The sequence below is a fragment of the Pseudomonas sp. NPDC086112 genome (genome assembly GCF_044746425.1).
Taxonomy (GTDB): domain Bacteria; phylum Pseudomonadota; class Gammaproteobacteria; order Pseudomonadales; family Pseudomonadaceae; genus Aquipseudomonas.
Genome location: NZ_JBIVCD010000037.1, coordinates 1 through 57,671 on the forward strand (window position 1 = coordinate 1; position 57,671 = coordinate 57,671).

Genomic DNA, 57,671 nt, shown 5'->3' on the forward strand with positions numbered 1-57,671 from the left:
GTGAAGTCAGCGGTAAAGGCGGCGCGACCCTGCGTGCGATCTGTGAAGAAACCAAGGCTTCGATCGATATCGAAGACGACGGTTCGATCAAGATCTTCGGCGAAACCAAGGAAGCTGCAGAAGCTGCGCGTCAGCGCGTTCTGGGCATCACCGCTGAAGCCGAGATCGGCAAGATCTATGTCGGTAAGGTTGAGCGCATCGTCGACTTCGGCGCATTCGTCAACATCCTGCCGGGCAAGGACGGTCTGGTTCACATCTCGATGCTGAGCGATGCTCGCGTTGAGAAAGTGACCGACATCCTGAAAGAAGGCCAGGAAGTGGAAGTACTGGTACTGGACGTGGACAACCGCGGCCGTATCAAGCTGTCCATCAAAGACGTAGCAGCAGCCAAGGCTTCGGGTGTTTAATCACTCCCACGCCTGACCGCTTCAACGTTATAAAAAATGCCCCGCCGTGAAAACGGTGGGGCATTTTTTTGCGTGCAGAAAGATCAAAAGATCGCAGCCTGCGGCAGCTCCTACCCGAGATTGTGTTCAGCCACGATATGGCGGCGTACATCGAAGCTGTGAGCTGCCGCAGGCTGCGATCTTTTGATTTTGCGGTGCGCTAAGTTGCCGGACCCCGAAGCCAGTGCTAGGTTTAGCCCACAGCCCGTGTAGCTCAGCCGGTAGAGCAGCGCACTCGTAACGCGAAGGTCGCAGGTTCGATTCCTGTCTCGGGCACCACTTCTCGCTTATTTCACCTTTCTGCTCAAATCCTCAACAGTGCGCTTGAGCTGATCCATCGCGCGCTCCTGATCGCTGATCTCCCGTTTGAGACTGGAGATTTCGCTGTTGTTCGAGCTTGAGCTGGAGCCGTTGTTGCGTTTGAGTTCTTCGATCTGACGGGCCTGCTCGCTGAGGGTGCGCTTCTGGCTTTCCAGTTCGGTGGCATTGGCCTTCACGGTTTTTTGCAGGCTCTCCAGATCATCGATGCTGACGCTGGTTCTGACGAGTGTGTCCTTGCCGAACGAATTGTGGAGGGCGCAGATTTTGTCGGAGTACAACGCAGGGTCAGAGGTGACTTCGACAGCCGCTTGAGCGGCACTGGCCAATGTCAGGCTGCCAAGCAGCAGGGTAGCGGTGGCAAGCTGGGCAGACAAAAGCTTCGAAAAACTGCGCATCACTGGGGTTCCTTGTGAAGTGCCGATATGGCACATCGCTATGACTTTGGATTTCAACTTATGTTCCTAAAGCCTCCTGCTCCTTATGCACGTGGCTTTTTATGGGATAGATGTAAAGACCCGTGTAATTCATCGACAAAACGTCCTATATTCGTTGTCTGCATGAGCATCGCCCAGCAGTTTTCAGATGATCCCGAATGGTTCTGAAGGCCAGACAAACCGGGCTTCAAACGGTTTTTCTGCGTCAGAGAGATCCTTGATGATCCAGATCCATCTTCCATTCCCCAGATCAGCGAGAACGCCATGACCGTTAAAGAATTGACCCAAGAAGCCAGAAACGAAGAAGCACTTAAAAAGTACCTGCTTGAGTCGCCTCAGTTGGCCGAAGAGATCAAGGACTTGCCAGCCGACGATCAGAAAGACCAGATCCAGTGGGCGTTCGAGGATGAGGCGGAAGCTCAGGGCTTGCAGCCGTGGGAGCTGACGCTCAAGTACACCTCAAGCCCGGAAGAGTACGAGGCTGCGCGCCTGGCGCTGCACAAGGAGGCGGCCGAGGTTTTGGGCGTCGAGTGGGAAGAGTACTGCGAGATGAACAATCTGGTGGTCTGACCTGTGGGAGCGGGCTTGCTCGCGAAAGCGGTGAGTCAGGCGACAATTGCGTCGACTGACACGCCCTCTTCGCGTTCAAGCCCGCTCCCACATTTGAAATGTACGTTTTCTCAATCAGAGGCTTAAACGCATCGACAGGTCCACAGCCTTCACATCCTTGGTCATCGCACCAATCGAAATATAATCCACCCCGGTTTCGGCGATTGGCAGCAACGTGCTTTCGTTGATACCACCGCTGGCTTCCAGTTTTGCCTTGCCGGCGTTCAAGCGTACAGCTTCGCGCATGTCATCCAGGCTCAGCTCATCGAGCATGATGATGTCGGCACCGGCCGCCAGTGCTTCCTTCAGTTCCTCCAGGCTTTCCACTTCGATCTCCACCGGTTTGCCCGGGGCGATCTTGTGTGCGGCGTAGATAGCTTCAGGAATGCCACCGCAGGCGGCGATATGGTTTTCCTTGATCAGGAAGGCGTCATACAGGCCGATGCGATGATTGTGGCAACCGCCGCAGGTTACGGCGTATTTCTGGGCCAGGCGCAGCCCCGGCAGGGTTTTGCGGGTGTCGAGCAACTTCACCTGGGTCTCGGCGACGAAATCGGCCAGGTACTGCGCGCGAGTGGCCACGCCAGACAGCAATTGCAGGAAATTAAGAGCACTGCGTTCACCCGTCAGCAGCGAGCGCGCCGGGCCTTCGAGATGGAACAACACCTGATTGGGTTTCACCCGCTCGCCGTCGCGCACCTGCCAGTGAACGGCAACCCGAGGGTCCAGTTGCCGGAAAACCGCATCCACCCACGCGGTGCCAGCAATGACAGCCTCATCGCGGGTGATGATGGTGGCTTTGGCCAGGCGTTCGGCCGGGATCAGTTGCGCGGTGATGTCGCCGCTGCCGATGTCCTCGAGCAACGCACGGCGCACGTTGGCTTCGATTTCGGCGGTCAAATCGGCGAGACGTAGATTCGGCATAACGGGCTCCACAAACAAAGTGGCCCGATTATAGGGCCATGCTGCGAGGCAACCCAAGGCATCAACGACCATTCCATCGTTAGCAAACCTGCATTTGGTCGATTGGCGCGAGCGATCAGTGCTAAGCAAAGGTCTCTCTCATAACGTCTATTTCTTGGGGAAGGGCAGAGTCTGCTGGCACAAAGAAGGTCTTTTGCAGATAATCCGCCTTGCATTTGACGTCATAGCTTTGACGTAGCTTTGGATTCCTTACTATTGAATGACAACGGGTGGTGACTGTCCCCGTTGAGTGTCGGCTGTATGGCCGGCGTACTCGATCTTTCTTACGAACCGAACCGAAGAATCACCGTTTCAGGAGGCTTGGATGCACAACGACGGGAATGTAGTGCCTTTGCACAAGGCCGCTACCGACCAGGCGACTCACTCGCCGCTCGCCCGCCTGCCCGTGATTCTGCTTCAGGTTCGCGACAAGGCTGCTCAACAGCTCAAGCAAGGTTTGCAGGAGCTGTTCGATAACGCCGATGACACCCTGTTCGAAATGGCCGACCGCGCCCGCAACGACGTCGAGCAAAACATCTTCTTCGAAGCCATGCGCGATTTGCGCCTCAAGCGCAAAAGCATCGAACGCGGTTTTCTTGAGCAATTCTCCGAGGCTTTCGTCGGCCTCATTCATCACGACACCTCTCAGGCTGCCTTTCCCCCGGCACTGGTTTTCGATGCCGCGGTGCCGTTACCCCATGACGACATGGAACGTAATGTGGCGGTGGAGGGCATGGTCGGCAAAGTGCTGAACCGCGACGGTTTCGCCCTCGACCAGCTTACCGCCCGACTCAGCACACTGTTGAGCAAGACGCTGGTCGAACAGCACAACCCCCTGGGGCCGACGCTGCTCTGCGAGTATTTCTTGCAGGCCGGGCGCAACCTGGGGATGGAGATCAAGGTCAAGCTGATCATTCTCAAGCTGTTCGAACGCTATGTGCTCAGCAATGCTGATCAGCTCTACGCCGAAGCCAATCAACTGCTGATCGCCACCGGTGTGCTGCCGGACCTCAAGCCCGCCCCGACGCGGCGTGCCACCGATCGGGCGGCTGCGAGTGTTCGTGCTGACCCCGCCGAGACAGGCGTGCGAACTGGCAATACGCAGATTGACGAAGGCGTGCAGGAAGTCTTCGCCGCCTTGCAGGAATTGTTGTTCCACGTGCGTGGCAGCGTTGCGCCGACCCTGGAGGTCAGCGCCCAGACCCAGCCCATCTCAACCCGCGACCTGCTGCGCCTGCTCTCGCATTTGCAGCAATACGTACCGGCGCTGGCGGCTCCAGACGACTTCGATCTGCGTAACCAGCTCGAACAACTGCTGACCCGGGGCAGCGTCAAAAGCGGCAAATCGCGCGTGGTGGGGGTGGCCGACGAAGACGTGATCAACCTGATCGCCATGCTCTTCGAATGCATCCTCGATGACCGCAACCTGCCGGACTCGCTCAAGGCGCTGATCGGCCGTTTGCAGATCCCGATGCTGAAAGTCGCGGTGCTCGACAAGAGCTTCTTCAGCCGCAGCAGCCATCCGGCCCGGCGTTTACTCAACGAAATCGCCGCTGCAGCCATGGGCTGGGGCGAGTGCGATGACCATGAGCGCGACAGCCTGTACCTGCGCATCGAGCAAGTGGTGCAGCGCTTGTTGAACGACTTTGTCGATGACCCGGCAATCTTTTCCGAATTGCTGGCGGATTTTCTCGCCTTCACCAGTGACGAGCGCCGTCGCAGCGAATTACTCGAACAACGGACCCGTGACGCCGAAGAAGGCCGCGCCAGGACCGAACTGGCGCGTCAACGCGTTGAGCAAGCACTGAACCAGGCGTTGGTGGGCAAGGTGCTGCCGCACAGTGTGGTGGCGTTTGTCCAGGAGGCCTGGAGCAAGGTGCTGTTGCTGACCTGCCTCAAGCACGGTGATCAGTCCGCCGAATGGCGCGCCGATGTGCAGACCATGGCGCAACTGATCTGGAGCGTGCAGCGCCATGACGAGCCCGACGCGAGTCTGCGCTTGTTGTCGCTGGTACCGGGGTTGCTCAAGTCGTTGCGCGATGGTTTGAACAGCTCGGCATTCGATCCGTTCGCCACCGGCGAGTTTTTCAGCAAACTGGAAGCTTTGCATGTGCAGCTGTTCGAACGTCCGGGCCAGAAAAGCATGGCTGTTGACGCACCGATGATGGTCCAGGTGCAGCAGCAAATCGTGCTTCGCACCGCTGACGAAGGCCCGGTCGAGACCGCATCGATGCGTTTGCCCCAGGACGATGTCGCTTTGCTTCAAGTCGATCAGTTGCGCCTGGGCTGCTGGGTCGAGTTTCAGGAAGATGAGGAAAACACCCTGCGCTGCAAGCTGGCGGCGATCATTGAAGCCACCGACAAGTACATCTTCGTCAACCGTACCGGGATGAAGGTGCTGGAGCACAGTCGCACCGGTCTGGCCCTGGAGTTTCGGCGTGGCGCGGTGCGAACGCTGGACGACACCTTGCTGTTCGACCGGGCGCTGGAATCGGTGTTGGGCAACCTGCGGCGTCTCAATCGCGGCAAGTGATCGCGCGCCGAGGGTCTATCGCGGCATACTGGGCACCAACACAGTCGTCGTTGAAGGAACCTGTATGCAGTTGGACCCCGCGAGCGGTTGGTGTCAGGGCGTGCGCATATGCCCCTCGCCCAACTTCAATGCGCGCCCCGAGGGCGAAATTTCCCTGCTGGTGATCCACAACATCAGTCTGCCGCCAGCGCAGTTTCTGACCGGCAAGGTGCAGGAATTTTTCCAGAATCGTCTGGATGTCACGGAACATCCCTACTTTGCAGGAATTGCCGACCTGCGGGTGTCTGCGCACTTTCTGATTGAACGTGACGGCACCGTCACTCAGTTTGTCTCTTGTCTTGAGCGTGCTTGGCACGCTGGCGTCTCGTGTTTCGAAGGACGGGAAACCTGTAACGATTTTTCCGTGGGCGTCGAACTCGAAGGCACGGATGATCTGCCGTTCACCGACGCCCAATATCAAGCGTTGACGGCCCTGACGCGACAGCTGCAAAGCACCTTTACGGGGATCACCGCACAACGCATCTGCGGGCATAGCGACATCGCACCCGGGCGCAAGACTGATCCGGGACCGGCGTTTGACTGGGCACGCTATCGCGTGTCTCTGGCAAAAGCTGCTCTGGAAAAAAAGGAGTAACAATGAGTTTTCTGGTGCTGCTGTTGGCGGTGTGGATCGAGAAGTTCTCGGCCCTGCGCCATCAGGTTCAACGTGATGGCGGTTGGGTGCGCGAGCTGAACAAGCTTGAAACCAACCCACGCATGACAAACCGTCCGTGGCTGATACTGGTGGTGCTGGTGTTGTTGCCGGTGGCGCTGCTGGGTTTGCTGTTGGTGGTGCTGGAGCCGGTAGCCTACGGTTTGCTGGCGTTACCGGTGCACCTGCTGGTGGTGATTTACAGTCTGGGCCGAGGTGATCTGCTGGCCGGCCTCGGGCCGTTTCGCGATGCCTGGCGCCGGGAAGACCTGCAAGCCGCCGCCCATGTGGCCAAACGCGACCTGAATATTTGCGCCGACAGCGGCGAGCAACTGCTGGAGCGAGTTGAAGGGCATCTGCTGTGGCAGGCCTATCAGAGCTTTTTCGCGGTGATCTTCTGGTACTTCCTGCTGGGCCCGGTTGCCGCGTTGAGCTATCGACTGCTGGCGCTGGCCGAGGAGCACGGGCAGAACCCGGCCGTGGTCGAGCGAGCGGCACAGCTGCGTCATGCATTCGATTGGGTACCGGTGCGACTGCTAGCAGCGAGTTTTGCGCTGGTCGGCAACTTTGTCGCGGTCGGCCGGGTGATGTTGAACGAGCTGCTGAATTGGAACATCAGCGCAGTTCAACTGATCGAGAAGGTCGGGTTGGTGGCCGGTGAAATTCCGGCGCCGGTGGTCGGGCCGGACGGTATCAACAGCCTCGACCGGATCTGGGAACTGCTGCTGCGCGCGGCGGTGCTTTGGTATGCCGGGTTTGCGTTGTGGACCGTTTTGTCCTGATTTCTGCTTTGAATCGAAAAGATCGCAGCCCTGTAGCAGCTGGCGAAGCCTGCGTTCGGCTGCGCAGCAGTCGTCATTCCAATCACCTTGGTTTACCTGAAACACCGCATTGGATGACTTTACGACTGCTTCGCAGCCGAACGCAGCCTCGCTGGGGCTCGACAGCTGCTACAGCCGAACGCAGGCTTCGCCAGCTGCTACAAGGCTGCGTGTCTGTCGTTAACCTTAAGTTACAAAACCCTCCGCCGATTTAGGCTATACAGAGATAGCGCCAATAGTGGCTATCTGCTGTCTCTGCGCGCCTGCCATAAAAATAAGAATTCAAAGGGAGACTTCACAGTGAAGAGCTTGCTCTATCCCGCCGTCGCGCTGATGAACCGCTTGAGCTTCGGCATGAAGTTCAGCCTGATCAGCGTGCTGTTCCTCGTGCCGATGCTGGTGACCAACTTCTATCTGGTGCGCGATTCCTATCGCGAATTCCAGGGCACTCGGGTCGAGCTGCAGAGCCTCGACCTGCTGGGCAGCGGCCTGAGCCTGCGCCGGGATCTGGAAACCCTGAACAACCTGGTGCAGATCAACGTTACCCTTGGCCAGTCCGGCAAGGCCGGTCATGTCGAGTCGAACATCAGCGCCCTGGAGCAAAGCGTGCTGACCCGTTTGCAAGGGCTGGCGGCGATGACCACTGACCCGGAACAAATCACCTTTTTCGATGGCAAGCGCGATGAAATGATCGCCGCGTTCAAGGCCCAGCAAACGGAAACCTCCCTGCAAAGCAAAAGTGCGCTGATCGGCAAGTTGCTCGCAAACGCGCAGATTTTCAGCCAGATCATTGCCAGTCAGGCCGGCCTGAGTCGCGACAGCCAGAGCGACATGCGTCAGCTGAGCGAACTCATTACCAACGTCACGCCGGCCGTGACCCAGACGCTCGGCGATGGCCGGGCGATGGGTTCTTACTCGTTGGGGCAGGGCTTTCTCAATTCGGCGTCGAGCACCCGTTTCGATGAGTTACTGGCGCAGATCGAAAAGCTTCAGGCCGAATACGGTCTGAAATTGCAGGACGCTCTGGGCTCCAGTAAAGCGGCGCACGAAACCCTGGCCGCCCAGGCCGAAAGCAGCAAGGCTTCCCTGAAAAAGGCCAGTGAACTGTTCGAAGAACAGGTGGTGATGGCTGATACCCTCGATGCACCGTGGCAGGCCTTTTACGATCAGGTCACAGGCCTGATCGACCAGACCTACCAACTCAACGAAGCCACCCTGAAGTTTCTCGGTACCCAGTTGCAGCAGCGGCTGGAGCAGCACCGCACTCACATGATCCTGCAGGCAGTGGCGCTGACGGTGGTGTTTGTGTTGATTTTTTACCTCTATGGCGGTTTCTACGCCTCGACCCGCACCACCCTCAAGCGTCTTGGCGCGGTGATGGACAAGGTGGCGGCCGGGGACATGACCGTGACCTTCAGCGCCAACAGCCGCGATGAACTGGGCGAGTTGGGTGAGGTATTCACCGGCACCGTGAAGAAAATCCATGACCTGATCGAGCGAGTGGGTCAGACCGTTGGTGAGGTCGAACGCCAGGCCGGCCAGGTCGAAAACGTGTCCGCCCAAAGCAATCAGGCGGTGGCGGGGCAACGCACGCAGATCGAGCAGGTCGCCACCGCGATGAACCAGATGTCAGCCACGTCTCTGGAGGTGGCGCGCAGTGCCGCGGCGGCCGTCAGCAGCGCCCATAGCGTCAACGACGAGACCATCAGCGGGCGCGGGCTGGTGGAGTCCCAGCAGGGCAGCATCGCTGCACTGGCCAGTGAGATCGATCAGTCGGTGCGGGTGATCAATCAACTGGCCAGCGACAGTCAATCCATCAGCCGTGTACTGGAAGTGATCAAAAGCATCGCCGAGCAGACCAACCTGCTGGCCCTCAACGCGGCCATCGAAGCCGCGCGCGCAGGCGAGCAGGGCCGTGGTTTCGCGGTGGTGGCGGACGAGGTCCGGACCCTGGCCAAACGCACCCAGCAATCGACCGAAGAAATCGAGCAGATGATTGCCAAACTGCACAGCGGTGTCGGTGCGGCGGTCAAGGCGATGGGCACCAGCCATCAGATGGCCAACGGCACAGTCGGGCAGTCGGAAAAGGTTCAGCAGGCGCTGGAAAACATCCTCGGCGCCGTCGGCATGATCGTCGACCAGAACCAGCAGATTGCCGCCGCGGTTGAGCAGCAGACTGCGGTGGCTCACGACATCGACCAGAACATCGTCGAGATCAACCGTGCCGGCGAGCGCACCGCCGACGGCGCGCACCAGACCGAGAATGCCAGCCGAGCGTTGTCGGCGCAGGTGGTGGAACTCAAACAATTGATCAGCGCGTTCCGGGTTTGATGCCGCGCAGAGGATCCAATGTGGGAGCGGGCTTGCTCGCGAAAGCGGTCTATCAGTCACATAAAATTTGAATGTGACGGCCTCTTCGCGAGCAAGCCCGCTCCCACAGGGGATGTGTGCGGTGACTAACGCCAGTTGAACAGCTCACAGGCATTTGCAGTGCTGGCGGCAGCCAGTCGTTCGGGGCTGACTGCCATGATGGCGGCCAGTGCCGCGCAGATCGCCGGCAAATGAGCCGGGCTATTACGTTGGCCGGGGAACATGGCGGGGGCCATGTCCGGTGAGTCGGTTTCCAGTACCACCGACTCAACGGGTAAACCGGCGAGCACGCGGTGCATGCGCAGGGCCTGCGGCCAGGTCGCGGCGCCGCCGAGGCCGAGTTTGAAACCCAGCTTGATGTATTCGCGAGCCTCTTCCTGGCTACCGGCGAAGGCGTGAATGATTCCCGCGCGCTTCAAGCGAAACCGTTTGAGCGTGGCAATCACCGCCGCATGGCTGCGTCGTACATGAATCAGCGCCGGCAGATTGAAGTCTGCCGCCAGTTGCAGTTGGGCGTCGAACAGCGCTTGCTGGCGTTCACGATCCAGGGTTTCGATGAAGTAATCCAGACCGATCTCACCCACTGCGCATAGCTGTCGATGGCCCGCCAGACGCGTCAGCCAATCACCGAGTTCGGTCAAATCCTCAGGGCGATGGTCATCCAGATACACCGGGTGCAAACCGAACGCCGCATGCAGATCGGGATCGCTTTGCACCAGATCCCAGACCCGCTGCCAATTGGCCTGATAAACCCCCAGCACCACCATCCGCCGCACGCCGAGGGCGCGGCTCTCGGCCAGCAGCGCCTGACGATCCACGTCGAAATCCGGGAAATCCAGATGAGTGTGGGTGTCGATCAGTTCCACGGCTCAGTCCTGATGAATACGCTGCTTGAAGGTCCGCGCGATGGCCTGCACGCCGGGTTGGTAATCGGCCTGTTCAATGGCCGCCAACGCCAGTTGCAAAGCTTTGTCGGCGATCAGCTGATGCTGCTGGGACATGGCGTTGACCGGCAGTGGCAGGAAGTCCAGCAACTGCGTATCACCGAAGGTGCCCAGGCGTAGCGGACGGGTTTTCAGCGGGAAGTCGTGCAAGGCATCGAACACGCCCTGAAGCAGCACGTAGGAGGTGGTCACCAACGCATCCGGCAAATGGCCCAGGCGCTGAAGCAACTCTTCCATCAATTGTTTGCCGCACTCACGGCTGAACGACTCGCCGTGCTCGATCAGCGCCTCGCCTTTGAAGCCGTTCAGCGCTTCCTTGAAACCTGCAGCCCGTTCCTGGCTGATACTCAATTCAGGACGGGCACCGATCAGCGCGATCTGCTTGGGCAACGGGTCCAACAGGCTGCGGGTAAGCTGCAGACTGGCTTCGCGGTCGTCACTGATCACCGAGCAAAAGTGCTCAGGCTCCATCACCCGGTCGATGGCGATGATCGGAATGCCTTTGGCCTGCAACTGGCGGTAACTGTCATCGCCGGCCGGCAGGCAACTGGCGACGATCAGTGCATCGCAGCGGCGGGCGCGGAACAGTTGCAGCAATTGCCGTTCGCTGTCTGGCGCATCGTCGGAGCTGGCGATCAGCAGCTGATAGCCGCGAGCCCGGGCGCCTTGTTCCAGCAGTTTGGCGATTCGCGCGTAACTGGGGTTTTCCAGGTCCGGCAGAATGAAGCCCAGGGTGCGGGTGTGCCGACTGCGCAGTCCGGCGGCCTGAGGGTTGGGTGTGAAGCCATGTTGTTCGACAACTGCTCGCACGCGCTCGACGGTGGCGCTGCTGATACGTTGCTGTTCGGCCTTGCCGTTGATGACATAACTGGCGGTGGTCACGGAGACGCCGGCCAACTGTGCAATATCACTGAGTTTCAACCCGGTATTTCCTTGTTTATTCGAGCGTGCCCGGCATTTTCGCCAATCCTACCCGATTCGGCAGGCGATCATTGTGGCAGCACATCCGACAATTGGACTTCAAGGATGAGACATTATCGAGTAACGTGCCTAACATTCTAGATTAAACGTTTCAGCAGGCGTATTTTCTACGTTATAGGTCGCTTTGGTCGGTTCTGCCGCGAAACCGCCAAAACTGCCCCTGAAAAGGCGCTCCCAAGGGCCTAAGCTGAATCAATCAAAACAATACCTGGCGTCACACGGCGCCAAAAAGGAGAAAGCATGCTCGAGCTCACCATAGAGCAGATATCCATGGGCCAGTCGGCTGTGGATAAAGCCACCGCCCTGCAATTACTCGCTGACCGACTTGTGACCGATGGCCTGGTGGCGGATGGTTACCTTGCGGGCTTGCAGGCCCGGGAAGCCCAGGGCTCGACCTTTCTCGGTCAAGGTATTGCCATCCCCCACGGCACCCCGCAAACCCGCGATCTGGTGTTTTCCACCGGCGTGCGGCTGATGCAGTTTCCTGACGGCGTGGACTGGGGTGATGGCCAGATCGTTTACCTGGCGATTGGTATCGCCGCCAAATCCGATGAACACCTGCGCCTGCTGCAACTGCTGACCCGCGCCCTCGGTGAAACCGATCTGGGCCAGGCTCTGCGTCGCGCCAGCTCCGCCGAAGCCTTGCTGAAACTGCTGCAAGGCGCGCCGCAAGAATTGGCGCTGGACGCACAGATGATCGGCCTCGGAGTCTCCGCCGATGACTTCGAAGAACTGGTCTGGCGCGGCGCCCGCTTGCTGCGTCAGGCCGATTGCGTGAGCAACGGTTTTGCCGGCGTCTTGCAGCAGGTCGACGCGCTGCCGCTGGGCGATGGTCTGTGGTGGCTGCACAGCGAACAAACGGTGAAGCGTCCGGGCCTGGCGTTCGTTACCCCGGACAAACCCATGCGCTACCTCGGTCAGCCGTTGAGCGGGCTGTTCTGCCTGGCCAGCCTCGGTGAAGCCCATCAGGCATTGCTCGAACGCCTTTGCGCGTTGCTGATCGAAGGCCGTGGTCATGAGCTGGGCCGTGCCACCAGCAGCCGCGCGGTGCTGGAAGTCCTCGGCGGTGAAGTGCCGGCGGATTGGCCGAGCGCACGCATTGCCTTGGCCAACGCCCACGGTTTGCATGCGCGCCCGGCGAAGATTCTCGCGCAACTGGCGAAAAGTTTTGAAGGCGAAATCCGCGTACGCATCGTCGATGGCCACGACAGTGCGGTGTCGGTGAAGAGTTTGAGCAAGCTGCTCAGCCTCGGCGCCCGTCGCGGTCAGGTGCTGGAATTCATCGCCGAACCAACGATCGCTGCCGACGCCTTGCCCGCCTTGCTGGCAGCCATTGAAGAAGGCCTCGGTGAAGAAGTCGAGCCGCTGCCGGCAGTGAGCCAACATCGCGAAGTGATTGCCGATGTTGCCGAAGTGCTGCTTGCACCGGCCTCCGGCAGTTTGATTCAGGCGATTGCTGCCGCGCCGGGTATCGCCATCGGCCCGGCGCATATTCAAGTGCTGCAAGTTATCGATTACCCGCTGCGCGGTGAGTCCGCCGCCATCGAGCGTGAACGTCTCAAGCAAGCGTTGGCGGATGTGCGTCGCGACATCGAAGGCCTGATCGAGCGCAGCAAGGCCAAAGCGATTCGCGAGATTTTTATCACCCATCAGGAAATGCTCGACGACCCGGAACTGACCGACGAAGTCGACACCCGCCTCAAGCAAGGCGAAAGCGCCGAAGCGGCGTGGATGGCGGTGATCGAAGCCGCCGCCAAACAACAGGAATCGCTGCAGGATGCCTTGCTCGCCGAACGTGCCGCCGACTTGCGCGACATTGGCCGTCGGGTGCTGGCGCAATTGAGTGGCGTCGAAACGCCTGCGGAGCCGGAGCAGCCGTACATTCTGGTGATGGACGAAGTCGGCCCGTCCGACGTGGCACGTCTTGATCCGACGCGTGTGGCCGGTATCCTCACCGCTCGCGGTGGCGCCACGGCCCACAGCGCCATCGTCGCGCGTGCCCTCGGTATTCCCGCGTTGGTGGGCGCCGGTGCCGCCGTGTTGTTGCTGAAGCCGGGCACGCCGCTGTTGATCGATGGTCAACGTGGTCGCCTGCACGTGGACGCCGATGCTGCGACCTTGCAGCGCGCCACCGAAGAGCGCGACACCCGTGAACTGCGCCTGAAAGCCGCCGCCGAACAACGCCATCAACCGGCGCTGACCACCGATGGTCACGCGGTGGAAGTGTTCGCCAATATCGGTGAAAGCGCCGGCGTCACCAGTGCGGTGGAGCAGGGCGCCGAAGGGATTGGCCTGCTGCGCACCGAACTGATTTTCATGGCCCACTCGCAAGCGCCGGACGAGGCGACTCAGGAAGTCGAGTACCGTCGCGTCCTCGATGGCCTGGCCGGTCGACCGCTGGTGGTGCGCACCCTTGACGTCGGTGGTGACAAACCGCTGCCGTACTGGCCGATCGCGAAAGAAGAAAACCCGTTCCTCGGTGTGCGTGGCATTCGCCTGACCCTGCAACGCCCGCAGGTCATGGAAGCGCAGTTGCGCGCCTTGCTGCGTGCGGCGGACAACCGTCCATTGCGAATCATGTTCCCGATGGTCGGCAGCGTCGATGAGTGGCGTCAGGCTCGGGACATGACCGAACGTCTGCGCCTGGAAATCCCGGTTGCGGACCTGCAATTGGGGATCATGATCGAAGTGCCGTCGGCCGCTTTGCTGGCGCCGGTGCTGGCCAAGGAAGTGGATTTCTTCAGCGTTGGCACCAACGACCTGACGCAATACACCCTGGCCATCGACCGTGGTCATCCGACCTTGTCGGCCCAGGCCGACGGCTTGCATCCGGCGGTGCTGCAACTGATCGACATCACCGTGCGTGCGGCTCATGCTCATGGCAAGTGGGTCGGCGTGTGCGGTGAACTGGCGGCCGATCCGCTGGCGGTGCCGGTGCTGGTGGGCCTGGGTGTGGATGAGTTGAGCGTGTCGGGCCGCAGCATTGCCGAGGTCAAGGCGCGCATTCGTGAACTCAGCCTTACCCAGACTCAAACCCTTGCCCAACAGGCCCTGGCCGTGGGCAGCGCGAACGAAGTCCGTGCATTAGTGGAGGCCCTGTAATGGCCAAGATCTTAACCCTGACCCTTAATCCGGCGCTGGACCTCACCGTTCAATTGCCGCTACTTACCCCCGGTCAGGTCAATCGCAGCGACGAAATGCACACCCACGCCGCCGGCAAAGGGGTGAACGTGGCGCAGGTGCTGGCCGACCTCGGGCATCAGCTGACCGTCAGCGGTTTTCTCGGGGAAGATAATCTTCAGGCGTTCGAAACCCTGTTTGCCAAACGCGGTTTTACCGACGCGTTTGTCCGCGTTCCCGGCGAGACCCGCAGCAACATCAAACTGGCGGAAAGCGATGGGCGCATCACCGACATCAACGGCCCGGGGCCGAGGGTCAGTGAAGCGGCGCAGCAGGCCTTGCTCGATCGACTCGACCAGATTGCTCCAGGGCATGACGCGGTCGTCGTGGCCGGGAGTCTGCCCCGTGGCGTGAATCCTCAGTGGCTGCGGGAGTTGATCCAGCGCTTGAAAAAGCGCGGTTTGAAAGTGGCGCTCGACACCAGCGGTGAAGCCTTGCGCGCAGGTCTGGCGGCCGGCCCGTGGCTGATCAAACCCAACACCGAAGAATTGGCGCAAGCGCTGGGTTGCGAGGTGGTTTCCGTGGGGGCCCAAGCCGAGGCGGCGAGCCGCTTGCATGCGCATGGCATCGAACACGTGGTGATTTCCGACGGTGCCGACGGGGTGAACTGGTTCAGTGTCGGCTCGGCCATGCACGCCACGCCACCCAAGGTCAGCGTGATCAGCACCGTTGGGGCAGGGGATTCGTTGCTGGCGGGCATGCTGCACGGTTTGCTCAGTGCCGATACGCCCGAACAAACCTTGCGCACCGCCACCGCGATTGCCGCCATGGCCGTGACCCAGATCGGTTTTGGTATCGGCGACACCGCGCAACTGGCGCACCTCGAACAGGGCGTGCGCCTGCGCCCCCTGACAGAACAATAAGAGGGTTTGCAATGAAGTTAGCCATTGTTACGGCCTGCCCGAACGGCATGGTCACCAGTGTGCTGTGCGCTCGTCTGCTCGATGCAGCGGCCCAGCGTCAGGGCTGGAGCACCAGTGTCGAAGTTGTTGATGCGGCCCATCCGGAACGCCAGCTGTCGGCCGCGACCATCGAAGCCGCCGAGTGGGTGTTGCTGGTCACCAGTGCGCCGGTGGATATGTCGCGATTCGTCGGCAAACGGGTGTTCCAGAGTACCCCGGCCCAGGCCCTGCAAGATGTCGAAGCGGTGCTGCGTCGTGGGGTGGAGGAGGCTGAGGTATACGTCGCCCCCGAAGCCGCCGCCGAGCCGGCCGCCGTGGTTAAAAATGCGCCACGCCTGGTAGCTGTCACCGCGTGCCCGACCGGCGTCGCCCACACCTTCATGGCCGCCGAAGCCTTGCAGCAAGCGGCCAAGCGTCTGGGCTACGATCTGCAAGTGGAAACCCAAGGCTCAGTCGGCGCGCGCAATCCACTCAGCGCAGAGGCGATTGCCGATGCTGACGTGGTGCTGTTGGCGGCAGATATTGACGTTGCCACCGAGCGTTTCGCTGGCAAGAAAATCTACCGTTGCGGCACCGGCATTGCGCTGAAACAGGCTGAAGCGACGCTGAACAAAGCCTTGGCCGAAGGCAAGCAGGAAAGCGCTTCGACCGGCGCCAAAGGCCCGGCCAAGCAAGAGAAAACCGGCATCTACAAGCACCTGCTGACCGGTGTGTCGTACATGTTGCCGATGGTGGTGGCGGGCGGTCTGATGATCGCCTTGTCCTTCGTGTTCGGCATCACCGCGTTCAAGGAGGAAGGCACGCTGGCGGCTGCGCTGATGCAGATCGGCGGCGACACCGCGTTCAAGCTGATGGTGCCGCTGCTGGCGGGCTACATCGCCTACTCGATCGCTGACCGCCCGGGCCTGGCGCCGGGGATGATCGGTGGTTTGCTGGCGAGCACCCTGGGCGCCGGTTTCATCGGCGGGATCATTGCCGGTTTCATCGCCGGTTATGCCGCCCAGGCGATCAACCGTTATGCGCGTTTGCCGCAAAGTCTTGAGGCGCTGAAACCGATCCTGATCATTCCGTTGCTGGCGAGCCTGTTCACCGGTTTGGTGATGATCTATGTGGTCGGCAAACCGGTGGCCGGGATGCTTGCAGGGCTCACGCACTTCCTCGACAGCATGGGCACCACCAACGCCATTCTGCTGGGTGTGCTGCTGGGCGGCATGATGTGCGTCGACCTCGGCGGGCCGATCAATAAAGCCGCTTACGCGTTTTCGGTGGGGCTGCTGGCGTCGCAAAGTTATGCACCGATGGCCGCGACCATGGCCGCCGGCATGGTGCCGCCGATTGGTCTGGGCATTGCTACGTTCATTGCCCGGCGCAAGTTCGCCCAGACTGAACGCGAGGCCGGTAAAGCGGCGCTGGTGTTGGGGCTGTGCTTTATCTCCGAAGGGGCGATTCCGTTTGCGGCGAAAGACCCGCTGCGGGTGATTCCGGCAAGCATCGCCGGCGGTGCGCTGACCGGCGCGTTGTCGATGTACTTCGGTTGCAAACTCATGGCACCCCACGGTGGGTTGTTCGTGATGCTGATTCCGAATGCGATCAACCATGCGCTGTTGTATCTGCTGGCGATCGTGGCCGGGAGTTTGCTGACGGCGGTGACGTATTCGGTGCTCAAACGGCCTGAGACGGTGGAGTTGGCAGTAGAGCCAGTCAACGCCTGACCCCAATCCCATGTGGGAGCGGGCTTGCTCGCGAAAGCGGTCTGACAGCCAGCATTAATGTTGAATGTTAAACCGTCTTCGCGAGCAAGCCCGCTCCCACAGGGATCTGCAGCATCGGCAGACTTTTGTGTCATGCCGCAGTCATACAGCCATGCTTAAGTTTTCCTTTTTCAGGGAGAACACCATGAGCGAATTCGACCTCGGCCGCCGTCGTGTCATGCAAGCCGTCGGCGCCGGGCTGTTGCTGCCCGGCCTGGCCCCGGCGGTGATTGCTTCGGTCAAGGATCGGCCGCAACTCACCGATGGCGTGCAGTCCGGCGACCTGTTGGGCGACCGGGCGATGATCTGGAGCCGTAGTGACCGCGCGGCGCGGATGGTGGTGGAATGGGACACCCGCAGCCTGTTCAATAACCCTCGTCGATTCGTTTCGCCATTGGCCGATGCCCGCACTGACTTTACCGCCCGGGTCGAACTCACTGGCCTGCCCGCCGATCAGGCGATTTTCTACCGCGTGACGTTCGAAGACGCCCAAAGCGGTGTCGCCAGTGAACCCTGGTTCGGTCATCTGCGCAGTGTGCCAACCGCTCGGCGGGATATTCGGTTTGTCTGGAGCGGCGACACGGTCGGCCAGGGCTTCGGCATCAACCCGGACATCGGCGGCATGCGTATCTACGAAGCGATGCGTCTGCGCCTGCCGGATTTTTTTATCCACAGCGGCGACACCATCTACGCCGACGGCCCGGTGCCGGCGCAACTGACCACCGAAAGTGGCCGGGTGTGGCGCAACATCACCAGCGAAGCCAAGAGCAAAGTCGCCGAAACCCTCGACGACTATCGTGGCAATTACCGTTACAACCTGATGGACGAAAACATCCGCCGCTTCAATGCCGAGGTCCCGCAAATCTGGCAGTGGGACGACCACGAAGTGGTGAACAACTGGTCGCCGGGCAAACAACTGGATGAGCGCTACAAAAGCAAAGATATCCACAGCCTGGTGGGCCGCGCGCGTCAGGCCTGGCTGGAATACGCGCCGATGCGCTTGCAGAGTGCCGATGACGGCGGGCGGATTTATCGCAAGCTGAGTTATGGGCCGCTGCTGGATGTGTTCGTACTCGACATGCGCAGTTATCGCGAAGCCAATGATGACAATCTCGGTGCCGCCAAGCCGTTTCTCGGTCGAGAACAATTGGACTGGCTCAAACGTGAGTTGAAAGGCTCCCAGGCCCAATGGAAAGTCATCGCCGCCGACATGCCTATTGGCCTCGGCGTACCCGACGGAGAAGTCAGCCCTGGTGTGGCGCGTTGGGAGGCGGTGGCTAACGGTGACCCTGGCTCGGCTCAGGGCCGTGAAGTGGAAATCGCCGAACTGCTCGGTTTTCTGCGGGCGCAGCGGGTGCGCAATTTCGTATTCCTCACGGCGGATGTGCATTACTGCGCGGCGCACCATTACCACCCGGACCGCGCGGCGTTTCAGGACTTCGAACCGTTCTGGGAATTTGTCGCGGGGCCGTTGAATGCGGGGAGCTTCGGGCCGAATGCGCTGGATAAAACCTTCGGCCCCGAAGTGGTGTTCGAGAAAGCACCACCGGCGCAGAACACCTCGCCGTTTGCCGGGTTTCAGTTTTTTGGCGAGGTGAACATCGATGGGCAGACGGGGGAGATGAGTGTGGTGTTGCGGGATCTGGATGGGGTGGGGGTGTTTGAGCGCACGTTGCAGCCGGTGTGAGAAGAAGTAAGCCGATACATCGATCAATGTGGGAGCGGGCTTGCTCGCGAAGGCGGCCTGACAGCCAACATCTTTGTTGACTGTTAAATCGCTTTCGCGAGCAAGCCCGCTCCCACATTTTATGGGTTGTGTCAGTAGACGTCGCGGCGGTAGCGGCCTTGTTCGATCAGGCGGTCGAACTCTTCAATCCCAAGCAATTCGTTGAGCGCGTGATCCACCCCTGAAGCCATCCCCTGCAAACTGCCGCAGATGTAAATCACGGCGCCATCGGCCAGCCATTTTTTCAATTCATCGGCAGACTCGCGCAGGCGATCCTGCACATAGATCTTCTCGGCCTGATCTCGCGAGAACGCCAGATCCAGTCGCGTCAGATCACCGTTGATCAACCACTCTTCCAGTTCCGCGCGGCATAGGTAGTCGTGCTCGCGATGACGCTCACCGAACAGCAGCCAGTGACGCTGCTGCCCGTCGGCAATCCGCGCCTTGAGCAAACTGCGCAGCCCGGCCAGCCCGGTGCCGTTGCCCAGCAGAATCATCGGCACGGGTTCGTTCGGTAGATGGAAACCACTGTTGCGGCGTACCCGCAAACTGATGCTGCTACCCACAGGCGCGTGTTCGGTCAGCCAACCGGAACCAACGCCCAGGCTGCCGTCGGCATGCAATTCCTGACGCACGATCAATTCCAGCACGCCGTCGGCGGCGATCGAGGCGATGGAGTATTCGCGCATGGCCAACGGCACCAAGGCGTCTGCCAGCGCTTGTGCATGCAGACCGACCAGATGCGCGCGGTTCTCGGGCAGTTGGCGGCTGGCCAGGGCTTGTTCCAGCGTTTGCGACAGGCCATCGAACTCAACCGTGGCCCGACCGTCGATCCCCAGGCCGTCGAGGAAATGCTCGATGGCCCACGGACAATTGCGCGGCAGCACTTCCACCAGATCCCCGGCCAGCCAACTGCTGGTGGTGGGGGCGCTGAGGCCGAGCAAATACACGGGCGAACCGCTGCTGTCCGGGTTCATCAATTCGCGGCGGGTCAGGGTCCAGTTGTCGTAGCTCGGCGCTTGCCAGGTATCCACCGGCGCCTGGCCCGTCAGCAGGCCGAGTTGCTGTTGCCAGTGACGCAGGGCGTAGGGGTCGCCGCTGTCGACCTCCACCGGGGCGAACAAAGTCTTGCCGCCGTGCTCACCCAGCCAGGTGTGCAAGCGACGGGCGAAGCCGCAGAAGTGTTGGTACTGACGGTCACCGAGGCCGAGCACGGCATAGTTCAGGCTGTCGAAGCTCAGCGCACGCCCCAGTACTTTGCGTTCGAATCCTCGGGCGCTGTCCGGCGCTTCACCGTCGCCGAAGGTGCTGACCACAAACAGCGCGTTGCTGGAATCCTGCAGGTCCTGTTCGCTGACATTGGCCAACGGTTGGACCTTCACCGGCAACCCGGCGGCCTGCAATTGTCCGGCGGTCTGCCAGGCGAGCTGTTCGGCGAACCCGCTCTGGCTGGCGAAGCCGATCAGCCATGCCGGTGCATCACCGCCCGGTTGTGCGAGGCCTTTGCGGGCGTCGTTGATCTGGCGTTTCTTGCGTCGACGGTCCAGGTACAGCAACCAGCCAGTGATGAAAAACAGCGGCATGGTCAGCGCGGCGATGGTCAGGATAATCCGCCCGATCATCCCGAAATAACTGCCGACGTGCAGCGCATAGATGCTGGTCAGCAGTTGTGCCTTGAGGCTCTTGTCGCTGTAGCGGTCATGACGGCTGACGATGCCGGTCGCCGGATCGAGGGTGAGCTGGTTCCGTGCCTGGTCGTGGGGGGAATTCTTCAGCAGGTAGAACACCGTTGCCGGTTGCCCGGCCACGGGCGGCATACGCACGTTGTAGGAGGCAAGCCCTGGGCCGGCGGCGCTGTAGATGCTGCTCCATATCGCCGCGTAATCGCCAGTGGGGGCCGGGCCGCTTGGCGCAGGACCGCGACCACTGCGCACCCGTTCGTTCTGCGGCGAATCGGAAAGCAGTCGGGTCAGGCCTTTGTTGTACCACTCGTACGACCAGGATAGCCCGGTGAGCGCTGCCAAAAGATAGAACACCAGGCACCAGGTACCAGCCACTGAGTGCAAATCCCAGTTGAAGCTGCGACCTTTTTTATTCCAGTCCAGGGTCAGCCAGGCGCGCCAGCTTTTCCACTGGCGTGGCCAACGCAGGTACAGGCCGGACAGGCAGAAGAACAGCAGAATCAGGGTACAGGCGCCGGTGATCTGCCGGCCGATATCGCCCATGGCCAGGACCCGGTGCAGTTGCAGCATCAGGCCAAAGAAATCCTGGCCGGTGACGTCGCCCATGAACTCGCCGGTGTACGGGTCGAAGTAACGCATCGGCCCGCGACGTTCACCGGGTGGCGCCGTGAAGATCACCCGCGCGGCGTTGCCGCTGTCGCTCTCGACCCAGAGCATCGAGACTTTCTTGCCCGAAGCACCTTCGATTTTTTCTACCAGCTCGGCAGGTGGCAGTACGCCGGCAATCTGCTTTTCGACGTGCAGCACAGAGGGGTTCAACGCCCGCAGGATTTCATCCTGGAACGATACCGCCGCCCCGGTGATGCCCATCAGGGCCAGGACCAGTCCGGCGCTGATGCCGAAAAACCAGTGCAACTGGAACAGGGATTTCTTCAACACGTCGCTCGCCTTGTTCGTTCAAAAGTCATCATCACGGCGCGCATTATGCCGTGAGTTGTCGAGAAGCATTCTTTTTTACACACAAAAGCCCCGTTCACTTCGATGAACGGGGCTTTGGCCTGATGCCAGTCAGTTAAGTGAATGAACCGCTTTTCGTAGGAGCCAGGCTTGCCGGCGAAGGCGCTCTTAAGGACGTCTTCGCCGGCAAGCCTGGCTCCTACAGGTCCGATTTACCCTTAACCAACTGGCATTGGGCTTTGGCCTTTCGCTTCTGTTATCAGAAGTGGAAGTTGGCGCTCAGCAGGGCAGTACGGCCCGCTGCAACGTGGGCGTAGTGGTTCTGGAGTATCTGGTCGAAGTAACGCTCGTCGGTCAGGTTCTGTACGTTGAGTTGCAGGTCGACGTTCTTGGTCAGGCGGTAGCTGGCCATCGCGTCGTAACGCCAGTAAGACGGGATCTCCACCGAGTTGGCGACGTTGCCGAACTGGGAATCGACGTAGGTCGCACCGGCACCGACGGTCAACTTGTCCGGCACCAGGTCGTAGGTCGACCAGAACGTGAAGTTGTTCTGTGGCGTGCTTGGCATGTGGTTGCCTTCATCGGCGGCGAGGGTGGTTTTGACCACTTCGCTGTCCATGTAGGTGTAGCCGCCGAAGACTCTCCAGTTACGGGTCAGCTTGCCGGCGTAGCTCAGTTCCAGGCCATTGACCTGCTGTTCGCCGTCCAGTACTTGCGTGGTGCCGCCGTCCGGATCGTTGATCCGCGCGTTGGTTTTCTCGGTGCGGAACAGCGCAGCGGTCAGCGACAGATCGTCACCGAAGAAGTCCCACTTGGTGCCGATTTCGTAGTTGCGGTTCTTTTCCGGGTCCAGACGGCTGTTGTTCGCTGCCAGTTCCAGGCCACCGTTGCCGCTGGTTTCGCCGGCCGGGTTGCTGGAGGTCGAGTAGGCCGCGTAAATGCTGCCGTTAGGCAACGGGTTGTAGACCACGCCGATCTGGTAGTTCACCAGGTCGCTGGTGTTCGCACGGGAGAAGTCGTTCGCTGGCGCTGTGCTGCTGGCGTTGGCGTGGCCGCTGGATTCGACCTGGTAGTTGTCATAACGCAGGCCCAGGTTCAGGGACCATTGCTCGTTGAACTTCAGGGTATCGAACGCGTAGGCCGCGGCGGTTTTGGTGTTGGTGTCAGTGAACGCGGTGCTGTCGGTGATCCTGCCATTCCAGTTATCCCCAGGCGTCGGGTTGTACAGGCTGGTGCAGTCGCCGGAGTTGAACAGGGCGCGGTTGCATCGAGTGCCGCTGGCGGTGGAGGTCAGGGTGTACGGGCGGTTGTGGGTGTCCTGATAGGAAAACTCCAGACCGGTCACCAGACTGTGCTCGATGGCGCCGGTGTTGAACTTGGCGCTCAGGTCGGTCTGGTTGATCCAGCCGCTGGACGTCGAGTTACGGCTCTTCGCACCCCGGTACACGTTGCCATTGACCACGTTGCCCTTGCTGTCGTCCGGGTTGGTGACGATGTAGTCCAGGGTCGAACGGGACATGCGGAAGCTGTTCGATACGGTCAGGTCATCATTCAGATCGTGTTCGATCTTGAGGGTGCCGCTGTCATTGGTGGTCTGGCGAAAGTCGCGACCGGTGAGGCCGTAGAAGTTGTCGCGATCGACATGTGCAGGTTTATCGACGTTGTACTTGCTGCGGTTGGGGCTCAACGTCAAGGGGATGCCATAGTCGGGCATGTCGTCGGTCTCGACGTGGTAGTAGCCGACGGTCAAGCGGGTATCGGTGCCCAGGCCGAAGGCGAAGGACGGTGCGACGCCCCAGCGACTGACGTCTACAGTGTCACGGCCGGCGACGTTGGCTTCGTGCTTCATCAGGTTCAGGCGCAAGGCCGAGGTGTCGGTCATCTGCTGGTTCAGATCAAGGGTGGTGCGCTGGGTCTGGTCCGAGCCCCAGGTGAAGCCGCCGTTGTAGGAATTGCCTAGCTTGGGGGTCTTGCTCACCAGGTTCAGACTGCCACCGGTGGAGCCGGCGCCGGTGAAGGCTGAACCCGGGCCCTTGCTGACTTCGATCGATTCAACGTTGAAGATCTCGCGGCTTTGGGACGCAGGGTCGCGCATGCCATCGACAAACGTGTCGCTTTCGGCGTTGAAGCCGCGAATGATCGGACGATCGCCGGCCGGGTTACCGCCCTCGCCGGCACCGAAGGTGATGCCCGGGGTGGTGCGCAGGGCGTCGACCAGGCTGGTGGCGCCGGTGTCGCGAATCACTTGTTGCGGGATCACAGTGACGCTTTTCGGCGTCTCGCGCAGTGGCGCGGTGTACTTCTTGGAAGCCGAAGTATCGGTCTTGTAGGAGGTGTCGTTCTGCTCGCCCACAACGCTGGTCGCGTCCAGGGAAATCGCATTGTTCGGTGCTTTTTCGTCAGTCTTCTCCGCCGCGAAAACCATATGGCTCGCAGAGCCGGCAGTGATCGCCACGCCAATTGCAGACGCGAGCAAACGCGGTGAACCGACCGTTAATTGTAGTTGTTGGCGTGACATGTGAATTCCCCTCCCCAAGGATTTGAGGCCGCGGAATGTAGAGTAAATACGTATTTGTATCAATTGCGAAACGTTACTATTCGCGACGAATTTACATTCTTTACAATTTACCTTTACGGTTTTTGCCGTTTCATTCGTCGCACGGGTTTTACACAGGCAATAAGAATCAATACCATTGGCGCCCCTTCGCCTTCAGGTGGTCTTTCCATGTTGCTGCACATTCCCGGCGTGTTCGCGAAAGAAGAAGTGCAGCGCATTCGCGAAGCCCTGACGCTGGCGGATTGGGCCGATGGCAAAATCACCGCCGGTTACCAGTCGGCCAAGGCCAAGCACAATCTGCAACTGCCGGAAGGGCATCCGTTGGCCAAGGAAATCGGTGCCGCGATGCTTGAACGGTTGTGGAAAAATCCGCAGTTCATGTCGGCGGCATTACCGCACAAGGTCTTCCCTCCGTTACTGAACTGCTACACGGCCGGTGGCAGTTTCGACTTCCACATCGACAACGCCGTGCGTCAACCCAAGGGCAGCATCGAGCGTGTGCGCACCGACCTGTCGGCGACGTTGTTTTTCAGTGAACCGGAGGACTACGACGGCGGCGAACTGGAAATCCAGGACACCTTCGGTACTCAGCGCGTGAAATTGCCGGCAGGCGACATGGTCCTGTATCCCGGCACCAGCCTGCACAAGGTCAACGCCGTCACTCACGGCACCCGTTACGCCTCGTTTTTCTGGACGCAAAGCCTGGTGCGTGAAGACAGCCAGCGCGCCTTGCTGTTCGAGATGGACGGGGCGATTCAGCAACTGACCCAGGACATGCCCGACCATCCTTCATTGATCCGCTTGACCGGCACCTATCACAACCTGTTGCGTCGCTGGGTCGAGGTGTAAGTGACGGACTTTCGGTTGCACCGCGAGGAAATCCTCGACGGCGACCGCCTCAAATCGATGCTCGAAGAAAGCCCGGCGCGAGCGGCTCAGGCGATCCTGATCGCCGCCCGTGAAGGCGTGCTCGATGCTCAGGCGTTGCTCGGGCAGATCCTGCTGGACGGCCGTGGCATCGCTCAGGATCAGCCGCTGGCGCTGCGCTGGTTCGAGATCGCCGCCCAGGGTGGACACTCTATGGCGCGCAACATGCTCGGCCGTTGTCATGAACATGGCTGGGGTTGCACCGCCGATGCTTCGATAGCCGCGGGGCATTATCGTGTTGCCGCTGAAGCCGGACTGGATTGGGCGATGTACAACTACGCCAATCTGCTGGCTACTGGTCGTGGAGTGATCGAGGATCAGGTGCAAGCGCTGAGTCTGTATCGGCAAGCAGCTGAATTGGGCCATGCGAAGTCGATGAACCTGCTGGGGCGTTATCTGGAAGAAGGCCGGGTTTGCCCGGCAGATCCGCAAGCAGCCCGTGACTGGTATCGACGCTCGGCGGTCGGCGGGGATTTTCGTGGGCAATTCAGTTATGCAGCGGTGTTGGCGGATGAAGGCAAGATCGACGAGGCGCTGGGTTGGCTGCACAAGGCACTGGATGGCGGGAATCTGAATTTCTTGCGGGTGGCGAGCAAAGCACTGTTGAACGCGGTGAATCCGCAAATTCGTAAGTTGGCCAAAGACTACACGCAACGCTGCGCAGAGCTGAACCTGTAGGGAAAAATGCGGGTTTCCCGAGGCGTATTTCAGACACAAAAAAGCCCATGACACGTCATGGGCTTTTTGATTTTCTGCGTGTGGTTTTTACACGTAGAACGACTTCAGCGGCGGGAAGCCGTTGAATTCAACAGCGCTGTAGCTGGTGGTGTACGCACCGGTCGACAACCAGTACAAACGGTCACCGATCGCCAGGTTCAGCGGCAGGCCGTACTTGTAGTTTTCGTACATGATGTCGGCGCTGTCGCAGGTTGGACCGGCGATGACCACTTCTTCCATCTCGCCTTTCTTCTCGGTCCAGATCGGGAACTTGATGGCTTCGTCCATGGTTTCGATCAGGCCAGAGAATTTGCCCACATCCGTGTACACCCATCGCTCGACGGCGGTACGGGATTTACGCGCGACCAGCACCACTTCACTGACCAGGATGCCGGCGTTGGCGATCAGCGAGCGGCCTGGCTCGAGGATGATTTCCGGCAGGTCGTCGCCGAAGTCTTCCTTGAGGAAACGGATGATTTCTTCAGCGTAGGTTTCCAGGCTATTGGTGCGGGTGATGTAGTTGGCCGGGAAGCCACCGCCCATGTTGATCGCTTCAGGTGGATGCCGTCTTCTTCTTTCAGGCGTTCGAAGATCACTTTGACCTTGGCGATCGCCGCGTCCCAGACGCTGATGTCGCGCTGCTGCGAACCAACGTGGAACGAGATGCCGTAAGGCACCAGGCCCAGGTCGCGAGCGAGGATCAGCAGGTCCATGGCCATGTCGGTCTGGCAGCCGAATTTGCGCGACAAAGGCCAGTCGGCGGTGGTCGAGCCTTCAGTCAGGATGCGCACGTAGACTTTCGAGCCCGGAGCTGCCTTGGCGATGTTGCGCAGGTCGGCTTCGGAGTCGGTGGCGTACAGACGCACGCCCTTGTCGTAGAAGTAGCGAATGTCTTTGGATTTCTTGATGGTGTTGCCGTAGCTGATGCGATCCGGGCCGACGCCCTGGTTCATCACTTTGTCGAGCTCGTAGATCGAGGCGATGTCGAAGTTCGAGCCTTTTTCTTTGAGCAGGTCGATGATTTCAACGGCCGGGTTGGCCTTGACTGCGTAGTAGACCTTGGCGAATTCGAAACCGGCGCGCAGGTCGTCGTAGGCCTGGCTGATCATCGCGGTGTCGATCACCACGAACGGGGTTTCTTGTTTGTCGGCGAACGCCTTCATTTTCTGGAAGGTATCGCGCGCGAAATAGTCTTCGACGTTGATCGACATGCTGGGAACTCCTACTGGCAAACTGAAATTATCAATGGGTGCAAATGAACGCCCTCCGTATCCCCACTTTGGTTCGCCTACTTCCCAAGGCATGTCGCCGAAAGCAAAAAGGCCATGGGAGGCGGTGCTTTCCCTTGGCCTTGCTGTCTCGTCGTCAGTACTTGAGCCGGATGGATCGTTTCCAGCATGGACGTTCGGCGCGAACTTTAGGGCGTGAGGCGCTTGAGATCAACAAAAAATGTCGCGTTTTTGCACGCTTCCGTCGTGCGGTCCCGCTCAGTCTCTGATGTAACCGACCCACATGACAGGTTGATGTTCCCCTGATCCTTCATTTTTCGTCGGGTGCAGTGATCGACGAGATGGTTATAAGTGGTGGGTTTTAATCTCGAACAATTATGGCCAAGGCATCATTACTGTTATTTCTAGCAGGTGTGGGATGGCTGCGATCTTATTAAGGTAACAACACTTTTATTTTATCTGTGGGCTCTTTCGGGCACGCCATCAAAATGAACAGCTGTCGCTGTGGTGCTGTGTGTGTTTGTTTCTACCTTGAATATTAGTCGCAGGGAGTGCATGAAGATGAATAGAATAATTGTCTGGTTGATGGCATTAGTGCTGGCTGGCTGTGCGACACAAGAAGTTGCACCGGTCAAGGTGCAGGGTTCCGATGAGCAAGTTATCGAGTCTTCCGCGGTCGGTACATTAGGCGCGGCATCCGGCCCGGTGACCGCGCAATACCTCACGGAACGTTACCACAATAAGGTGAGCATGTGCGGCAATAACCCTTCTGCACCGGCCTTCCTGTGTTCGGGCGTGCTGTTACGTGCCACCCAACATTCCACCCAATTTCACTTCTGGAACCCGAATCCCACAGCTACCGGGGTTTCGTTTTCCTATCTGCGGGCGGACGCCAAGTTTAACAAACTGGTGTTTGGCTACAATAATGGCTTTATTTTTTATCCGATATTTTTTGCTCCTGGCGATAAGATGGATCCGGAAATACTCTGTTTCTTTCCGGTGGATGGGGCAACTAACAGTCGAGAACAACAGGGGTGCGGACAAGTTCCCGGCGTTCCTTCCGGAAGGCCCTGTCAGTCTCAAGGCATTAACACCGCAGCTCAATACATGACTCATTACAATAGCCATCCGTCCAAGTATGGCAAATTGTGCGGATTTGACGTTCGCGACGCTTTAGACCAGGGGGCAACCACTGCCTTCAATGAAGCGATTAAAGCACAGGGGATGGGTGGCACCTTTGCTTTCAATACGCAGAACGAATTCCGCATGGCCAAATGGGCTCAGAATATGGGTAAAACCCTCCCGGTCGAGGCGGTTTTCTATATCAACGATGCCGGTAAGGCGGGGGCGCAATATGACCAGCGAGACTTCAAGACGCAAACCGGCATCTGGATCCCGATGATCCGTATAACGTTTCCGCAAACGACCACTGCTGATGCGATCTTCCAGTTCATTCCCGCCGATCAGGCGATCTCCTCCTGATTGAACTACTTGGCCGCGCTCCCACAGGTACGGCGGAGAACCTGTAGGAGCGAGGCTTGCCCGCGAAGACGTCAGATCAGGCGACAGCAGTCTCGGCCGGCGAAACAATACTGGTCTTGCCCCCACGAGACTTGCCGGAGCTCAAGTACTCGGCAATCGATTCCTGAGTCACCTCACCCAGGAACACCCGCTCGGCATCCATCACCGGCAGCCACGAGCGGTTGAACTCGTACATGCGCGACAGCAGGATGCGCAAATGCTCGTCGTACGCCGCGGTGGCGTTGAACTCGCGCAGGTATTGCGCGCAGGTGCCGGTCTGACGGTGCAGATCGCGGCGGCGCACGTAGCCCAAGGCCTTGTTCTCGGCACAGGTCACCACCACGTAGCGACGGTCCAGTTCGTCCATCAACTCCAGCGCTTCGGCCACCGGCGTTTCCGGGCTCACCGATGGCGCGTTGTCCGCCGCGTCTTCGGCTTTCACCAGCAGCAGACGCTTGAGGGTGCTGTCCTGGCCGACGAAGTTGCTGACAAAGTCGTCCGCCGGGTGCGCCAGCAGCGTATCCGGGTGATCGATTTGCAGCAGTTTACCCGCGCGGAAAATCGCGATCTTGTCGCCGAGCTTGATCGCTTCGTCAATGTCGTGGCTGACCATGATCACGGTCTTGTTCAGCGCCCGTTGCATCTCGAAGAACTCGTTCTGAATCATCTCGCGGTTGATCGGGTCGACCGCGCCGAACGGCTCGTCCATCAACAACAGCGGCGCATCCGCTGCCAGCGCGCGAATCACGCCGATCCGCTGCTGCTGGCCACCGGACAATTCACGCGGGTAGCGAGTCAGGTACTGCTTGGGTTCGAGTTTTATCATGCTCATCAACTCGCGGGCGCGGTCGTGGCATTTCTGTTTGTCCCAGCCCAGCAGGCGCGGAACGATGGTGATGTTTTCCTCGATGGTCATGTTCGGGAACAGACCGATCTGCTGGATCACATAACCGATGTTGCGGCGCAGGGTCACGGCGTCGAGGTCAGTGGTGTCTTCGCCGTTGATCAGGATCTTGCCCGAGGTTGGCTTGATCAGGCGGTTGATCATCTTCAGCGTGGTGCTTTTACCGCAACCCGATGGCCCGAGGAACACACAGATTTCGCCTTCATTGACGGTCAGGCTCACCGAGTCCACGGCTTTCACATCTTTGCCGTTGCTTTGGAAGGTCTTGCTGAGGTTTTGAAGTTCGATCATTTCAGGAGTCCTTTTGGAGTCAGCGTGCGTTGCAGCCATTGCAGAAGCAGGTCGGCGAAGATGGCCAGGAGACTGACCAGCACGGCGCCGACGATCAGCATCGACATGTCGCTGCGGCTGATGGAAGCGAGAATGAGTACACCGAGGCCACCGGCACCGATGGTCGCGGCGATGGTCATTACACCGATGTTCATGACCACGGCGGTGCGGACACCGGCGAGGATCACCGGCACGGCAATCGGCAATTCGACCATGCGCAGGCGCTGGCCGAAGGTCATGCCAATACCGCGCGCTGCTTCGCGAATGCCAGGTTCCACGCCGGTCAGCGCCAGATAGGTGTTACGCATGATCGGCAGCAGGGAGTACAGAAACACTGCGGTGATCGCCGGCATCGGGCCGAGGCCCTGGCCGAATTTCGAATAGAACGGCAGCAGCAGGCCGAACAGCGCAATCGATGGCACGGTCAGCAACACCGTAGCGCTGGCTTGCAACGGGCCGGCCAGTGTCGGGAAGCGGGTCATCAGGATGCCCAACGGCACGCCGACCACAATCGCCAGGGTCACGGCGATGCCAACCAGGGTGATGTGCTGCCAGGTCAGGTGTAAAACCTGCGGCCAATCGAGATGGGAAAAGGCGTTCAAGAATTCCATGGCTTTTCCTCCTCAGTTGATGGGGTGCTTGCGCAGGAAATCTGCAGCAACGGATGAAGGGCTTTCGTGATCGACATCGACCCGCGCGTTGAGCTGACGCATGGTGGCGTCGTCGAACAGTTCGGCCAGCGGCTTGAGTTCTTCGGCGAGTTTCGGGTGGGCGTCGAGGTAAACCTGACGCACCACCGGCGCGGCGGTGTAGTCCGGGAAGTAGTGCTTGTCGTCTTCCAGCAACTTGAGCTTGAAGGCGTTCAAACGACCGTCGGTGGTGTAGACCAGACCGGCGAACACCTGGCCATTGCGCAGGGCGGTGTAGACCAAACCAGCATCCATCTGCCGGATGTTTTTGCGGGTAAGGTTCATGCCGTAGAGGTCGACCATGCCGTCCAGACCGTCGGAACGGTTGGCGAACTCGGTGTCCAGGGCGACGAGGTGATTGGTCTTCACCTCAGCCTGCAGCACTGTGTTCAGCTCGCTGATGGTGTTGATCTGCGGATACGCTTTTGCGGTGTTTTCCGGCAGTGCCAGGGCGTAGGTATTGCTGAACTTCGACGGGGTAAGCCAGACCAGGCCTTTTTTCGCGTCGAGTTCTTTCACCCGGGCGTAGGACTGAGCGCTATCGAGCTTGTCGGTGACGTGGTTGTAAGCCACCAGCGACACGCCAGTGTATTCCCACATCAAATCCAGCTGACCACTTTCGTGGGCGCTGCGGGCCAGGTTGCTGCCCAGGCCGCCGGTCACTTGGGTGTCGTAACCCTTGGTGCGCAGGTATTGGGAAGTGATTTCCGCCAGCAGGGTTTGTTCGGTGAACACCCGGGCGCCGATGCGGATCACGGGTTTTTCAGCGGCTTGGGCAAATCCTGCGAACAGCAGGGCGCAGCCTAGTATTAAGCTTACTTTTTTCATGTTGATTCCTTTGCCGAGGCTTAAGACGGGCGCAAGCCGCGTTCGAGCCAGAGGCGGCTGGCGAGTGTCACCAGTCCGTCGAGCAGCAAGGCCAGCAGGGCGGTGCACGCCGCGCCGAGCAGCAGTTGCGGCTGATTGTTCAGGGCGATGCCGGGGAAAATCAGGCTGCCGAGGCTGTTGGCGCCAATCAGGAACGCCAGCGGTGCCGTACCGACGTTGATCGCCAGCGCCACGCGCACACCACCGATGATGATCGGCACGGCGTTCGGCAGTTCGACCCGCCATAGCACCTGAGTCGGTGTCATGCCGATGCCGACGGCCGCTTCCTTCAGCGAACCCTGGACGTTTTTCAGGCCTTCATAGGTGTTGCGCACAATCGGCAACAGTGAGGCGAGGAACAAGGCGAAGATCGCAGGACCGCTGCCGATGCCGAGGATACCCAGGGCGATGGCCAGTACGGCGAGAGGCGGCACGGTGTTGCCGATGTTGAAGATCTGCATGAAGCGTTCGGCGCGGCCAACCATGGTCGGGCGGCTGAGGAAGATACCGGCGGGTATGCCCACTACAAGGGCGGCCAGCATGGAAACGAGGACGAGAATCAGATGAGCTTGCAGGTAAAACAACAAATCGTCGCGGTATTGTTCGATCGTGTTGATGCCAATCCAGTGGACCAGCAGGGCCAGAAGGGCGACGACAACCGCACCTCCTATCAGCCCTTTGCCATAGCGAATAGCCACAGGCGGACTCCTTTTTTCTTTGTCGGCGAACGCAGTCCCGTGTGGCAATGCCATTCCTGGCTGCCGGGAAAACAACGTTCGCGAGAAGCAGCTCTTCATGCTGATAAAACCGCATGAGATCGAGCCATAAGCGCAGCCTCGTCAGGCCAACTTGCTGATTTTTCAGCCCCTGGTACGAGTGCCGTAACAGGGGAGTGGACGTCTTCACCTTTTAAAAGGTTCCATAATTAACAGCATTTAGCCACCCCGCATCTTGTTTGGCCCGTGTAGCAGCTGCCGAGCCTGCGAGGCTGCGTTCGGCAGCTGCTACAGGGCGAACGGTGGTCCGTCAGGCTCGGTTTGCGCTATACTCGCCGCCCTTTTTTGAATCACCTGCCAGGCGATTTCCCATGACCAAACAGGCCGCCGAAGTCGCGAAACGCCGCACTTTCGCCATTATTTCCCACCCCGATGCCGGTAAAACCACCATCACCGAGAAGCTCTTGCTGATGGGCAAGGCGATTGCGATTGCGGGCACGGTGAAATCTCGAAAATCCGACCGCCATGCCACCTCCGACTGGATGGAAATGGAAAAGCAGCGTGGTATCTCGATTACCACGTCGGTCATGCAGTTCCCGTATCGCGATCACATGATCAACCTGCTCGACACCCCGGGCCACGAAGACTTCTCCGAAGATACCTACCGCACCCTGACAGCGGTGGACTCGGCATTGATGGTTCTCGACGGCGGTAAGGGTGTAGAGCCTCGGACCATCGCCCTGATGGACGTCTGCCGTCTGCGTGACACGCCGATCGTCAGCTTCATCAACAAACTCGACCGTGACATTCGCGACCCGATTGAACTGCTCGACGAAATCGAAGCGGTCCTGAAGATCAAGGCGGCGCCGATCACCTGGCCGATCGGCTGCTACCGCGACTTCAAGGGTGTTTATCACCTCGCCGACGATTACATCATCGTCTACACCGCCGGCCACGGTCACGAGCGCACTGAAACCAAAATCATCGAGAAACTCGACTCCGATGAAGCCCGCGCGCACTTGGGCGATGAGTACGATCGCTTCGTTGATCAGCTGGAACTGGTGCAGGGCGCCTGTCACGAATTCAATCAACAGGAATTCCTCGACGGCCAACTGACGCCGGTATTCTTCGGTACTGCATTGGGCAACTTCGGTGTCGATCACGTGCTCGACGCCGTGGTCAACTGGGCGCCGAAACCGCTGGCCCGTGTCGCCAATGAGCGCACCGTGGAGCCGGTTGAAGAGAAGTTCGCCGGCTTCGTGTTCAAGATCCAGGCGAACATGGACCCGAAACACCGCGACCGCATCGCCTTCATGCGTATCTGCTCTGGCAAGTACGAAAAAGGCATGAAAATGCGCCACGTGCGTACCGGCAAAGACGTACGGATCGGCGATGCGCTGACCTTCTTCTCCTCCGAGCGTGAGCAACTGGAAGAAGCGTTTGCCGGCGACATCATCGGCTTGCACAACCACGGCACCATCCAGATCGGCGACACCTTCACCGAAGGCGAAGTCCTGGGCTTCACCGGCATCCCGCACTTCGCCCCGGAACTGTTCCGTCGCGTGCGTCTGCGTGATCCGCTGAAATCCAAGCAACTGCGTCAGGGCTTGCAGCAACTGGCCGAAGAAGGCGCCACTCAGGTGTTCTTCCCCGAGCGCAGCAACGACATCATCCTGGGTGCCGTCGGTGTGCTGCAGTTCGACGTGGTCGCCAGCCGTTTGAAAGAGGAATACAAGGTCGAGTGCTCATATGAGCCGATCACTGTTTATTCCGCGCGCTGGATTGATTGCGACGATAAGAAGAAGTTCGAGGAATTCCGGGTCAAGGCCGTGGAAAACCTTGCGGTCGACGGCGGTGGTCACCTGACCTACCTGGCTCCGACGCGGGTTAACCTGGCGCTGATGGAAGAGCGCTGGCCGGATGTGAAATTCCGTGCGACGCGTGAGCATCATTAATCGCTGAGCCGTAACACCAAAGCCCCGATGCGTAAGCCTCGGGGCTTTTTTATTGATCAATGAATTTCCCTGTGGCGAGGGAGCTTGCTCCCGCTGGGCTGCGAAGCGGCCCCAAAACCATTCACTGTGGTAGTTCAGTCAAACTGCATTCTTCGGGTTTACGTCTGCTGTGCAGCCGAACGGGAGCAAGCTCCCTCGCCACGGGTTATCACTGATTTTGAAATTGCTGTTCGGCATAATTCATATTCCAAACAAATCTCCCCGCCAACGACATTTTCTGCTACCCGGTAGCGTCCTCTCTGGAGAACCCGGTCAATCGGAACTAAATTTCATTCATTACCTGTCAGGCATCCATGCTTCACCCCACAAAGGATGGAATCGGCTATGAGTATTTACCAACGCATTGTGTTGTTGCTTAAGGTTTTGGTGCTGCTGTCCCTCGGCACATCGGCGGTGGCGTGGGCGGAATGTGAGAACCACGAAACACAGGCCTTGAACGGGCAAGGCGTGCACAGCGAGCAGATGATCGCTGCGACCGAATCAGGCGATGATGATCCAGACGCCGATGAGGAAGAGGATGAGGAAGACACGCAAACGTAAATCACGGACAAAAGAAAACCCCTCGCCGGACTGATACGCAATCTGGTGGAAGGGGTCTGGTCAACTCGGTCCCTGTGGGAGCGGGCTTGCTCGCGAAAGCAATCTGTCAGTCGACAGAGATGGTGACTGAAACACCGACTTCGCGAGCAAGCTCGCTCCCATTTTTTTCAGGCCGTTTTTACGCCGCGCCGTCGAGGAATTGCTCGGCGTAGTGGCAAGCCACCTGACGGGTGTCGACCAGGCGCAGGAGCGGTTCTTCTGTGGTGCAGCGCTCGGTCGCGTACGGGCAGCGCTTGTGGAAGGCGCAGCCGGACGGCGGGTTCAGCGGGTTTGGCAGTTCGCCGACGATCTTGATTTTCGGCTTGTTCGGGTCCGGGTGGATGGTCGGAGTGGCCGACAACAGCGCCTGGGTGTAGGGGTGCAGAGGGCGAGTGTAGATGTCCTCCTTCGGGCCCATTTCCACCGGACGGCCGAGGTACATCACCATCACGTGATCGGCGACGTGGCGCACCACCGCCAGGTTGTGGGAGATGAACACGTAAGCGGTGTTGAACTCTTGCTGCAAATCCATGAACAGGTTGAGCACCTGCGCCTGAATCGATACGTCCAGCGCCGAGGTCGGTTCATCCGCCACCAGCACTTTGGGTTGCAGCATCATCGCGCGGGCCAGGGCAATCCGCTGGCGCTGACCGCCGGAGAACATGTGCGGGTAGCGCTGGTAATGCTCAGGCCGCAAGCCCACCTGTTTCATCATCGCCTGGACTTTCTCGCGACGTTCCGAGGCGCTCAGGTTGGTGTTGATCAGCAGCGGTTCGGCGAGCTGATCACCGATTTTCTGCCGTGGGTTCAGCGACGCGTACGGGCTCTGGAACACCATCTGCACGTCTTTGCGCAGTTGCTTGCGCTGAGCCTTGTCGGCACCCGCGACTTCCTGCCCGGCGATTTTCAAGGAGCCGGAGGACGGTTCTTCGATCAGCGTCAGGGCCCGGGCCAGGGTGGATTTGCCACAACCCGATTCGCCCACAACGGCGAGGGTCTTGCCGGCTTCCAGTTCGAACGACACACCGTTGAGAGCGCGTACGGTCGCATGACCCTTGAACAGGCCACGGGACACTTCGTAGTGACGGGTCAGGTTGCGGGCGGTAAGTACGACGGCCATTACGCCACCTCCTGATTCAACGGGTAGAAGCAGCGGGCGAGGCTGTTGCTTTTTTGGTCAAGGGCCGGACGCTGGGTGCGGCAGTTGTCCTGCACGTACGGGCAGCGCGGCGACAACAGGCAGCCTTGCGGGCGGTCGTAACGACCGGGAACGATGCCCGGCAATGTCGACAGGCGCGCGGCGCCCAGGCTGTGTTCCGGAATCGCCTTGAGCAGTGCTTCGCTGTACGGGTGCGCCGGAATGTCGAACAGTTGTGGTACCTGACCGACTTCAACCGCTTGGCCGGCGTACATCACGCACACGCGCTGGGCAGTTTCGGCCACGACCGCGAGGTCGTGGGTGATCAGCACCAGGCCCATGTTCTGCTCTTTCTGCAGGGCCAGCAGCAGGTCCATGATCTGCGCCTGAATCGTTACGTCCAGCGCGGTGGTCGGTTCGTCGGCGATCAGCAGTTTCGGTTCGCCGGCAATCGCCATGGCGATTGCAACACGCTGGCTCATACCGCCGGAGAGTTGATGCGGATAGGCATCCATACGGCTGGCGGCGCCCGGGATTTCCACTTTTTCCAGCAGTTCGATGGCACGCTTGCGGGCGTCCTTGCGGGACATTTTCAGGTGCAGGCGCAGCACTTCTTCGATCTGGAAACCGACGGTGTAGCTCGGGTTCAGCGCGGTCATCGGGTCCTGGAAGACCATGGCCAGGTCTTTGCCGACGATTTGCCGACGCTGACGGTTACTGAGCTTGAGCATGTTCTTGCCGTCGAAATTCAGGGCATCGGCGGTGACGATCCCCGGATGCTCGATCAGGCCCATCAGCGCCATCATGGTCACGGACTTGCCGGAACCCGATTCGCCAACGATGGCCAGCACTTCGCCCTTGTCCACGGTAATGTCGAGACCGTCGACCACCGGAACGGCGTTGGCGTCGCCGAAGCGAACGTTGAGATTCTTGATTTCTAACAGTGACATTTGAATCTCCTCAGGCGGCGTTCTTGAGTTTCGGGTCCAGCGCATCGCGCAGGCCGTCGCCCATCAAGTTGATTGCCAGCACGCTGAGCAAAATGGTCAAACCCGGCAAGCTCACCACCCACCAGGCGCGTTCGATATAGTCGCGAGCAGAAGCCAGCATGGTGCCCCACTCAGGCGTTGGCGGTTGTACGCCAAGGCCGAGGAAGCCCAGTGCCGCGGCATCGAGAATCGCCGAGGAGAAACTCAAGGTGGCCTGAACGATCAGCGGCGCCATGCAGTTGGGCAGCACGGTGACGAACATCAGGCGTGGCAGACCGGCACCGGCCAGGCGCGCGGCGGTCACGTAGTCGCGGTTCAATTCGCCCATCACCGCGGCGCGGGTCAGACGAACATAGGACGGCAACGAAACCACGGCGATGGCAATAATGGTGTTGATCAGGCCAGGGCCGAGGATGGCGACAATCGCCACGGCCAGCAGCAGGGACGGCAGGGCCAGCATGATGTCCATCAGACGCATGATGGTCGGGCCGAGCACGCGCGGAAAGAACCCGGCGAACAGACCCAGCAGGATGCCCGGAATCAGCGACATCACCACCGACGACAAGCCGATCAGCAAGGACAGGCGCGAACCGTTGATCAGCCGCGACAGCAGGTCGCGACCCAGTTCATCGGTGCCGAGCAGGAACTGGATTTGCCCGCCTTCCAGCCAGGACGGCGGGGTCAGCAGGAAGTCGCGGTATTGCTCGCTTGGGTCATGCGGTGCAACCCACGGCGCGAAGATCGCGCAGAAGATCACCAGCAGCATGAACATCAGGCCAGCGACGGCGCCTTTGTTCCTGGAGAACGCGTGCCAGAATTCTTTATACGGGGACGGATACAGCAGGCTTTGATCGACTGCTACCGGTGTAGTGAGAGTGGTCATGGTCTTGATCTCAGCGCTGATGACGGATGCGTGGGTTGGCAAAGCCGTAGAGGATGTCCACCACGAAGTTGACCAGGATCACCAGGCAGGCGATTAACAGGATGCCGTTCTGCACCACGGGATAGTCCCGTGCGCCAATGGCTTCGATCAGCCATTTGCCGATGCCGGGCCAGGAGAAAATGGTTTCGGTCAGGACCGCACCGGCCAACAGAGTGCCGACTTGCAGGCCGACCACGGTCAGTACCGGAATCAGTGCGTTACGCAGGCCGTGAACGAACACCACGCGCGATGGCGACAGGCCTTTGGCGCGGGCGGTACGGATGTAGTCTTCCCGCAGCACTTCGAGCATCGAAGAGCGGGTCATCCGCGCAATCACCGCCAGCGGGATGGTGCCGAGCACGATGGCCGGCAGGATCAGGTGATGCAGGGCATCGAAGAACGCCCCGACGTCATCGGCCAGCAGCGTATCGATCAGCATGAAGCCGGTGCGCGGCTCGATGTCGTAGAGCAGGTCGATCCGCCCGGACACCGGGGTCCAGCCCAGGCTCACCGAGAAGAACATGATCAGGATCAGGCCCCACCAGAAGATCGGCATCGAGTATCCCGCCAGGGAGACGCCCATCACCCCATGGTCGAACAGGGACCCTCGTTTGAGTGCCGCGATCACCCCGGCCAGAAGGCCCAGGATGCCGGCGAACAACAGGGCGGCCATGGACAGTTCCAGGGTCGCGGGGAATAGAGAGCTGAACTCGGTCCAGACGCTTTCACGGGTACGCAGGGATTCGCCGAGATCGCCGTGGGCCAACTTGCCGATGTAATCCAGGTATTGGGCATACAGGGGTTTGTTCAGACCCAGGCGTTCCATTGCCTGAGCATGCATTTCGGGGTCGACCCGACGTTCGCCCATCATCACTTCCACGGGGTCGCCAGGAATCATGCGAATCAACGCGAAAGTCAGCAAGGTGATGCCGAAGAACGTGGGGATCAATAACCCCAATCGGCGGGCAATAAAACTAAACATCGTGTGGTGTACCTCATCAGCCGGTTAGGCGTGCCCGGCAGCGCTGGGGTCAGCGATGCCGGGCGTTTCTTATCTACTTCACCTGGGTGGTGGCGAAGTTATTGGTTGTCAGAGGACTCTGGTGGTAGCCCTCGACGTTTTTGCGCATTGCCGTGAACATTTTCGGATAGGCCATGGGAATCCATGGCTGGTCCTTGTCGAAAACTTCCTGCGCTTGTTCGTAGAGCGCCGCCCTGGCAGCCGGGTCAGTGCCGCCGCGAGCCTTGTCGATCAAGTCCTGGAATTCCTTGTTGCACCACCGGGCGTAGTTTTCGCCGTTTTTCGCTGCGTCGCAACTCAGGTTCGGCGTAAGAAAGTTATCCGGGTCGCCGTTATCGCCGGCCCAGCCTGCCGATACCAGGTCGTGTTCGCCATTCTTGGCACGTTTGAGCATCTCTCCCCATTCCATGACACGGATGTCGAGCTTGATCCCGATCTGTGCCAGATCCGACTGCATCATTTGCGCGCCCAGCAGTGGATTAGGGTTGGTGGGGCCACCGCCGTTACGGGTAAACAGCGTCAGCACGGTACCTTCCGGTACACCCGCTTCCTTGAGAAGTTCACGGGCCTTACCAAGGTCGCGCGGTGGGTTTTTCAGTTTGTCGTTGAAGCCTAGCAGGGTCGGAGGATAGGGAACGGTACCAATGACGGCGTTGCCCTTGCCGTACAAACTAGTGACGTAAGTCGGCTTGTCGAATGCAATGTTTATCGCCTTGCGTACGCGTACATCGCTCATGTATTTACGGCTGGTATTCATCGCGGTGTAGCTGGTGGTCATTGCGGCCAGTTCGTCGACCTTCAGGTTCTGGTCGGCCTTGATGCTAGGGACATCATCGGGTTTGGGATACAACGCGATCTGGCATTCGTTGGCCTTCAGTTTTTGCAGGCGCACGTTGTTGTCGATGGTGATCGCGAATATGAGCGGATCAGCCGGGGGCTTGCCACCGAAGTAATCCGGGTTGGCCTTGAAGCGGACTTGAGCGTCCTTGGCGTAGCGCTGGAAGACGAACGGGCCGGTGCCAATCGGCTTGCTGTTCAGATCGCCGGCCTTGTTGGCCTTTAGCAACTGATCGGCGTACTCGGCGGAGTAGATCGAGGAGAAGGCCATGGCGATGTCGGCCAGGAACGGCGCTTCACGGCGGGTCAGGGTGAATTTGACCGTGTTGTCGTCGACTTTCTCGACGCTTTTGAGCAGCTCTTTGAAGCCCATGCTTTCAAAGTATGGGAAGCCCACGCTCGACAGTTTGTGCCATGGGTGTTTCGGGTCCAGCTGACGCTGGAAGCTCCAGACCACGTCGTCGGCATTCATGTCGCGGGTCGGCTTGAAGTAATCGGTGGTGTGAAACTTGACGCCTTTGCGCAGGTGGAACGTGTAGGTCAGACCGTCATCGCTGATGTCCCAGGACTCGGCCAGTGCCGGAACCACTTCAGTGGTGCCGGGCTTGAAGCCCACCAGACGGTTGAAGATGGTTTCGGACACCGCATCGCCTGTGACTGCAGTCGTGTACTGGACCATATCGAAGCCTTCCGGGCTGGCTTCGGTACAGACCACCAAGGGTTTGGCCGAGACGCCGACGGCGACACTCAGCAACGCGGCAGCGATGGCCGCTCGTAGGGGAAGCATTTTCATCTAGAGCCCTCTGCAATCGGTGAACAGAAAAACCAGACGGCCGACTCATCATGAGTCAGCCGCCGGCATGGGTTTTACAAAATATTGAACGGGATGGTGGTCACGAGACGGAACTCGTTGATGCTGCCATCCACCTGGTTTTCGCTGGCGCGATGAGCGGTGTAGGTCGCGCGGATAGCGGTGGCCTTGAGTGGACCGCTCTGCACGGCGTACGAAGCACCGATGCCGTATTCATAGTGGTGTTCGCCATCCTGGTTCTGGATACCGTCGTAACCCTTGTCCGCCACGCCGCCGTTGCCGGTGTAGTGAGTGCCGTCGATGCCCCAGCCGCGAGCCTGATAGATGTTGAACTTCAGGCCCGGTACGCCGTATTCGGCCATGTTCAGACCGTAGGCAATCTGGAAGGACTTCTCGTTCGGGCCGTTGAAGTCCGACAGCAGGGAGTTGGCCAGGTAGATGCCGTTGGTTTCGTGCAGGTAGTCGAAGTACTCGTTACCGTTAATTTCCTGGTAAGAGAAGGTCAGGCTGTGAGCCTGGTGGGTCAGGCCGAACGACAGAGAGTAGGTGTCGTTATCGATCTTGCCGATAAGGGCTTTACCTTCTTCCTGGGTTTTGTAGTAGTTCAGTCCAGTGGTCAGGCTCAGGATCGAGCTGTCGCCCAGCACATGGGTGGCGCCGAAGTAATACTGGTTCCACAGGTCTTCAGCCTGGGTACCCCACAGACTGGTGGTCAGGCTGGCAAATGGCGTGTAAGTGATACCGGCCGTGTGGACGTGATCGGTTTCAACGATGCCGTTGGCGTATTCGGTGCGGAACTTGCGCTGGCTTTGCTCGGTTCGTGGAGAATTGCGATCGAACGTGCCGACGTCGAAGCTCAGGTTTTCCAGCTCTTCGCTGTGCAGGCTCACACCCTGGAAGCTTGAGGGCAACGCACGGTTACCGATGACATCGACCATCGGGCTGCTGAAGTTCTGGCGGCCGGCAGTGAGGGTGGTGTTGGACACGCGGGCCTTGACGTTGGCCAGGCCCAGCTTGCTCCACTGGCCGACGGCGTCGCCACCTTCCTCGGTCAGTGTGCGGTTGTTGCCCGCGCCAGAGCGGGTACCCGGTGCGCCACCATTGTTGGACGCCAGATCCTTGCGATCACGATCCAGAGCAATAGCGTTGTAGGCCGCCACTTCGGTGCTGAAACCTACGGTGCCTTCGGTGAAACCGGAGTTGTACTTGAGGATAGTGCCCTGAACCCAGTTGATACGACGATCAGTCGGGGTCGATACACCATTCTTCTTGTAGCTGAACGTGGCGCCGCGCTTCAGTTGCTCATTGGCATACCAGTTACGCGTGCTGCCGGTGATCGATTGGCCTTCGACAAAGCCTGTGGCTTCACTCTGGGCACTTTTCTCTTTAACGGTAACCGGCGTGAACGCCTGGCTCTGGGATTCTGCGTACGCCGTGGCGGTCACGCTGCTGATGGCCAAGGCCAATAACGCGGTGCTGCTCAGTTTCATGGGTGAAGCTCCTTACTTTCTTTTTTTAATGCCGGTCTTTTTCGGTGATCCGGCTATTTGGTGTGAACTCATGCAGGCATCGCAAACGTTTGCTATAGGCCGGATCGGCGAATTACGGCAATACGCTTGCGTGAGGGCGCAATCCGCCCCCAGCGTTCTGACTAATCGGTTATTGGTCGATACTGACGCCCGAGAACACGTTACGACCGAAAGGACTCACCTTGAATCCTTCGACTTTGGCGCTCAACGGCTGGTTGACCGTCGAGTGGGCGACCGGCGTGATGGGCACCTGCTGCTTGAGGTACTGCTGCGCCTGTTTGTAGAGCACCGTGCGCTGGTCACGGTCAGTGACGACTTTGGCCTGCTTGATCAGCTTGTCGTAAGCCGGATCACACCACATGGAGTAGTTGTTGCCGCCAATGGCATCGCAGCTGTACAGCGTGCCGAGCCAGTTGTCCGGGTCGCCATTGTCACCGGTCCAGCCGATCAGGCTGATGTCGTGCTCGCCGTTCTTGGTGCGCTTGATGTACTCGCCCCATTCGTAGCTGACGATCTTGACCTTGAGGCCGATCTTCGCCCAATCCGCCTGGAGCATTTCGGCCATCAACTTGGCGTTGGGGTTGTACGGACGCTGAACCGGCATGGCCCAGAGAGTGATTTCGGTGCCTTCCTTGACGCCGGCGGCCCTGAGCAATTCCTTGGCCTTTTCCGGGTTGTAGGCGGCGTCTTTAATCGTCTCGTCGTAGGACCATTGAGTCGGTGGCATGGCGTTCATTGCCAGTTGACCGGCGCCTTGATAGACGGCGTTGAGAATGCCTTGCTTGTTAACCGCCATGTCCAGCGCCTGGCGCACTTCGAGCTGGTCGAACGGTTTGTGCCGCACGTTATAGGCGATGTAACCAAGGTTGAACCCGGGCTTTTCGATCAATTGCAGTTTCGGATCGTTTTTCAGCGCGGTCACGTCGGCGGGGCGTGGGTGCAGGGTGATCTGGCATTCGTTGGCCTTGAGCTTCTGCACGCGCACCGAGGCGTCGGTGTTGATGGCGAAAATCAGGTTGTCGAGCTTGACCCGGCTCGGGTCCCAGTACTGCTTGTTGCCGCTGTAACGGATGTTGGAATCTTTCTGGTAGCTCTTGAACACGAACGGGCCAGTGCCGATCGGCTTCTGGTTGATGTCGCTCGGCTTGCCGGAGGCCAGCAGCTGATCGGCGTATTCGGCGGACAGAATCGCGGCGAAGCTCATGGCGATGTTCTGGATGAACGCGGCGTCGACGCTGTTGAGCGTCATCACCACGGTCAGCGGCCCGGTTTTCTCGACCTTGGCGATGTTCTTGTTCAGGCTCATCCCGTTGAAATACGGGAACTCGGTTGGATAAGCCTTGCGGAAGGGTTGCTGCGGATCGAGCATGCGATTGAAGGTAAAAAGCACGTCATCGGCGTTGAAATCGCGGGTCGGCGTGAAGTATTTGGTGGTATGAAATTTCACCCCTTCGCGCAGGTGAAAAGTGTACTTGAGGCCGTCCTCGGAAATATCCCAGCTCGTTGCCAGGCCCGGTACGACGTTGGTGGCGCCTTTTTCAAACTCTGCCAATCGGTTGTACAGCGGCTCGGCGGCGTCGTTATCGGTCGCCGTGGTGTATTGCGCGGTGTCGAAACCGGCGGGGCTGCCTTCGGAGCAGAACACCAGGCTGTTATTGGCGGCCTGGCTAACGGAAGTGACGGCCAGCAGGCCGGTGCCCAGCAATGCGGATAAAACCAAGGTATGGCGCATGACGCTCCCTCTTTTTGTAGTGTTTATTCAATGCGCCGCGACCCCGAGTGGGGGGCTGCATTGAGCTCAAACCAATACGGGCAGCAAACCGATAGCCACGCAATCGCTGGTCAGATCCCGACGGTAGGTGCCGTGGGTCTGGCAGTAAATGCGCTGAGTCCTAAAGACTCGTAGGAAAAGGCAACGCGTCCTAACCCCTGGCTGCGTCAGACAGCGGATTAGGATGTAGGCAAATTCCTATCTTCTCGGCAGAAAAAAGCAGCGGCGTCGCTGAAAACGTCGCCGCTGCCTTTTCTTATTTGCTGACGCTAACGCCGTAGAAGGAGTTCAAGCCAAACGGGCTGATCTTGAAGTCCTGCACGTTGTTGCGCATGGGTTGGAACACCGTCGAGTGAGCGATAGGTGTCATTGGAACAGCATCTTTGAGGACGTGTTGCGCCTGCTTGTACAGTTCGGTGCGCTTGGCCTGATCGGTCGTGCGTTTGGCTTCCTTGACGATGCCGTCGAACTTCTTGTCGCACCACTTGGAGAAGTTGTTGCCTTGCAGCGAATCGCAGCCGAACAGCACGTTCAGCCAGTTGTCCGGGTCACCGTTGTCGCCGCTCCAGCCAATCAGCATCGCGCCGTTTTCGCCGCCTTTGGAACGCTTGATGTACTCGCCCCATTCGTAGGTGACGATCTTGGCCTTGATACCGATCTTGGCCCAGTCGGACTGGAGCATTTCGGCCATCAGCTTGGCGTTGGGGTTATAGGGACGTTGCACCGGCATTGCCCACAGGTTGATCTCGGTGCCTTCCTTGATGCCGGCTTCCTTGAGCAGTTCTTTGGCTTTCTCAGGGTTGTACGGCGCGTCCTTGATGGTGGTGTCATAAGACCATTGGGTCGGTGGCATGGCGTTGACGGCCAGCTGGCCAGCACCCTGGTAAACCGAATCGATGATCTGCTGCTTGTTGACGGCCATGTCCAGTGCCTGACGCACTTTCAACTGAGCCATCGGGTTTGGCTGATCGCTGCCCTTGATCTTGTCCATCACGTTGTAGGCGATGTAGCCCAGGTTGAAACCAGCCTGGTCAGGCACCTTCAGGGTTTTGTCTTCCTTCAACGCTTTCAGATCGGCCGGACGAGGGAACAGGGTGATCTGACACTCGTTCTTTTTCAGCTTCTGGATGCGTACCGACGGGTCGGTGGTGATGGCGAAGATCAGGTTATCGATCTTCACGTCGTCAGGCTTCCAGTAGTCCTTGTTCCCGGTGTAGCGGATGTTGGAGTCTTTCTGGTAGCTCTTGAACACGAACGGGCCAGTACCGACCGGCTTCTGGTTGATGTCGGCGGCTTTGCCTTCCTTGAGCAGCTGGGCAGCGTACTCAGCGGACTGGACCGAGGCGAAACTCATGGCCATGTTCTGGATGAACGCGGCATCCACTTCTTTGAGCGTGAACTTGACGGTGTGGTCGTCGACTTTATCGATCTTGGTGATGTTGGTATCCATCCCCATGTCGGTGAAGTACGGGAATTCAGTCGGGTACGCCTTACGGAACGGATCATCCTTGTTAATCATGCGATTAAAGGTGAACAGCACGTCGTCGGCGTTGAACTCACGAGTTGGCTTGAAGTACGGGGTGGTGTGAAACTTGACGCCTTCGCGCAGGTGGAAGGTGTAAGTCAGGCCGTCATCGGAAATGTCCCACTTGGTCGCCAGACCAGGAACAACGGCGGTGCCGCCGCGCTCGAACTGGGTCAGGCGGTTGAACATGGTCTCTGCAGAGGCGTCGAAGTCGGTTCCGGTGGTGTACTGACCAGGATCGAAACCGGCCGGGCTCCCTTCGGAGCAAAACACCAGGTTAGTCGCCGCTTGGGCGAATGGTGCGCTGGCTAACAAGCTTGCGCCGACTAAAAACGGAATGACCGCGTGTTTAAGCATGGTGGCCTCATGATTTGTTGTCATTTTTGGAATTAGAGGACGACCTCGTGAGTCGACCTGCGGATACTTATGCAGGGGCCATACCCAATGCAAGATCCTGAATGGCTCCAAACCTTAAACAGTGGCACGAACGTACCTTAATGTCGCATATGTATAAATTCCCGCACATTTGACCGTTTGCGCAGGTTTTTTACGGTGCAAAACGCGCACCGACACGGGGCAACCGGGGCGTCTGGTGCACCCGGTTGGCGCCTGGTGTTACTTATTTATACCCACTCCATAGAAGGGTGTAAGGCCGAAAGGGCTGATCTTGAAGTCGGTGACTTCCTTGCGCAGTGGCTGGAACACGGTCGAGTTGGCGACAGGCGTGATAGGTACTTGTTGCTTAAGGATTTGCTGTGCCTGCTGGTACAGTTTGACCCGCTGCTGTTTGTCAGTGGACACCTTCGCTTGCTGCACCAGCTTGTCGTAGGCCGGGTCGCACCATTTGGCGTAATTGCTACCTTTCACCGCAGCGCAGCTGTAGAGCACGCCGAGCCAGTTGTCCGGGTCACCGTTATCGCCGGTCCAGCCGTAGATCATCGCGTCGTGCTCGCCGTTCTTGGCGCGCTTGATGTACTCGCCCCACTCATAGCTGACGATGTTGGCCTTGATCCCGACTTTCTCCCAATCCTGCTGGATCATCTGCGCCGACATCCGGGCGTTGGGGTTGGAGGCACGCTGCACGGTCATGGCCCACAAATTGATGGTGGTACCGGGCGCAACCCCTGCTTCTTTTAGTAGCGCGCGGGCTTTGGTCGGGTCGTGCGGTGCATCCTTGATGGTCGGGTCATAGGACCATTGCGCCGGGGGCAGGGCGTTCTGCGCCAGCTGCCCGGCACTCTGGTAGACCGCTTTGATGATCGCCGGTTTATCGATAGCCATGTCCAGCGCCTGACGGACCTTGAGCTGGTCCAGCGGCGGATGGGTTACGTTGTAGGCGAGGAAACCGAGGTTGAAACCGGCCTGTTTGAGCACGGTCAGGTTCGGGTCTTTCTCCATGACTTCGATGTCTGCCGGGCGCGGGTAGCCGCTGACCTGACACTCGCCGGCCTTGAGCTTCTGCAAGCGCACGGCGGCATCGGGGGTGATCGAGAAAATCAGGTTATCGAGTTTCACGTCCTCGGGCTTCCAGTAGGCCTTGTTGGCGGCGTAGCGGATCTGCGAGTCCTTTTGATAGCGCTTGAACACGAACGGGCCGGTGCCGACCGGTTTCTGGTTGAGGTCGGCGGCTTTGCCTTCCTTTAACAGTTGGGCGGCGTACTCGGCGGACTGCACCGAGGCGAAGCTCATGGCGAGGTTCTGCACGAACGCGGCGTCGATGTTGTTCAGGCTGAAGCGCACGGTGTGGTCGTCGATCTTGTCGATGCTTTTGATCGTGGTGTTCAGGCCCATGTCGGTGAAGTACGGCGATTCGGCGGGGTAGGCTTTACGGAAGGCATTCTGCGGGTCGAGCAGGCGCTGGAAGGTGAACAGGACGTCATCGGCGTTGAAGTCGCGGGTCGGGGTGAAGTAGTCGGTGGTGTGGAATTTCACGCCGTCGCGCAGGTGGAATGTGTAGCTGAGGCCGTCCTTGCTCACATCCCAACTTGTCGCTAATCCGGGTTCGACTTCGGTGCCACCGCGTTTGAATTGGGTGAGGCGGTTGAAGACGGTTTCGGCTGAGGCGTCGAAGTCGGTGCCGCTGGTGTATTGGCTGGGGTCGAAGCCGGCGGGGCTGGCTTCTGAGCAGTAGACCAGGGTGGTGGCGGCTTGGGCGGTTTGTGCGAGTGATGCGGTTGTAGCGAGGGCGAGAGCAAGCAGAAGTGGTTTGACGGTGGTTCTTTCCATGGAGTCCCCGTGGGTTTGGCGGCGGTGTTTTTCTGAGGGTAGCGTTGTTGGCGGGGCGGGCGGAAATATCGTTTTTTGAGGGGGACCCCTCTATCCGGGCATAGTCGGCCGGTTTTTGCGTTGATGGCGGACTGTAGGAGCTGCCGAAGGCTGCGATCTTTTGATCTTGAAAATCAACGTCATAAGATCGCAGCCTTCGGCAGCTCCTACGCAAAGCGGTGTCAGGCGGGCGTTGTGGGTGAAGTGAATTCCGTTTCACGTTGCTTGAATGAGCGCATGGCTCACGCCGCATACCGGGTCCGACTAAAAAACAGCGCAGCCCCGAGGGCGATAGCATTGGTTGAAACGATGCCCAGATCGAAGCCTGCGATGAAAGGCGGCAGCATCAAAATACTCGAAAACCCCAGAGCGACCAGCGCAATGCCCAGCCATTTTCTGAGGCCATAGGATTTCAGATAGAAGAACAACAGCAGGAACACTGCATAAGCCACGGCGTACAGGCCATATTCTTTCATGGTCTCACCCGCCTTGAGTCTTGATGATCATGGACGATGCTGAGTGCTGAGGGCCTATGCCGCCGCTGACCTGTGCATCCAGGCTGACGATGACATCGCCGGCGTGATAAGTCGGCAATGTGCTCAGCGTGAACTCGCGGACTGCCCATCCCACCGGGATGGCCGCAGCGGGCATGAATTTACCTGCCGCTGCGGCGAAAACACCACTGGTGAGGTTGGCGATACTTGTTCGTTGGGCATTGAGTAAATCCCCCTGTAGCCGGGTCAGGGGTTTGGAGATCCCGACCATCATTTGGCAAGGCAAATCCTTGGCGAGCATTTTGTCGTAGAGCTCCACCACCAGATTGCTCACTTCATAGTGGGCGGCTTTCGCTTCACCAAAATGCAGTGTTCTGAGGCCACCCCGTTCACTGGCTGACAGAGTGAAGCGCGATACGTTGAAGACAATTCCATGGTTGCCGGAAAACTGATCCCTTTCAAACTTCAATGCTCGCATCCTTATCGAGTCTGGAAAGGCAGGGAGTTTCTCTTAGCTCCTGGGCTTTCGCAAATGCAAAATCAAAAGCAGATGACACCGCCCTGCTGTGTGCGGGCTTGCTCGCGAAGGCTGCCTGACAACCGGCCAATCTGTTAATGGGTGTTTAAGAAATTAGTCTTGGCCATAGAGCTTTCCCACGCATTTTTCAGGTTGCCGGGTAGGAAGCAGTGCCTCTAATCTTTGGCTGTCGCTGAAAAATCAGTGATCGGGAGTGAGATCCCGGCTAAACGATTGGAAACCCACGCGAGCCACTCCATAATTGCCGCCAGCTTATCCGCTGCCAGCAAATGCGTTATGGCGGCTGTGTGCGGGCAGACCTCGGTCTGGCCGGGTTCCTTTTGCCGGTAATCTCACACCGCACATAGCTGCCACCTCTTCGCCGAGTGAGATCGGAAATTGATGGCTCCAACTTCAAAAGGAAAATTGCATGGATAAGTTAATCCCGGACCCACCCTTCAACACCACCACCCCCAACGCCGAAGCCTTGCGCACCGAAGAATTACTCAAAGACCGCGAAGCCATAAAACGCGCCCTCAATTACTACCTCGATCCACCCGCCCCATACGCCCCGACACCCCGTCGTCCCAGCACGATGTATATGATCGCCCCCAACATGGATACCGAAAGCCTGTTGGCACAAGCCTGCGAGTCATTGGCCTCGGCCAGCGTCCTGGCCAGTGATTTCGCCACCCACCTGATCGGCCCGCAGCGCAATACAGTGTTGGCGATTCAACAAATCATCATGTTGGCGGAGCTGGCGGTGAACCGAGCGTTGGATAACGTCGATCCGCAGGTGTAGGCAGGCGTTCGGTCAAGTTGACCGTGTCATCGTTCTTCGCGAGCAAGCCCGCTCCCACAGTTGATTTGTGTCGTACACAAAATTTGTGAATGACGATGAAAAACTGTGGGAGCGGGCTTGCTCGCGAAGGCGGTGGATCAGTCACTACAAAACTGACTGACCCGCCATCGCATCAAGGCATCAACACTTCAATCGCCCCATCCGCCGTCATGCTGACCTGGCTGGTCCCGGCTTCAACTTCTGGCGTCACCGGTGCCGAATCCATGCCGGCAGCGGCTTTCATCATCATCGGCCCGCGCATGTACGGTTGTGGATAACCGTTGCTGTTGAGGTTCAGGTTGACGATTTTGTAGCTCTTGCCGCCCAGGGCGTCGGTGGCCAGTTGGGCACGGGACTTGAAGGCGGTCACGGCTTCCTTGAGCAGGGCGTCTTCGCTGGCTTTGCGGGTTGGGGTGGCGATGGCGAAGTCCATGCCGCCCATTTTCAGGTCGGTGAGCAGTTCACCGGTGAGTTTGGAGAGGGCGGCGAAGTCCGAGCTTTCCAGGCGCAGTTCGGCGCGTTCACGCCAACCGATGATTTTCTGGCCTTTGGTGTCGTAGATCGGGTAGCTGTTGCGGCTGCCCTGGCGCAGGGTGATGTCTTTGACTTCTTTAGCCTGTGCCAGCGCCTTGTTTATGGTGGTGCTGACGTCGGCGGCGAGTTTGGCCGGGTCGCTGTTTTGCTCTTCGGTGTAGAGGGTCACGATCATCAGGTCGCGGGCCACTTCCTGGCTGACTTCGGCGCGCAGGGAGATCTGGTTGTAATGCAGTTCGTCGACGGCCAGGGCCGGAAGGCTGGCGACGGTGCCAACGCTTAAGGCAAGAAGGGCGGCGCTGCGGCGCAATGTGTGCATGAAAAGCTCCTTGGACGATGCGCAGGGGTTAAGGTCCGAACCTGCGTGAAACCATCAGACTCTAGCTTCAATGGTCCGGTTCGCACAGTTACAACTTCTATACAGATAATCAGCAGGTGGCTGCTTCGCAGCCAATCGCGGGCAAGCCACGCTCCCACAGGGGAACGCATTCCAATGTGGGAGCGTGGCTTGCCCGCGAAGGCGTCCTTATAGACGCAGCAATTCTTTCTGCCATGTGGTCGTTTGCCGCACTTTTGCCTCTCAGGCCCGCGGCTTGGTTATACTCCGTGCGATCCGCCTGGAGCGCTCATCAGGAGAGCTCATGCTCGCCCCCGTTCAAATCACTTCCGCCACTCGTCAGAACCTCTGGCGGCTTACGTTCATCCGCACCTTGGTGCTGGCCGCTCAGGCCGGTTCTGTGGGGCTGGCCTACTGGTTCGACCTGCTGCCGTTGCCGTGGGTGCAACTGGCAATGACCCTGGGTTGCTCGATGCTGCTGTGCGCGTTCACGGCGGTTCGTCTGCGCACGTCGTGGCCGGTGACCGAGCTCGAATACGCCTTGCAACTGGCCTGTGACCTGTTTATCCACAGTGCCTTGCTGTACTTCTCCGGCGGCTCGACCAATCCGTTCGTCTCTTATTACCTGGTGCCATTGACCATCGCCGCCGTGACGCTGCCATGGCGTTATTCGGTGATTCTGTCGGGTATCGCGCTGGCGCTTTATACGTTGCTGCTGGCGCGGTTCTACCCGTTGGAAACGTTCCCGATCGCCCGGGAAAACCTGCAGATCTACGGCATGTGGCTGAGCTTTGCCCTGGCGGCGGCGGTGATTACGTTCTTCGCCGCCCGCATGGCCGAAGAGCTGCGTCGTCAGGAAGAATTGCGCGCCATTCGTCGCGAAGAAGGCCTGCGCGATCAGCAATTGCTGGCCGTCGCGACCCAGGCGGCGGGTGCCGCCCATGAGCTGGGCACACCGCTGGCGACCATGAGCGTGCTGCTCAAGGAAATGCGCCAAGACCATCCAGACCCGCTGTTGCAGGACGATTTGAGCGTGCTGCAGGATCAGGTCAAACTCTGCAAAGAGACCTTGCAGCAGTTGGTCCGGGCGGCGGAAGCCAATCGTCGCTTGGCGGTGGAGATGCAAGACGTCACCGATTGGCTCGACGAAGCCCTGAACCGCTGGCACTTGATGCGCCCGGAAGCCAGTTATCGCTTCCAGCGCCTGGGCCAGGGTACCGTGCCGCGCATGGCACCGCCGCCGGACCTGACTCAGGCCCTGCTGAATTTGCTGAACAACGCCGCCGATGCGTGCCCCGAAGGCTTGCAAGTGACGCTGGACTGGAATGCCGAGGACTTGACCATCAGCATTCGCGACCATGGCGCCGGTGTGCCACTGGCTATTGCCGAGCAGATTGGCAAACCGTTTTTTACCACCAAGGGCAAAGGTTTCGGCCTGGGCCTGTTTTTGAGCAAGGCCAGCGTGACACGCGCCGGCGGCTCAGTGAAACTCTACAGTCATGAGGAAGGTGGCACGCTTACCGAGCTGCGCCTGCCCCGTGTCGCCCGAGGAGACGAACATGAGTGACGAGATCCAAGTCGAAGGCGAAGAACTGCCGCATTTGCTGCTGGTAGACGACGACGCAACCTTCACCCGTGTGATGGCCCGCGCCATGGCCCGCCGCGGTTTTCGCGTGAGCACCGCAGGGTCCGCCGAAGAAGGCCTGACCATCGCCCAGGCCGACATACCGGATTACGCCGCCCTGGATCTGAAAATGGACGGCGATTCGGGCTTGGTGTTGTTGCCCAAACTGCTGGAACTCGACCCGGAAATGCGCGTGGTGATCCTCACCGGTTACTCGAGCATTGCCACCGCCGTCGAGGCGATCAAGCGTGGCGCCTGCAATTACCTGTGCAAACCGGCGGACGCCGATGACGTGCTGGCCGCGTTGCTCTCCGAGCACGCCGACCTCGATACCCTGGTGCCGGAAAACCCGATGTCCGTGGATCGCCTCCAGTGGGAGCACATCCAGCGCGTATTGACCGAGCACGAAGGCAACATCTCCGCTACTGCCCGCGCCTTGGGCATGCACCGCCGCACGCTGCAGCGCAAACTGCAGAAGCGTCCGGTCCGTCGCTGAACCGGCGCTGAACAATTGTTGTCACACCTCGTTACAAGCCGGGCCGATCATTTATGATCGGCTCGTGTGTGTTCTTTTCTTTATCGAGCCTTATCCATGAATCAGAACGCTGAATATTCCGCGGTCAACGATGCTGTGCGCGGGCAGTTTTTTCGCAAAGTCTGGGCGATGACCACGCCTTACTGGCGCAGCGAAGAGAAGGGCAAGGCCTGGACGTTGCTGATCGCGGTGATCGCGCTGTCGTTGTTCAGCGTGGCGATTTCGGTGTGGATAAACAGTTGGTACAAGGATTTCTACAACGCCCTGCAGAGGAAGGATGACGCGGCGTTCTGGCAATTGATCCTGTACTTCTGCGGCATCGCCGCCGTGGCGATTCTCGGCGCGGTGTACCGGCTTTACCTGACTCAGATGCTGACCATTCGCTGGCGAGCCTGGCTCACCGAGAAACACTTCGCCCGCTGGCTCGGCGACAAGAATTACTACCAGCTGGAGCAGGGCGGTTACACCGATAACCCGGACCAGCGGATTTCCGAAGACCTCAATAAATTCACCACCAACACCTTGGGCCTGGGCCTTGGTTTGATCCGTAACGTCGTCAGCCTGGTATCGTTTTCGATCATTTTGTGGGGCGTGTCGGGCAGCATCGAAGTGTTTGGTTTCACGATCCCCGGCTACATGTTCTGGTGCGCACTGGTTTACGCCGCGGTCGGCAGTTGGCTGACGCATGTGATCGGTCGGCGCTTGATCGGCCTCAACAATAACCAGCAACGTTTCGAAGCCGACCTGCGTTTCTCCATGGTGCGAGTCCGTGAGAATGCCGAAAGCATTGCGCTGTATAACGGTGAGCCGAACGAGAACCGTCGTCTGAGCAGTCGCTTTGGCCTGGTCTGGCACAATTTCTGGGACATCATGAAAGTGTCCAAGCGCCTGACCTTCTTCACCTCCGGTTATGCCCAGATCGCAATTATTTTCCCGTTCATGGTCGCTGCGCCGCGTTACTTCGCCGGCAAGATCGAGCTCGGTGAGCTGATGCAAATCAACTCCGCGTTCGGCAACGTGCAGGAGAACTTCAGCTGGTTCATCAGCGCGTACCAGGACCTCGCCGAGTGGCGTGCCACTTGTGATCGTCTGCTGAGTTTCCGCCAGGCAATGACTGACAACGAAGAGCGTTCGCCAGCCATCGACGTGCAGAATCAAGGCTCGGCGTTGAAGGTGCACAACCTTGGCCTCGACCTCGCTGACGGTCGTCATCTGCTGACCAACGCCGACATGACCGTGGAGGAGGGTGAGCGCGTCATGCTCAGCGGTCGTTCTGGCAGCGGGAAATCGACTTTGCTGCGGGCGATGGGGCACCTTTGGCCGGCCGGCCACGGCAGCATCCGTCTGCCGACGGGACGGTATTTGTTCCTGCCGCAAAAACCCTATCTGCCGATTGGCACCCTGCGCGAGGTGCTGAGTTATCCACAGCCGGGCGACACCTACCCGCACGAGCGCTACGTCCACGTGCTGGAAACCTGCCGCTTGCCGCACCTGGTTTCGCGTCTGGATGAAGCCAACCACTGGCAGCGCATGCTTTCGCCGGGCGAGCAGCAACGTCTGGCCTTCGCCCGCGCGCTGCTTTATGCGCCGCAATGGCTGTACATGGACGAAGCCACTTCGGCGATGGACGAAGAAGATGAAGCGTCGTTGTATCAGGCGTTGATCGATGAATTGCCTGGACTGAGCATCGTCAGCGTTGGCCATCGCAGCAGCCTGAAGCGTTTCCATCCACGGCATGTGCGTATCGAGAATGGGCATCTGGTAGACCAGGCCGTGACCGCCTGACACCACACCCTCTGTAGGAGCGAGGCTTGCCCGCGAAGGCCTTCACGCGGTTTCCGACTGAGGGCCGCGTTATCGTTCTTCGCGGGCAAGCCTCGCTCCTACGGGTGTGGTGGTGATCGTACAACTCGCATGCGCTATGATGCGGATTCAGCCGAATTTTTGAGACAGACGTTCACCATGGAAAACCCGATCGACGCACCTCGCCTCCCTCGCAAGCGCCGCAGCCTCGCTCAGGAACTGGTGACGGTGCTGTCCGAGCAGATCCGCGACGGTCACCTCAAGCGTGGCGACAAGTTGCCCACCGAGTCGGCGATCATGGATGCCCATGGCGTCAGTCGCACCGTGGTGCGCGAAGCGATTTCCCGTTTGCAGGCCGCAGGCCAGGTCGAAACCCGTCATGGCATCGGCACCTTCGTGCTCGATACCCCGAGCCCGAGCGGTTTCCGTATTGATCCGGCCACCGTGGTGACCTTGCGCGATGTGCTGGCGATTCTGGAATTGCGCATCAGCCTGGAAGTGGAATCCGCCGGCCTTGCCGCGCAACGCCGCAGCCCCGAGCAACTGGCGTTGATGCGCGCGGCGCTGGATGCATTGAATGAAAGTGTCTCCCATGCCAGCGATGCCGTGGCGTCCGACTTCCAGTTCCACCTGCAAATCGCCCTGGCGACGGGCAACCGCTATTTCACCGACATCATGACCCACCTGGGCACCAGCATCATTCCGCGAACGCGCCTGAACTCCGCGCGCCTGGCCCATGATGATCAGCAGCACTACATGAGTCGCCTGAGCCGTGAGCATGAAGAGATTTACGATGCGATTGCACGGCAGGATTCCGATGCGGCGCGAGCGGCCATGCGGTTGCACCTGACGAATAGCCGCGAGCGGTTGCGCCAGGCGCATGAAGAGGCGCAGGCGCAGCGGGGTTAGGCCCCCTTCGCTTCGTAGTCGACGTACTCGATTGTGTTGTCCATCAGCACCTTGAATTTCTTCCGAGTGATGAGCCAGTTTTTTCCGGGGATCATCTCAAACTCGACGAAATCTCCAACGTTCACGTGGAGATCGAAGTTCATGAGCATTTCCAGAGGCGCATGCTTGGTTCTGACTGGAAATTTAAATCGATGGGGTGTGTTCATGGACGCTGACCTGAGCAGTGATTGAGCGGCGATTTAGCCTTGTTCAGGGACTGCTTAAAACTGTTAGAAATAGCAGTTTCGATGAACGGTCAGTGTGCATTTTCACTTTCCGTTGGGCCTGGAATAACGCCTTCGCGAGCAAGCCCGCTCCCACACTTGATCCCGGTTGTTCACAAAAAATGCGTTCACCAAGATCCAATGTGTGCGGGCTTGCTCGCGAGAGGGCCGGCGGCCATCTCGCAGTAGCTTCAGCCAGTCCTCAAAATCGAACGATCCACCCTCACCGCCAACCCGGCAGCCCCAGGTTTGGCATCGAAAACCGCATGCCCGCGTTCATCCACAAGCGCCCGGGCAACCGGCACGCCCTTCGACAACAACTCCAATGGCGCACCTTTCAGCGATTGGCCAGAAGCCAGTTCCAGTTTCAATTTGATAGTCATCAGTGATCTCCTTATCAGGCATTGGCCGCTGAATTCAGCACGCCAGTTGGTTGGTAGTCCTTGAGCAGCAGGTACGTGCTCCAGCCCCACCAGTCGTCCACGGTGGCGGTATCGTTCAGGTTGTTGACGTCCTTGCGCCGCAATACCTTGTCGCCCTCGACCTTGAACAGTGGCGAGAAATTGCCGGCCGGGTTCAGAACCGCTTGCAGGTCGGGTAGCCTTTTCAACGCAGCAAAGCTGCCAGCCGATGGTGCAGTGCCACTGAGGTACGCCGCGAACACTTCATCCGCAGACACCTGAACGGCCTGATTCACCTGGACGCGATTGGCGCTGTCGATCGCGTCGAAGTAGCGCTTGTCGCCATAGGCGTGCCAGCGATCGCCATTGCCATTGCTCACGTTGAGGCCGAACTTGCTGTCTTCATCGTGCATGAAGCGGGTAATCAACGAGCCGAGATCACTGGGCGTGACCACTGCCGCCAGCTGTTTACGCGGTACTCGCAGGTGACCGGCGGAATACAGGTCGGTCAAAGAGTGATCGGCAAAAGCGTTCATCGCATAGGCCAGTTCCAACTGCTTTTCATCGCCGCTGTTGTGGGCCAGCACTGCTTGTTGCAGCGCTGCCGTGTGCCCGGCGATGTAGGCCAGCAACGCCCATTCGGCAAAGTGGTCAGCATTGTTGGCGGCCAGTTTCAGATAACGCCCCAAAGGGAATAGCGCCGAAACGAAACTGCCGCCACCGGTGATCTTGTTCCACTCTTCCGACAACGTATCACCTAGGGCGTCATAAGCCTCATGAGGCTCTTTACCGTCCCTGATCGCTTGATTGATGGCGGCGATTTCTTTCTGCATGACACCGAGGATCAACTTCGCCTCGGCGTTTGAGGCCGGCAGTACCGCCAGGGAGTTGAAGGCGTTGGTAAAGCGCTGGGTTCGGTCTGCGGCTGTTGCGCCTTCGCAGATCGGTTGGTCGGGAATTCCATAAAAATCACCCCCCAGTGCAATCACTTGTCCATAGGTCAATGCCAGGCCATTGGGCAGGTGCAACTCCACCTGCGAGGCCGGTATGGCAGGAGCATCCTTGACGAAACGCAGCAGGGTGCTGTCGCCGATCGCGGTATGTTCTGCACCTTCAAACCTCAGCTGCGGCGTGCCTTTCAGCGATTTCTCCGGTGGCGTCGGCAGCGGGCCCTGACGCTGATGTTTGAGGTTGTGATGGCTGCCGGCAGTGAGTTTAAGTGTGTCGCCATTGCCAGAAAGGGCGATGCCGTGCTCGGTAAAAAGATCATCCAGATCGGCGATGATCTGTCGGGTATTTTCCTTCGGTTGTGCGTATAGACCTGACATTTCTAGCTCCTTGATATGTCGTAGGTAGAATCAAATTTAACTGTATGCATATACAGTTGTCTGGATCATAGATCAGAAATTTCCTACGTCAAGGGATTACTTTTTCCGACGCAAATTTTGCGGCTCGCGATGAAATGCAGTTGACGGTTGTATTTTAAGTTGTACGATGACCTACAACTTCGGCGAAGGCTGAACGGTTTTCTCACACAACGTTGCTACCCAGGGTGTTCGAATAATGAATCCACAAGAACTGAAGTCCATCCTCTCTTCCGGTCTGCTGTCATTCCCGGTCACCGACTTCAATGCTCAGGGCGATTTCCATCGCGCGGGCTACATCAAGCGTCTCGAATGGCTGGCCCCATACGGCGCCTCGGCATTGTTCGCCGCGGGCGGCACCGGTGAGTTCTTCTCTCTGGCGGCCAGCGAATATTCGGAAATCATCAAGACTGCCGTCGACACTTGCGCTACCAGCGTGCCAATTCTTGCCGGCGTAGGCGGCGCCACCCGCCAGGCCATCGAATACGCTCAGGAAGCCGAGCGTCTGGGCGCCAAAGGCCTGTTGCTGCTGCCGCACTACCTGACCGAAGCCAGCCAGGACGGTGTTGCCGACCACGTTGAGGCGGTATGCAAATCGGTAAAAATCGGCGTGGTGGTTTACAACCGCAACGTCTGCCGCCTGACCGCGCCACTGCTGGAACGTCTGGCCGAGCGCTGCCCGAACCTGATCGGTTACAAGGATGGCCTGGGCGATATCGAGTTGATGGTGTCGATCCGTCGCCGCCTCGGTGATCGCTTCAGCTACCTGGGCGGTTTACCGACCGCTGAAGTCTACGCCGCGGCCTACAAGGCGCTGGGCGTACCGGTTTACTCCTCGGCGGTGTTCAACTTCATCCCGAAAACCGCGATGGATTTCTA

General features: G+C 59.2%; 46 protein-coding genes, 1 tRNA gene and 2 pseudogenes (1 of these 49 running past the window's edge). 23 read left to right on the forward strand and 26 right to left on the reverse strand.

Annotated features, from left to right (window positions below; translation table 11 throughout):
* Together ACIPLA_RS22015 and ACIPLA_RS22020 are read left to right on the forward strand one after the other, a co-directional pair.
* The coding region (locus ACIPLA_RS22015; protein ID WP_401175901.1) for a S1 RNA-binding domain-containing protein at positions 1-407 on the forward strand (407 nt) is incomplete at its 5' end.
* Between the two features lie 242 nt (positions 408-649).
* A tRNA-Thr gene (locus tag ACIPLA_RS22020) sits at positions 650-725 on the forward strand.
* 8 nt (positions 726-733) lie between these two features.
* Here the strand turns inward: ACIPLA_RS22020 and ACIPLA_RS22025 are convergent.
* Positions 734-1,162, reverse strand: a complete 429-nt coding sequence (locus ACIPLA_RS22025) for a hypothetical protein (RefSeq protein WP_123498889.1) — start codon at positions 1,160-1,162, stop codon at positions 734-736.
* Between the two features lie 303 nt (positions 1,163-1,465).
* Between ACIPLA_RS22025 and ACIPLA_RS22030 the strand changes: the two genes are divergently transcribed.
* A complete protein-coding gene (locus ACIPLA_RS22030) occupies positions 1,466-1,771 on the forward strand; it encodes a DUF6388 family protein (RefSeq protein WP_218398646.1) in 306 nt (101 codons plus the stop codon).
* Between the two features lie 114 nt (positions 1,772-1,885).
* Here ACIPLA_RS22030 and nadC read toward each other — a convergent pair whose 3' ends face one another.
* Positions 1,886-2,734, reverse strand: a complete 849-nt coding sequence (nadC, locus tag ACIPLA_RS22035) for a carboxylating nicotinate-nucleotide diphosphorylase (RefSeq protein ID WP_218398647.1) — start codon at positions 2,732-2,734, stop codon at positions 1,886-1,888.
* A gap of 364 nt (positions 2,735-3,098) precedes the next feature.
* Between nadC and ACIPLA_RS22040 the strand changes: the two genes are divergently transcribed.
* From ACIPLA_RS22040 to ACIPLA_RS22060, 5 genes and pseudogenes are all read left to right on the forward strand, one after another.
* Positions 3,099-5,306, forward strand: a complete 2,208-nt coding sequence (locus ACIPLA_RS22040) for a DUF1631 domain-containing protein (RefSeq protein WP_401175906.1) — start codon at positions 3,099-3,101, stop codon at positions 5,304-5,306.
* A gap of 64 nt (positions 5,307-5,370) precedes the next feature.
* Positions 5,371-5,940 (forward strand): 1,6-anhydro-N-acetylmuramyl-L-alanine amidase AmpD, encoded by a 570-nt coding sequence (gene ampD, locus ACIPLA_RS22045; RefSeq protein WP_401175909.1) that lies wholly within the window; start codon positions 5,371-5,373, stop codon positions 5,938-5,940.
* Positions 5,941-5,942: 2 nt separating this feature from the next.
* Positions 5,943-6,779: a regulatory signaling modulator protein AmpE gene (ampE, locus tag ACIPLA_RS22050; protein ID WP_218398650.1), complete on the forward strand. Its 837-nt coding sequence runs from the start codon at positions 5,943-5,945 to the stop codon at positions 6,777-6,779.
* A gap of 1,308 nt (positions 6,780-8,087) precedes the next feature.
* Positions 8,088-8,291 (forward strand): annotated as a pseudogene (locus ACIPLA_RS22055) (HAMP domain-containing protein); the annotation flags it as partial.
* Between the two features lie 153 nt (positions 8,292-8,444).
* Positions 8,445-9,149 carry a methyl-accepting chemotaxis protein gene (locus ACIPLA_RS22060; RefSeq protein WP_401175982.1) on the forward strand — a complete coding sequence of 235 codons (705 nt, stop codon included), beginning with the start codon at positions 8,445-8,447 and terminating at the stop codon, positions 9,147-9,149.
* A gap of 125 nt (positions 9,150-9,274) precedes the next feature.
* Here the strand turns inward: ACIPLA_RS22060 and ACIPLA_RS22065 are convergent, their stop codons facing one another.
* Complete coding sequence (locus ACIPLA_RS22065; protein ID WP_218398652.1) at positions 9,275-10,054, reverse strand: TatD family hydrolase; 780 nt, start codon at positions 10,052-10,054, stop codon at positions 9,275-9,277.
* Positions 10,055-10,057: 3 nt separating this feature from the next.
* Complete coding sequence (gene cra, locus ACIPLA_RS22070) at positions 10,058-11,053, reverse strand: catabolite repressor/activator (RefSeq protein WP_007900424.1); 996 nt, start codon at positions 11,051-11,053, stop codon at positions 10,058-10,060.
* A gap of 300 nt (positions 11,054-11,353) precedes the next feature.
* Between cra and ptsP the strand changes: the two genes are divergently transcribed.
* The 4 genes from ptsP to ACIPLA_RS22090 all read left to right on the forward strand — a co-directional run bounded on the left by ptsP (position 11,354) and on the right by ACIPLA_RS22090 (position 18,633).
* On the forward strand, positions 11,354-14,215 hold the full coding sequence (gene ptsP / locus ACIPLA_RS22075; protein ID WP_192346309.1) for a phosphoenolpyruvate--protein phosphotransferase: 2,862 nt from the start codon (positions 11,354-11,356) through the stop codon (positions 14,213-14,215).
* Entirely contained in the window at positions 14,215-15,156 is a 942-nt protein-coding gene (gene pfkB, locus ACIPLA_RS22080) for a 1-phosphofructokinase (protein ID WP_401175914.1), read from the forward strand. The genes ptsP and pfkB overlap by 1 nt, the downstream gene beginning before the upstream one ends.
* An 11-nt stretch (positions 15,157-15,167) precedes the next feature.
* Positions 15,168-16,907: a PTS fructose-like transporter subunit IIB gene (locus tag ACIPLA_RS22085; protein ID WP_401175917.1), complete on the forward strand. Its 1,740-nt coding sequence runs from the start codon at positions 15,168-15,170 to the stop codon at positions 16,905-16,907.
* A 184-nt stretch (positions 16,908-17,091) separates the two neighbouring features.
* On the forward strand, positions 17,092-18,633 hold the full coding sequence (locus tag ACIPLA_RS22090) for an alkaline phosphatase D family protein (protein ID WP_401175920.1): 1,542 nt from the start codon (positions 17,092-17,094) through the stop codon (positions 18,631-18,633).
* A gap of 131 nt (positions 18,634-18,764) precedes the next feature.
* On the opposite strand, the gene ACIPLA_RS22095 is transcribed toward ACIPLA_RS22090, so the two are convergent.
* A complete protein-coding gene (locus tag ACIPLA_RS22095) occupies positions 18,765-21,293 on the reverse strand; it encodes a PepSY domain-containing protein (RefSeq protein ID WP_401175923.1) in 2,529 nt (842 codons plus the stop codon).
* 277 nt (positions 21,294-21,570) lie between these two features.
* Positions 21,571-23,829: a TonB-dependent receptor gene (locus ACIPLA_RS22100; protein ID WP_401175926.1), complete on the reverse strand. Its 2,259-nt coding sequence runs from the start codon at positions 23,827-23,829 to the stop codon at positions 21,571-21,573.
* Between the two features lie 207 nt (positions 23,830-24,036).
* Here ACIPLA_RS22100 and ACIPLA_RS22105 point away from each other — a divergent pair, with 207 nt between their 5' ends.
* Both ACIPLA_RS22105 and ACIPLA_RS22110 read left to right on the forward strand, forming a co-directional pair.
* On the forward strand, positions 24,037-24,717 hold the full coding sequence (locus ACIPLA_RS22105) for a Fe2+-dependent dioxygenase (protein WP_401175928.1): 681 nt from the start codon (positions 24,037-24,039) through the stop codon (positions 24,715-24,717).
* Between the two features lie 57 nt (positions 24,718-24,774).
* Positions 24,775-25,473, forward strand: a complete 699-nt coding sequence (locus ACIPLA_RS22110) for a tetratricopeptide repeat protein (RefSeq protein WP_401175985.1) — start codon at positions 24,775-24,777, stop codon at positions 25,471-25,473.
* An 87-nt stretch (positions 25,474-25,560) separates the two neighbouring features.
* Here ACIPLA_RS22110 and ACIPLA_RS22115 read toward each other — a convergent pair.
* Positions 25,561-26,723, reverse strand: a pseudogene (locus ACIPLA_RS22115) (type III PLP-dependent enzyme).
* Between the two features lie 579 nt (positions 26,724-27,302).
* Here ACIPLA_RS22115 and ACIPLA_RS22120 point away from each other — a divergent pair.
* The gene (locus tag ACIPLA_RS22120; RefSeq protein WP_401175931.1) at positions 27,303-28,223 is read left to right on the forward strand and encodes a hypothetical protein; all 921 of its coding nucleotides are present in this window, start codon (positions 27,303-27,305) and stop codon (positions 28,221-28,223) included.
* A gap of 76 nt (positions 28,224-28,299) precedes the next feature.
* Here the strand turns inward: ACIPLA_RS22120 and ACIPLA_RS22125 are convergent, their stop codons facing one another.
* From ACIPLA_RS22125 to ACIPLA_RS22140, 4 genes are read right to left on the reverse strand one after another with little or no spacing between them, the layout of a single operon-like run.
* Positions 28,300-29,457, reverse strand: a complete 1,158-nt coding sequence (locus ACIPLA_RS22125) for a betaine/proline/choline family ABC transporter ATP-binding protein (protein WP_095631248.1) — start codon at positions 29,455-29,457, stop codon at positions 28,300-28,302.
* On the reverse strand, positions 29,454-30,107 hold the full coding sequence (locus ACIPLA_RS22130; RefSeq protein WP_063341568.1) for an ABC transporter permease: 654 nt from the start codon (positions 30,105-30,107) through the stop codon (positions 29,454-29,456). Before ACIPLA_RS22130 ends, ACIPLA_RS22125 begins: the two co-directional genes overlap by 4 nt.
* A gap of 12 nt (positions 30,108-30,119) precedes the next feature.
* Positions 30,120-31,013, reverse strand: a complete 894-nt coding sequence (locus ACIPLA_RS22135) for a glycine betaine ABC transporter substrate-binding protein (RefSeq protein ID WP_401175935.1) — start codon at positions 31,011-31,013, stop codon at positions 30,120-30,122.
* Positions 31,014-31,033: 20 nt separating this feature from the next.
* A complete protein-coding gene (locus ACIPLA_RS22140) occupies positions 31,034-31,750 on the reverse strand; it encodes an ABC transporter permease (RefSeq protein ID WP_007900385.1) in 717 nt (238 codons plus the stop codon).
* Positions 31,751-32,139: 389 nt separating this feature from the next.
* Here ACIPLA_RS22140 and ACIPLA_RS22145 point away from each other — a divergent pair, with 389 nt between their 5' ends.
* Together ACIPLA_RS22145 and ACIPLA_RS22150 are read left to right on the forward strand one after the other, a co-directional pair.
* Positions 32,140-33,723, forward strand: coding sequence for a peptide chain release factor 3 (locus ACIPLA_RS22145; RefSeq protein WP_401175939.1), 1,584 nt, complete (start codon positions 32,140-32,142; stop codon positions 33,721-33,723).
* A 384-nt stretch (positions 33,724-34,107) separates the two neighbouring features.
* On the forward strand, positions 34,108-34,323 hold the full coding sequence (locus ACIPLA_RS22150; protein ID WP_123498924.1) for a hypothetical protein: 216 nt from the start codon (positions 34,108-34,110) through the stop codon (positions 34,321-34,323).
* Positions 34,324-34,501: 178 nt separating this feature from the next.
* Here the strand turns inward: ACIPLA_RS22150 and ACIPLA_RS22155 are convergent, their stop codons facing one another.
* From ACIPLA_RS22155 to ACIPLA_RS22205, 11 genes are all read right to left on the reverse strand, one after another.
* Positions 34,502-35,482 (reverse strand): peptide ABC transporter ATP-binding protein, encoded by a 981-nt coding sequence (locus ACIPLA_RS22155; protein WP_401175943.1) that lies wholly within the window; start codon positions 35,480-35,482, stop codon positions 34,502-34,504.
* The gene (locus tag ACIPLA_RS22160) at positions 35,482-36,450 is read right to left on the reverse strand and encodes an ABC transporter ATP-binding protein (protein ID WP_218398663.1); all 969 of its coding nucleotides are present in this window, start codon (positions 36,448-36,450) and stop codon (positions 35,482-35,484) included. Before ACIPLA_RS22160 ends, ACIPLA_RS22155 begins: the two co-directional genes overlap by 1 nt.
* Before the next feature lie 10 nt (positions 36,451-36,460).
* Entirely contained in the window at positions 36,461-37,372 is a 912-nt protein-coding gene (locus ACIPLA_RS22165; RefSeq protein WP_008067271.1) for an ABC transporter permease subunit, read from the reverse strand.
* Positions 37,373-37,382: 10 nt separating this feature from the next.
* Positions 37,383-38,393, reverse strand: a complete 1,011-nt coding sequence (locus ACIPLA_RS22170; protein ID WP_063341564.1) for an ABC transporter permease subunit — start codon at positions 38,391-38,393, stop codon at positions 37,383-37,385.
* Positions 38,394-38,466: 73 nt separating this feature from the next.
* Positions 38,467-40,062, reverse strand: a complete 1,596-nt coding sequence (locus ACIPLA_RS22175; protein WP_401175948.1) for an ABC transporter substrate-binding protein — start codon at positions 40,060-40,062, stop codon at positions 38,467-38,469.
* Positions 40,063-40,136: 74 nt separating this feature from the next.
* A complete protein-coding gene (locus ACIPLA_RS22180) occupies positions 40,137-41,570 on the reverse strand; it encodes an OprD family porin (protein WP_401175951.1) in 1,434 nt (477 codons plus the stop codon).
* A 169-nt stretch (positions 41,571-41,739) separates the two neighbouring features.
* On the reverse strand, positions 41,740-43,341 hold the full coding sequence (locus ACIPLA_RS22185; protein ID WP_123498933.1) for an ABC transporter substrate-binding protein: 1,602 nt from the start codon (positions 43,339-43,341) through the stop codon (positions 41,740-41,742).
* Between the two features lie 295 nt (positions 43,342-43,636).
* The gene (locus ACIPLA_RS22190; RefSeq protein ID WP_401175955.1) at positions 43,637-45,262 is read right to left on the reverse strand and encodes an ABC transporter substrate-binding protein; all 1,626 of its coding nucleotides are present in this window, start codon (positions 45,260-45,262) and stop codon (positions 43,637-43,639) included.
* 258 nt (positions 45,263-45,520) lie between these two features.
* Entirely contained in the window at positions 45,521-47,131 is a 1,611-nt protein-coding gene (locus tag ACIPLA_RS22195; RefSeq protein ID WP_218398667.1) for an ABC transporter substrate-binding protein, read from the reverse strand.
* Between the two features lie 281 nt (positions 47,132-47,412).
* Positions 47,413-47,646: a hypothetical protein gene (locus ACIPLA_RS22200; RefSeq protein ID WP_218398668.1), complete on the reverse strand. Its 234-nt coding sequence runs from the start codon at positions 47,644-47,646 to the stop codon at positions 47,413-47,415.
* A gap of 4 nt (positions 47,647-47,650) precedes the next feature.
* Positions 47,651-48,133, reverse strand: coding sequence for a hypothetical protein (locus ACIPLA_RS22205; protein WP_192346274.1), 483 nt, complete (start codon positions 48,131-48,133; stop codon positions 47,651-47,653).
* A gap of 478 nt (positions 48,134-48,611) precedes the next feature.
* On the opposite strand from ACIPLA_RS22205, the gene ACIPLA_RS22210 reads away from it, so the two are divergent.
* Complete coding sequence (locus ACIPLA_RS22210) at positions 48,612-48,983, forward strand: DUF6124 family protein (protein WP_401175958.1); 372 nt, start codon at positions 48,612-48,614, stop codon at positions 48,981-48,983.
* A 172-nt stretch (positions 48,984-49,155) separates the two neighbouring features.
* Here ACIPLA_RS22210 and ACIPLA_RS22215 read toward each other — a convergent pair whose 3' ends face one another.
* Complete coding sequence (locus ACIPLA_RS22215) at positions 49,156-49,875, reverse strand: SIMPL domain-containing protein (protein WP_218398669.1); 720 nt, start codon at positions 49,873-49,875, stop codon at positions 49,156-49,158.
* A gap of 322 nt (positions 49,876-50,197) precedes the next feature.
* On the opposite strand from ACIPLA_RS22215, the gene ACIPLA_RS22220 reads away from it, so the two are divergent.
* From ACIPLA_RS22220 to ACIPLA_RS22235, 4 genes are all read left to right on the forward strand, one after another.
* Entirely contained in the window at positions 50,198-51,460 is a 1,263-nt protein-coding gene (locus ACIPLA_RS22220; RefSeq protein ID WP_218398670.1) for an ATP-binding protein, read from the forward strand.
* Positions 51,453-52,013: a response regulator transcription factor gene (locus tag ACIPLA_RS22225; protein ID WP_007901386.1), complete on the forward strand. Its 561-nt coding sequence runs from the start codon at positions 51,453-51,455 to the stop codon at positions 52,011-52,013. Before ACIPLA_RS22220 ends, ACIPLA_RS22225 begins: the two co-directional genes overlap by 8 nt.
* A 96-nt stretch (positions 52,014-52,109) precedes the next feature.
* Complete coding sequence (locus ACIPLA_RS22230) at positions 52,110-53,837, forward strand: ABC transporter ATP-binding protein/permease (protein WP_218398671.1); 1,728 nt, start codon at positions 52,110-52,112, stop codon at positions 53,835-53,837.
* Between the two features lie 177 nt (positions 53,838-54,014).
* Positions 54,015-54,764: a FadR/GntR family transcriptional regulator gene (locus ACIPLA_RS22235; RefSeq protein ID WP_007901399.1), complete on the forward strand. Its 750-nt coding sequence runs from the start codon at positions 54,015-54,017 to the stop codon at positions 54,762-54,764.
* Here the strand turns inward: ACIPLA_RS22235 and ACIPLA_RS22240 are convergent.
* From ACIPLA_RS22240 to ACIPLA_RS22250, 3 genes are all read right to left on the reverse strand, one after another.
* A complete protein-coding gene (locus ACIPLA_RS22240; RefSeq protein ID WP_225603831.1) occupies positions 54,761-54,907 on the reverse strand; it encodes a hypothetical protein in 147 nt (48 codons plus the stop codon). The two genes, ACIPLA_RS22235 and ACIPLA_RS22240, sit on opposite strands and share 4 nt — an antisense overlap.
* 311 nt (positions 54,908-55,218) lie before the next feature.
* Positions 55,219-55,410 (reverse strand): hypothetical protein, encoded by a 192-nt coding sequence (locus tag ACIPLA_RS22245; protein ID WP_192346264.1) that lies wholly within the window; start codon positions 55,408-55,410, stop codon positions 55,219-55,221.
* Positions 55,411-55,424: 14 nt separating this feature from the next.
* Entirely contained in the window at positions 55,425-56,756 is a 1,332-nt protein-coding gene (locus ACIPLA_RS22250; RefSeq protein WP_401175965.1) for a phospholipase, read from the reverse strand.
* Between the two features lie 235 nt (positions 56,757-56,991).
* Here ACIPLA_RS22250 and kdgD point away from each other — a divergent pair, with 235 nt between their 5' ends.
* On the forward strand, positions 56,992-57,671 hold the 5' portion of the coding sequence (kdgD, locus tag ACIPLA_RS22255; RefSeq protein ID WP_192346260.1) for a 5-dehydro-4-deoxyglucarate dehydratase. The gene runs 232 nt beyond the window's last position; only the first 680 of its 912 coding nucleotides appear in the window; its start codon is at positions 56,992-56,994; the stop codon falls past the right edge of the window.

What these genes read in the sequence shown, in the direction of transcription:
- ACIPLA_RS22120 (WP_401175931.1), top strand. Translation starts at nt 27,303, where the DNA reads ATGAATAGAATAATTGTCTGGTTGATGGCATTAGTGCTGGCTGGCTGT.
- ptsP (WP_192346309.1), top strand. Translation starts at nt 11,354, where the DNA reads ATGCTCGAGCTCACCATAGAGCAGATATCCATGGGCCAGTCGGCTGTG.
- ACIPLA_RS22160 (WP_218398663.1), bottom strand. Translation starts at nt 36,450, where the DNA reads ATGTCACTGTTAGAAATCAAGAATCTCAACGTTCGCTTCGGCGACGCC.
- ACIPLA_RS22105 (WP_401175928.1), top strand. Translation starts at nt 24,037, where the DNA reads ATGTTGCTGCACATTCCCGGCGTGTTCGCGAAAGAAGAAGTGCAGCGC.
- ACIPLA_RS22060 (WP_401175982.1), top strand. Translation starts at nt 8,445, where the DNA reads ATGTCAGCCACGTCTCTGGAGGTGGCGCGCAGTGCCGCGGCGGCCGTC.
- ACIPLA_RS22195 (WP_218398667.1), bottom strand. Translation starts at nt 47,131, where the DNA reads ATGGAAAGAACCACCGTCAAACCACTTCTGCTTGCTCTCGCCCTCGCT.
- ACIPLA_RS22135 (WP_401175935.1), bottom strand. Translation starts at nt 31,013, where the DNA reads ATGAAAAAAGTAAGCTTAATACTAGGCTGCGCCCTGCTGTTCGCAGGA.
- ACIPLA_RS22030 (WP_218398646.1), top strand. Translation starts at nt 1,466, where the DNA reads ATGACCGTTAAAGAATTGACCCAAGAAGCCAGAAACGAAGAAGCACTT.
- ACIPLA_RS22025 (WP_123498889.1), bottom strand. Translation starts at nt 1,162, where the DNA reads ATGCGCAGTTTTTCGAAGCTTTTGTCTGCCCAGCTTGCCACCGCTACC.
- ACIPLA_RS22175 (WP_401175948.1), bottom strand. Translation starts at nt 40,062, where the DNA reads ATGAAAATGCTTCCCCTACGAGCGGCCATCGCTGCCGCGTTGCTGAGT.
- ACIPLA_RS22180 (WP_401175951.1), bottom strand. Translation starts at nt 41,570, where the DNA reads ATGAAACTGAGCAGCACCGCGTTATTGGCCTTGGCCATCAGCAGCGTG.
- ACIPLA_RS22090 (WP_401175920.1), top strand. Translation starts at nt 17,092, where the DNA reads ATGAGCGAATTCGACCTCGGCCGCCGTCGTGTCATGCAAGCCGTCGGC.
- ACIPLA_RS22100 (WP_401175926.1), bottom strand. Translation starts at nt 23,829, where the DNA reads ATGTCACGCCAACAACTACAATTAACGGTCGGTTCACCGCGTTTGCTC.
- ACIPLA_RS22210 (WP_401175958.1), top strand. Translation starts at nt 48,612, where the DNA reads ATGGATAAGTTAATCCCGGACCCACCCTTCAACACCACCACCCCCAAC.
- ACIPLA_RS22110 (WP_401175985.1), top strand. Translation starts at nt 24,775, where the DNA reads ATGCTCGAAGAAAGCCCGGCGCGAGCGGCTCAGGCGATCCTGATCGCC.
- ACIPLA_RS22240 (WP_225603831.1), bottom strand. Translation starts at nt 54,907, where the DNA reads ATGAACTTCGATCTCCACGTGAACGTTGGAGATTTCGTCGAGTTTGAG.
- ampD (WP_401175909.1), top strand. Translation starts at nt 5,371, where the DNA reads ATGCAGTTGGACCCCGCGAGCGGTTGGTGTCAGGGCGTGCGCATATGC.
- ACIPLA_RS22225 (WP_007901386.1), top strand. Translation starts at nt 51,453, where the DNA reads ATGAGTGACGAGATCCAAGTCGAAGGCGAAGAACTGCCGCATTTGCTG.
- ACIPLA_RS22155 (WP_401175943.1), bottom strand. Translation starts at nt 35,482, where the DNA reads ATGGCCGTCGTACTTACCGCCCGCAACCTGACCCGTCACTACGAAGTG.
- ACIPLA_RS22130 (WP_063341568.1), bottom strand. Translation starts at nt 30,107, where the DNA reads ATGGAATTCTTGAACGCCTTTTCCCATCTCGATTGGCCGCAGGTTTTA.
- ACIPLA_RS22200 (WP_218398668.1), bottom strand. Translation starts at nt 47,646, where the DNA reads ATGAAAGAATATGGCCTGTACGCCGTGGCTTATGCAGTGTTCCTGCTG.
- ACIPLA_RS22220 (WP_218398670.1), top strand. Translation starts at nt 50,198, where the DNA reads ATGCTCGCCCCCGTTCAAATCACTTCCGCCACTCGTCAGAACCTCTGG.
- ampE (WP_218398650.1), top strand. Translation starts at nt 5,943, where the DNA reads ATGAGTTTTCTGGTGCTGCTGTTGGCGGTGTGGATCGAGAAGTTCTCG.
- ACIPLA_RS22170 (WP_063341564.1), bottom strand. Translation starts at nt 38,393, where the DNA reads ATGTTTAGTTTTATTGCCCGCCGATTGGGGTTATTGATCCCCACGTTC.
- nadC (WP_218398647.1), bottom strand. Translation starts at nt 2,734, where the DNA reads ATGCCGAATCTACGTCTCGCCGATTTGACCGCCGAAATCGAAGCCAAC.
- ACIPLA_RS22085 (WP_401175917.1), top strand. Translation starts at nt 15,168, where the DNA reads ATGAAGTTAGCCATTGTTACGGCCTGCCCGAACGGCATGGTCACCAGT.
- ACIPLA_RS22145 (WP_401175939.1), top strand. Translation starts at nt 32,140, where the DNA reads ATGACCAAACAGGCCGCCGAAGTCGCGAAACGCCGCACTTTCGCCATT.
- ACIPLA_RS22250 (WP_401175965.1), bottom strand. Translation starts at nt 56,756, where the DNA reads ATGTCAGGTCTATACGCACAACCGAAGGAAAATACCCGACAGATCATC.
- pfkB (WP_401175914.1), top strand. Translation starts at nt 14,215, where the DNA reads ATGGCCAAGATCTTAACCCTGACCCTTAATCCGGCGCTGGACCTCACC.
- ACIPLA_RS22040 (WP_401175906.1), top strand. Translation starts at nt 3,099, where the DNA reads ATGCACAACGACGGGAATGTAGTGCCTTTGCACAAGGCCGCTACCGAC.
- ACIPLA_RS22230 (WP_218398671.1), top strand. Translation starts at nt 52,110, where the DNA reads ATGAATCAGAACGCTGAATATTCCGCGGTCAACGATGCTGTGCGCGGG.
- ACIPLA_RS22245 (WP_192346264.1), bottom strand. Translation starts at nt 55,410, where the DNA reads ATGACTATCAAATTGAAACTGGAACTGGCTTCTGGCCAATCGCTGAAA.
- ACIPLA_RS22185 (WP_123498933.1), bottom strand. Translation starts at nt 43,341, where the DNA reads ATGCGCCATACCTTGGTTTTATCCGCATTGCTGGGCACCGGCCTGCTG.
- ACIPLA_RS22125 (WP_095631248.1), bottom strand. Translation starts at nt 29,457, where the DNA reads ATGATCGAACTTCAAAACCTCAGCAAGACCTTCCAAAGCAACGGCAAA.
- ACIPLA_RS22235 (WP_007901399.1), top strand. Translation starts at nt 54,015, where the DNA reads ATGGAAAACCCGATCGACGCACCTCGCCTCCCTCGCAAGCGCCGCAGC.
- ACIPLA_RS22215 (WP_218398669.1), bottom strand. Translation starts at nt 49,875, where the DNA reads ATGCACACATTGCGCCGCAGCGCCGCCCTTCTTGCCTTAAGCGTTGGC.
- ACIPLA_RS22190 (WP_401175955.1), bottom strand. Translation starts at nt 45,262, where the DNA reads ATGCTTAAACACGCGGTCATTCCGTTTTTAGTCGGCGCAAGCTTGTTA.
- ACIPLA_RS22165 (WP_008067271.1), bottom strand. Translation starts at nt 37,372, where the DNA reads ATGACCACTCTCACTACACCGGTAGCAGTCGATCAAAGCCTGCTGTAT.
- ACIPLA_RS22150 (WP_123498924.1), top strand. Translation starts at nt 34,108, where the DNA reads ATGAGTATTTACCAACGCATTGTGTTGTTGCTTAAGGTTTTGGTGCTG.